Annotated in this window: 55 protein-coding genes and 1 tRNA gene (1 of these 56 only partly in view); 28 read left to right on the top strand and 28 right to left on the bottom strand. The window is 66.3% G+C overall.

All coding sequences use genetic code 11. The features are described from left to right. Positions 1-643, top strand: partial view of a bifunctional allantoicase/(S)-ureidoglycine aminohydrolase gene (locus tag IE266_RS13950; RefSeq protein WP_189680709.1) — the 3' portion only. 182 nt of this gene lie to the left of the window's left edge; only the last 643 of its 825 coding nucleotides appear in the window; its start codon lies beyond the left edge, outside the window; the stop codon is at positions 641-643. A gap of 134 nt (positions 644-777) precedes the next feature. On the opposite strand, the gene IE266_RS13945 is transcribed toward IE266_RS13950, so the two are convergent. Both IE266_RS13945 and IE266_RS13940 read right to left on the bottom strand, forming a co-directional pair. Beyond that, positions 778-1,497 carry a phosphatase PAP2 family protein gene (locus tag IE266_RS13945; RefSeq protein WP_189680708.1) on the bottom strand — a complete coding sequence of 240 codons (720 nt, stop codon included), beginning with the start codon at positions 1,495-1,497 and terminating at the stop codon, positions 778-780. Between the two features lie 71 nt (positions 1,498-1,568). After that, positions 1,569-2,468, bottom strand: a complete 900-nt coding sequence (locus IE266_RS13940; protein ID WP_189680707.1) for an MBL fold metallo-hydrolase — start codon at positions 2,466-2,468, stop codon at positions 1,569-1,571. A gap of 121 nt (positions 2,469-2,589) precedes the next feature. Here IE266_RS13940 and IE266_RS13935 point away from each other — a divergent pair, with 121 nt between their 5' ends. From IE266_RS13935 to IE266_RS13920, 4 genes are read left to right on the top strand one after another with little or no spacing between them, the layout of a single operon-like run. Then, positions 2,590-3,072 carry a GNAT family N-acetyltransferase gene (locus tag IE266_RS13935; protein ID WP_189680706.1) on the top strand — a complete coding sequence of 161 codons (483 nt, stop codon included), beginning with the start codon at positions 2,590-2,592 and terminating at the stop codon, positions 3,070-3,072. A gap of 41 nt (positions 3,073-3,113) precedes the next feature. Next, positions 3,114-3,947: a DMT family transporter gene (locus IE266_RS13930; protein WP_189680705.1), complete on the top strand. Its 834-nt coding sequence runs from the start codon at positions 3,114-3,116 to the stop codon at positions 3,945-3,947. Between the two features lie 39 nt (positions 3,948-3,986). Then, the gene (locus tag IE266_RS13925) at positions 3,987-4,727 is read left to right on the top strand and encodes an alpha/beta fold hydrolase (protein ID WP_189680704.1); all 741 of its coding nucleotides are present in this window, start codon (positions 3,987-3,989) and stop codon (positions 4,725-4,727) included. After that, on the top strand, positions 4,724-5,866 hold the full coding sequence (locus IE266_RS13920) for an alpha-D-ribose 1-methylphosphonate 5-triphosphate diphosphatase (protein ID WP_189680703.1): 1,143 nt from the start codon (positions 4,724-4,726) through the stop codon (positions 5,864-5,866). The genes IE266_RS13925 and IE266_RS13920 overlap by 4 nt, the downstream gene beginning before the upstream one ends. Before the next feature lie 117 nt (positions 5,867-5,983). Here the strand turns inward: IE266_RS13920 and IE266_RS13915 are convergent, their stop codons facing one another. From IE266_RS13915 to IE266_RS13905, 3 genes are all read right to left on the bottom strand, one after another. Then, positions 5,984-7,060, bottom strand: coding sequence for a 5-(carboxyamino)imidazole ribonucleotide synthase (locus IE266_RS13915; protein WP_189680702.1), 1,077 nt, complete (start codon positions 7,058-7,060; stop codon positions 5,984-5,986). Next, complete coding sequence (gene purE / locus IE266_RS13910) at positions 7,053-7,541, bottom strand: 5-(carboxyamino)imidazole ribonucleotide mutase (RefSeq protein WP_189680701.1); 489 nt, start codon at positions 7,539-7,541, stop codon at positions 7,053-7,055. Before purE ends, IE266_RS13915 begins: the two co-directional genes overlap by 8 nt. Before the next feature lie 73 nt (positions 7,542-7,614). Then, positions 7,615-7,839 (bottom strand): YdcH family protein, encoded by a 225-nt coding sequence (locus IE266_RS13905; RefSeq protein ID WP_189680700.1) that lies wholly within the window; start codon positions 7,837-7,839, stop codon positions 7,615-7,617. A gap of 160 nt (positions 7,840-7,999) precedes the next feature. On the opposite strand from IE266_RS13905, the gene IE266_RS13900 reads away from it, so the two are divergent. The 4 genes from IE266_RS13900 (at position 8,000) to IE266_RS13885 (ending at position 10,518) form a co-directional block, all read left to right on the top strand. Then, entirely contained in the window at positions 8,000-8,413 is a 414-nt protein-coding gene (locus IE266_RS13900) for an Hsp20 family protein (protein ID WP_189680699.1), read from the top strand. A 3-nt stretch (positions 8,414-8,416) separates the two neighbouring features. Then, entirely contained in the window at positions 8,417-8,641 is a 225-nt protein-coding gene (locus IE266_RS13895; RefSeq protein WP_189680698.1) for a DUF1150 family protein, read from the top strand. Between the two features lie 120 nt (positions 8,642-8,761). Further along, the gene (locus tag IE266_RS13890; protein ID WP_189680697.1) at positions 8,762-9,649 is read left to right on the top strand and encodes a PhzF family phenazine biosynthesis protein; all 888 of its coding nucleotides are present in this window, start codon (positions 8,762-8,764) and stop codon (positions 9,647-9,649) included. Positions 9,650-9,654: 5 nt separating this feature from the next. Continuing rightward, entirely contained in the window at positions 9,655-10,518 is an 864-nt protein-coding gene (locus tag IE266_RS13885; RefSeq protein ID WP_189680696.1) for a hypothetical protein, read from the top strand. Between the two features lie 115 nt (positions 10,519-10,633). On the opposite strand, the gene IE266_RS13880 is transcribed toward IE266_RS13885, so the two are convergent. The 3 genes from IE266_RS13880 to trxB form a co-directional block, all read right to left on the bottom strand. Next, positions 10,634-12,343, bottom strand: a complete 1,710-nt coding sequence (locus IE266_RS13880; protein ID WP_189680695.1) for a bifunctional sulfate adenylyltransferase/adenylylsulfate kinase — start codon at positions 12,341-12,343, stop codon at positions 10,634-10,636. Between the two features lie 139 nt (positions 12,344-12,482). After that, positions 12,483-14,165: an adenylate/guanylate cyclase domain-containing protein gene (locus IE266_RS13875; RefSeq protein ID WP_229864114.1), complete on the bottom strand. Its 1,683-nt coding sequence runs from the start codon at positions 14,163-14,165 to the stop codon at positions 12,483-12,485. A gap of 118 nt (positions 14,166-14,283) precedes the next feature. Beyond that, complete coding sequence (gene trxB / locus IE266_RS13870) at positions 14,284-15,255, bottom strand: thioredoxin-disulfide reductase (protein WP_189680694.1); 972 nt, start codon at positions 15,253-15,255, stop codon at positions 14,284-14,286. Positions 15,256-15,451: 196 nt separating this feature from the next. Here trxB and IE266_RS13865 point away from each other — a divergent pair, with 196 nt between their 5' ends. Next, positions 15,452-15,952 (top strand): Lrp/AsnC family transcriptional regulator, encoded by a 501-nt coding sequence (locus IE266_RS13865; protein WP_189680693.1) that lies wholly within the window; start codon positions 15,452-15,454, stop codon positions 15,950-15,952. A gap of 90 nt (positions 15,953-16,042) precedes the next feature. Here the strand turns inward: IE266_RS13865 and IE266_RS13860 are convergent, their stop codons facing one another. The 5 genes from IE266_RS13860 to lgt all read right to left on the bottom strand — a co-directional run bounded on the left by IE266_RS13860 (position 16,043) and on the right by lgt (position 20,250). Beyond that, positions 16,043-16,828 (bottom strand): Hint domain-containing protein, encoded by a 786-nt coding sequence (locus tag IE266_RS13860; RefSeq protein WP_189680692.1) that lies wholly within the window; start codon positions 16,826-16,828, stop codon positions 16,043-16,045. Positions 16,829-17,156: 328 nt separating this feature from the next. After that, on the bottom strand, positions 17,157-17,309 hold the full coding sequence (locus IE266_RS13855) for a hypothetical protein (RefSeq protein WP_189680691.1): 153 nt from the start codon (positions 17,307-17,309) through the stop codon (positions 17,157-17,159). Between the two features lie 261 nt (positions 17,310-17,570). Next, complete coding sequence (pgeF, locus tag IE266_RS13850) at positions 17,571-18,326, bottom strand: peptidoglycan editing factor PgeF (protein WP_189680690.1); 756 nt, start codon at positions 18,324-18,326, stop codon at positions 17,571-17,573. Continuing rightward, the gene (locus IE266_RS13845; protein ID WP_189680689.1) at positions 18,323-19,378 is read right to left on the bottom strand and encodes a class I SAM-dependent methyltransferase; all 1,056 of its coding nucleotides are present in this window, start codon (positions 19,376-19,378) and stop codon (positions 18,323-18,325) included. The genes pgeF and IE266_RS13845 overlap by 4 nt, the downstream gene beginning before the upstream one ends. After that, positions 19,375-20,250, bottom strand: a complete 876-nt coding sequence (lgt, locus tag IE266_RS13840; RefSeq protein WP_189680688.1) for a prolipoprotein diacylglyceryl transferase — start codon at positions 20,248-20,250, stop codon at positions 19,375-19,377. Before lgt ends, IE266_RS13845 begins: the two co-directional genes overlap by 4 nt. 93 nt (positions 20,251-20,343) lie before the next feature. Between lgt and IE266_RS13835 the strand changes: the two genes are divergently transcribed. The 4 genes from IE266_RS13835 to IE266_RS13820 all read left to right on the top strand — a co-directional run bounded on the left by IE266_RS13835 (position 20,344) and on the right by IE266_RS13820 (position 22,623). Beyond that, positions 20,344-20,604, top strand: a complete 261-nt coding sequence (locus tag IE266_RS13835) for an accessory factor UbiK family protein (protein ID WP_189680687.1) — start codon at positions 20,344-20,346, stop codon at positions 20,602-20,604. Positions 20,605-20,842: 238 nt separating this feature from the next. Continuing rightward, positions 20,843-21,343: a type III secretion system chaperone family protein gene (locus IE266_RS13830; protein ID WP_189680686.1), complete on the top strand. Its 501-nt coding sequence runs from the start codon at positions 20,843-20,845 to the stop codon at positions 21,341-21,343. A gap of 133 nt (positions 21,344-21,476) precedes the next feature. After that, positions 21,477-22,292: a pyrroline-5-carboxylate reductase gene (proC, locus tag IE266_RS13825; RefSeq protein ID WP_189680685.1), complete on the top strand. Its 816-nt coding sequence runs from the start codon at positions 21,477-21,479 to the stop codon at positions 22,290-22,292. After that, complete coding sequence (locus IE266_RS13820; protein WP_189680684.1) at positions 22,285-22,623, top strand: tRNA-binding protein; 339 nt, start codon at positions 22,285-22,287, stop codon at positions 22,621-22,623. Before proC ends, IE266_RS13820 begins: the two co-directional genes overlap by 8 nt. Before the next feature lies 1 nt (position 22,624). Here the strand turns inward: IE266_RS13820 and IE266_RS13815 are convergent, their stop codons facing one another. The 4 genes from IE266_RS13815 to IE266_RS13800 all read right to left on the bottom strand — a co-directional run bounded on the left by IE266_RS13815 (position 22,625) and on the right by IE266_RS13800 (position 26,753). Next, the gene (locus IE266_RS13815) at positions 22,625-24,163 is read right to left on the bottom strand and encodes a phospholipase D family protein (protein WP_229864113.1); all 1,539 of its coding nucleotides are present in this window, start codon (positions 24,161-24,163) and stop codon (positions 22,625-22,627) included. Between the two features lie 96 nt (positions 24,164-24,259). Next, complete coding sequence (locus IE266_RS13810; RefSeq protein ID WP_189680682.1) at positions 24,260-26,050, bottom strand: histidine kinase dimerization/phosphoacceptor domain -containing protein; 1,791 nt, start codon at positions 26,048-26,050, stop codon at positions 24,260-24,262. Beyond that, entirely contained in the window at positions 26,047-26,610 is a 564-nt protein-coding gene (locus IE266_RS13805) for an RNA polymerase sigma factor (protein ID WP_189680681.1), read from the bottom strand. The genes IE266_RS13810 and IE266_RS13805 overlap by 4 nt, the downstream gene beginning before the upstream one ends. Then, complete coding sequence (locus IE266_RS13800) at positions 26,607-26,753, bottom strand: NepR family anti-sigma factor (RefSeq protein ID WP_189680680.1); 147 nt, start codon at positions 26,751-26,753, stop codon at positions 26,607-26,609. Before IE266_RS13800 ends, IE266_RS13805 begins: the two co-directional genes overlap by 4 nt. Positions 26,754-26,849: 96 nt before the next feature. Between IE266_RS13800 and IE266_RS13795 the strand changes: the two genes are divergently transcribed. Beyond that, the gene (locus IE266_RS13795; RefSeq protein ID WP_189680679.1) at positions 26,850-27,659 is read left to right on the top strand and encodes a response regulator; all 810 of its coding nucleotides are present in this window, start codon (positions 26,850-26,852) and stop codon (positions 27,657-27,659) included. Between the two features lie 77 nt (positions 27,660-27,736). Here the strand turns inward: IE266_RS13795 and IE266_RS13790 are convergent, their stop codons facing one another. Then, the gene (locus IE266_RS13790; protein WP_189680678.1) at positions 27,737-28,231 is read right to left on the bottom strand and encodes a Dps family protein; all 495 of its coding nucleotides are present in this window, start codon (positions 28,229-28,231) and stop codon (positions 27,737-27,739) included. Between the two features lie 267 nt (positions 28,232-28,498). Here IE266_RS13790 and IE266_RS13785 point away from each other — a divergent pair, with 267 nt between their 5' ends. The 4 genes from IE266_RS13785 (at position 28,499) to IE266_RS13770 (ending at position 33,822) form a co-directional block, all read left to right on the top strand. Next, the gene (locus IE266_RS13785; RefSeq protein ID WP_189680677.1) at positions 28,499-29,662 is read left to right on the top strand and encodes an efflux RND transporter periplasmic adaptor subunit; all 1,164 of its coding nucleotides are present in this window, start codon (positions 28,499-28,501) and stop codon (positions 29,660-29,662) included. A 3-nt stretch (positions 29,663-29,665) separates the two neighbouring features. Continuing rightward, complete coding sequence (locus IE266_RS13780) at positions 29,666-32,815, top strand: efflux RND transporter permease subunit (RefSeq protein WP_189680676.1); 3,150 nt, start codon at positions 29,666-29,668, stop codon at positions 32,813-32,815. 73 nt (positions 32,816-32,888) lie between these two features. Next, entirely contained in the window at positions 32,889-33,362 is a 474-nt protein-coding gene (locus tag IE266_RS13775) for a GNAT family N-acetyltransferase (RefSeq protein WP_229864111.1), read from the top strand. A gap of 76 nt (positions 33,363-33,438) precedes the next feature. Beyond that, positions 33,439-33,822: a hypothetical protein gene (locus tag IE266_RS13770; RefSeq protein WP_189680674.1), complete on the top strand. Its 384-nt coding sequence runs from the start codon at positions 33,439-33,441 to the stop codon at positions 33,820-33,822. A 186-nt stretch (positions 33,823-34,008) separates the two neighbouring features. Here IE266_RS13770 and IE266_RS13765 read toward each other — a convergent pair whose 3' ends face one another. Then, a complete protein-coding gene (locus tag IE266_RS13765; RefSeq protein WP_189680673.1) occupies positions 34,009-34,215 on the bottom strand; it encodes a DUF1127 domain-containing protein in 207 nt (68 codons plus the stop codon). A 176-nt stretch (positions 34,216-34,391) separates the two neighbouring features. Between IE266_RS13765 and IE266_RS13760 the strand changes: the two genes are divergently transcribed. Beyond that, entirely contained in the window at positions 34,392-36,293 is a 1,902-nt protein-coding gene (locus IE266_RS13760; RefSeq protein ID WP_189680672.1) for an AfsR/SARP family transcriptional regulator, read from the top strand. Positions 36,294-36,363: 70 nt separating this feature from the next. Then, entirely contained in the window at positions 36,364-37,704 is a 1,341-nt protein-coding gene (gene proS / locus IE266_RS13755) for a proline--tRNA ligase (RefSeq protein ID WP_189680671.1), read from the top strand. A 168-nt stretch (positions 37,705-37,872) separates the two neighbouring features. On the opposite strand, the gene IE266_RS13750 is transcribed toward proS, so the two are convergent. Continuing rightward, entirely contained in the window at positions 37,873-38,340 is a 468-nt protein-coding gene (locus IE266_RS13750; RefSeq protein WP_189680670.1) for a GatB/YqeY domain-containing protein, read from the bottom strand. 165 nt (positions 38,341-38,505) lie between these two features. Here IE266_RS13750 and carA point away from each other — a divergent pair, with 165 nt between their 5' ends. Together carA and IE266_RS13740 are read left to right on the top strand one after the other, a co-directional pair. Further along, complete coding sequence (gene carA / locus IE266_RS13745; RefSeq protein WP_189680669.1) at positions 38,506-39,669, top strand: glutamine-hydrolyzing carbamoyl-phosphate synthase small subunit; 1,164 nt, start codon at positions 38,506-38,508, stop codon at positions 39,667-39,669. A 70-nt stretch (positions 39,670-39,739) separates the two neighbouring features. Then, the gene (locus IE266_RS13740) at positions 39,740-41,650 is read left to right on the top strand and encodes a glycosyltransferase (protein WP_189680668.1); all 1,911 of its coding nucleotides are present in this window, start codon (positions 39,740-39,742) and stop codon (positions 41,648-41,650) included. A 19-nt stretch (positions 41,651-41,669) separates the two neighbouring features. Here IE266_RS13740 and IE266_RS13735 read toward each other — a convergent pair whose 3' ends face one another. The 5 genes from IE266_RS13735 to IE266_RS13715 form a co-directional block, all read right to left on the bottom strand. After that, positions 41,670-42,548 carry a CobW family GTP-binding protein gene (locus tag IE266_RS13735; RefSeq protein ID WP_189680667.1) on the bottom strand — a complete coding sequence of 293 codons (879 nt, stop codon included), beginning with the start codon at positions 42,546-42,548 and terminating at the stop codon, positions 41,670-41,672. Continuing rightward, positions 42,545-43,429, bottom strand: coding sequence for an adenylate/guanylate cyclase domain-containing protein (locus tag IE266_RS13730; protein ID WP_189680666.1), 885 nt, complete (start codon positions 43,427-43,429; stop codon positions 42,545-42,547). The genes IE266_RS13735 and IE266_RS13730 overlap by 4 nt, the downstream gene beginning before the upstream one ends. 224 nt (positions 43,430-43,653) lie before the next feature. After that, positions 43,654-44,670, bottom strand: a complete 1,017-nt coding sequence (locus IE266_RS13725) for a Fe(3+) ABC transporter substrate-binding protein (RefSeq protein ID WP_189680665.1) — start codon at positions 44,668-44,670, stop codon at positions 43,654-43,656. A 185-nt stretch (positions 44,671-44,855) separates the two neighbouring features. Beyond that, positions 44,856-44,981 carry a type B 50S ribosomal protein L36 gene (ykgO, locus tag IE266_RS13720; protein ID WP_028093377.1) on the bottom strand — a complete coding sequence of 42 codons (126 nt, stop codon included), beginning with the start codon at positions 44,979-44,981 and terminating at the stop codon, positions 44,856-44,858. Between the two features lie 78 nt (positions 44,982-45,059). After that, positions 45,060-45,134: transfer RNA gene (locus IE266_RS13715), tRNA-Val, on the bottom strand. Positions 45,135-45,285: 151 nt separating this feature from the next. On the opposite strand from IE266_RS13715, the gene IE266_RS13710 reads away from it, so the two are divergent. Further along, the gene (locus tag IE266_RS13710; protein WP_189680664.1) at positions 45,286-46,146 is read left to right on the top strand and encodes an N-formylglutamate amidohydrolase; all 861 of its coding nucleotides are present in this window, start codon (positions 45,286-45,288) and stop codon (positions 46,144-46,146) included. A gap of 1 nt (position 46,147) precedes the next feature. On the opposite strand, the gene IE266_RS13705 is transcribed toward IE266_RS13710, so the two are convergent. From IE266_RS13705 to IE266_RS13695, 3 genes are all read right to left on the bottom strand, one after another. Then, complete coding sequence (locus IE266_RS13705) at positions 46,148-46,546, bottom strand: GFA family protein (RefSeq protein WP_189680663.1); 399 nt, start codon at positions 46,544-46,546, stop codon at positions 46,148-46,150. Between the two features lie 22 nt (positions 46,547-46,568). Then, positions 46,569-47,822 carry a DNA polymerase IV gene (locus tag IE266_RS13700; protein WP_189680662.1) on the bottom strand — a complete coding sequence of 418 codons (1,254 nt, stop codon included), beginning with the start codon at positions 47,820-47,822 and terminating at the stop codon, positions 46,569-46,571. Between the two features lie 214 nt (positions 47,823-48,036). Next, a complete protein-coding gene (locus IE266_RS13695; RefSeq protein ID WP_189680661.1) occupies positions 48,037-49,023 on the bottom strand; it encodes a S1 family peptidase in 987 nt (328 codons plus the stop codon). A 708-nt stretch (positions 49,024-49,731) separates the two neighbouring features. On the opposite strand from IE266_RS13695, the gene IE266_RS13690 reads away from it, so the two are divergent. The 4 genes from IE266_RS13690 to IE266_RS13675 all read left to right on the top strand — a co-directional run. Next, positions 49,732-51,051 (top strand): tyrosine-type recombinase/integrase, encoded by a 1,320-nt coding sequence (locus tag IE266_RS13690; protein WP_189680660.1) that lies wholly within the window; start codon positions 49,732-49,734, stop codon positions 51,049-51,051. 135 nt (positions 51,052-51,186) lie between these two features. Beyond that, a complete protein-coding gene (locus IE266_RS27295; RefSeq protein ID WP_373310579.1) occupies positions 51,187-51,435 on the top strand; it encodes a helix-turn-helix transcriptional regulator in 249 nt (82 codons plus the stop codon). A 68-nt stretch (positions 51,436-51,503) separates the two neighbouring features. Further along, entirely contained in the window at positions 51,504-53,819 is a 2,316-nt protein-coding gene (locus IE266_RS13680) for a DUF5906 domain-containing protein (protein ID WP_189680658.1), read from the top strand. Between the two features lie 632 nt (positions 53,820-54,451). Continuing rightward, the coding region (locus IE266_RS13675; protein ID WP_189680657.1) for a hypothetical protein at positions 54,452-54,696 on the top strand (245 nt) is incomplete at its 3' end.

The raw sequence follows: 54,696 nt of genomic DNA, 5'->3' as shown, positions 1-54,696 counted from the left end.
GGGCTTTGCCGAGACCTTCTCGCATTACCTGATGGAGGTCGCCGCCGGCGGCGGCAGCAGCCGGCCCGAGGCCGACCCCGAGGCCGAGGGCGTGCTCTTCGTCACCGAGGGCGCGCTGACGCTGACCATCGCGGGCACCGATCACGTGATGGAACCGGGCGGCTACGCCTACCTGCCGCCGGGCTGCGACTGGCGGCTGGCCAACCATGCCGGACCCGAGGCGCGCTTCCACTGGATCCGCAAGCGCTACCAGCGGGCCGAGGGGGTGGACCTGCCGGAGCCGATCGTCACCAACGAGCGCAGCATCACCCCCGCGGCCATGCCGGGCACCGAGGGGCGCTGGGCGACCACCCGATTTGTCGGCCTCGACGACATGCGCCATGACATGCATGTCACCATCGTGACCTTCCTGCCCGGCGGCACCATCCCCTTTGCCGAGACCCATGTGATGGAACACGGGCTCTACGTGCTCGAGGGCAAGGCGGTCTACCGGTTGAACCAGGACTGGGTCGAGGTCGAGGCAGGTGATTACATGTGGCTGCGCGCCTTCTGCCCGCAGGCCTGCTACGCCGGCGGGCCGGGGCCCTTCCGCTACCTGCTCTACAAGGACGTGAACCGGCACATGCCGCTGTCGCTGGGCTGAAGGGGCGGCGGGGTAAACCCCGCCCTACCCGCGCCCCCTGCTTCTCTTCTTCAGAAAATACTCGGGGGAGTCGCCCGGAACGGGCGGCGGGGGCAAAGCCCCCCGCGCCGCTGCCGCCCGCGCGCCTCCGGGGCTCAGTCGCCGTTCCCGGCGCTGCTGTCGAGCTGGCCGCGGCGGTCCAGGAAGCGCGCGACCAGCCAGACCATCAGCGCCCAGGCCGCGCCCAGTGACCAGCCGGCCAGCACGTCCGAGGGCCAATGCACCCCGAGGTAGACCCGGCTGATCCCCACCAGCACCGAGAGCACCGCCGCCACGCCGATCAGGAAGACCCGCAGCCGCCAGCGCGGCTCGATGCGGGCCAGCATCACCGCCAGCGTCAGGTAGGTCACCGCCGCCATCAGCGAATGGCCCGAGGGGAAGGAGGCGGTCGAGACCTCGACTCCATGCGGCACCAGATCGGGGCGGGGCCGCGAGAAGCCGAGCTTGGCGAGGTTGGAGAGCAGCTGTCCGCCCACCACCGCCACCGCCAGGAACAGGGCCGAGGCGCGCCGGCCGCGCAGCAGCAGGAAGCACAGCACCGAGAGCGTGATCAGCGTCAGCACCGTGACGCCGCCAAGCGCCGTCAGGTCGCGCATCGCTTGCTCGACCGCTCGCCCGCCGATCGGATCCGCAGGATCGCCCGGCGTTCGCAGGGCCATCAGCAGCCGCTCGTCGAAGGCGTGGAGATCGCCCTCCATCATCTCGGCCGCCAGCCCGCCAAAGGCCCAGAGCCCGCCGGCGGCCGCGAGAAAGGCCACCAGCGTCACCGCTTCGACGCGGCGGGTCAGGTCGCGGAGGGTGTGGTTCAGTTTCATGCGGGACCTTCTTCTTGGCAGTCTATGCGAGGGCTTGGAACGGCTGGGCGTAGCGCGACAATCGCCGCTTTTCAGAAGCGGTTCAACGGCACCTTCAGGTAGGAGCGCCCATCCGCTTCCGGGGCAGGCGCGCGGCCCGCGCGCAGGTTCATCTGCAGTACCTGAAGCATCCGGTCGGGCAGGTCCAGCGTCGCATCGCGCTTTTCCCTCAGGGCGATGTAGGCAGCACGGTCGACACCCCCGCCGATGTGCGTGTTGTGGCGGCGCTGTTCTGCGACCGTCGATTCCCAGGCCGGGCTCTTGCGGCGCTCGGTGCCGTAGTCGTGGCCGACGAAGAGCCGCGTGCGGTCGGGCAGCGACAGGATCGCCTGCAGCGAGTCGTAGAGCGCGCCTGCATCGCCTCCGGGGAAATCGGCGCGGCTGGTGCCGGCGTCGGGCTGCATGAAGGTGTCGTTCACAAAGGCGGCGTCGCAGCCGACGACATAGGTGACCGAACCCAGCGTGTGTCCGGGCGTCAGCATCACCCGCACCGGCAAGTTGCCGATCTGGAAGCTGTCGCCATCGTCGAAGAGCTGCGCGAAATCCTGCGCCGGGTCGAAGGCGTCGGGAAGATGGTAGAGGTTGCGCCAGAGCTCGGCGATCTCGCAGACCTTCTCGCCGATCCCGTTTGGCACGCCAAGACGCTCGGCGAGCGAGGCCGAGGCCATCAGGTGGTCGGCATGGGGGTGGGTGTCGAGTATTCGGTCGATCTCGACACCCTCGGTTGCGGCAAAGCGCAGGATCGCCTCGACGCCCTCTGTCGAGGTGCGCGCGGCGGCCGGGTCGAAAGACATCACCGCGTCGACAAGCGCGGCCTTGGAGGTGTCGGGGTCGATGACGAGATACTGGATGCTGCCGGTGGGCGCGTCATGGAAGCCCACCACTTCGGGCGAGGCGGGCCCGGTGGAGGGGCTGGTGCGGGACAGGGACATGGCGGGCTCCGTTCGTGTATTCCGCATGTGGAATGCGTGAGCGGGCCGGAATGTTCCGCGCAGGCGGACTCGCACCGGGGCGGCAGATGGGCTAAGCCCGCCCTCAGCCAAGGAGAACGCGATGCCCCTGTCCCCCGATTTCCTGCGCGAGATGCGTCCCGGCGAGGAGGCGCAGGTCGAGGCGCTGCTGACGGCCGCCTTCGGCGGGCCGGAGGAGGCGGCGCTGGTGCGGGCTCTGCGCAAGGCCGGCGACATGGTGGGCGAGCAGGTGATGACCGCCGAGGGCGCGGTGATCGCCTATGCGGGGCTGAGCCGGATGGTGGCGCCGAAGGGCTGGCTCTGCCTTGCCCCGGTGGCGGTGCATCCCGACTGGCAGGGCCGCCGGGTCGGCAAGCGGATGGTCGGGCTGATCGCGGAATGGGCGCGGCTCTCGGGGCGCACGGTGGTGGTGCTGGGGCAGGTCGATTTCTACAGCAAGGCCGGGTTCAGCGCCGCGCGCGCAGCGCGGCTGACCTCGCCCTATCCGGTAGAGCACACGCTGCTCGCCGGGCCGGGTGACACGGTGCCCGCCGAAACGCTGGTCTATCCCAGGGCCTTCGGCTGATCCCCCTTGCCTGTGCCGCGCGGATGACGGCAACTGGCGCCATGCGCCTTGTCCTGCTCATCCTGGTCACGCTGATCGCCTTCGCGGCAAATTCGATCCTGAACCGCATGGCGGTGGGTGGCGGATTTGCCGACCCCGGCAGTTTCGCCCTGATCCGGGTCGCGGCGGGCGCGGCGATGCTGATGGCGCTGGCGCGCTGGCATTGCCGCGCGCCGCCGCTGGTCTCGCGCCGCCGGATCGCCGGGGCGGGGTCGCTGGCGCTTTACATGATCGGCTTCTCGGTGGGTTACCTGACGCTGGATGCGGGCATCGGCGCGCTGCTGCTCTTCGGCGTGGTGCAGGTGGTGATCTTCGCCGTCTCGGCCCTGCGCGGGGCCGCGCCGACGCCGCGCCAGGTGCTTGGCGCGACGGTGGCGCTGGTCGGGCTGGCGGTGGTGCTATGGCCGGCCGGGGCGTGGCGGGTGAACCTGTTCGGCGCACTTTGCATGATCGCGGCGGGGGTGGGCTGGGCGCTTTATACGCTGGAGGGGCGCAGCGAGCCCGATGCGCTGGCCGGCACGGCGGCGAATTTCGTCTGGGCGCTGCCGCCGACGGCGCTGGCGCTGATGTTCGACGGGATGCCGGCGACCGTCGAACCGCAGGGCATCCTGCTGGCGGTGATCTCGGGCGCGGTGACGTCCGGCCTGGGCTATGCGCTGTGGTACACGGTGCTGCCCCGGATCAGCGCGGTGACGGCGGCGATCGCCATGGTGGCGGTGCCGCCGATCGCGGTAGCCGGTGGCATCCTGCTGCTGGGCGAGAGCCTGACCCCGCGTTTCGCCATGGGCACGGTGCTGGTGCTGGGTGGCATCCTGCTGGCGATCCGGCGGGCCTGATCCTTTCCCTTGCGCCGCTTCCGGGCTATGTCGGCGGCCATGCGCGCCCTTCTTCCCTTGCTGCTCTTGCTGGCCGGCCCGGTCCGGGCCGAATGCGTTGTGCTGCTGCACGGTCTGGCGCGCACCGATGCCTCGCTGACGGTGATGGAGCAGGTGCTGGCAGCCAATGGCTATCACGTGGTCAACGTGCGTTATCCCTCGACCGAGCTGCCGATCCCGGAACTGGCCGAGGGCGCATTGCCCGAGGCAGTGGAGGAATGCGGCGATGAGCGGGTGAACTTCGTCACCCATTCGATGGGCGGCATCCTGCTGCGCTACTGGATGCGGATGGCGCGGCCCGAGAAGCTGGGCCGCACGGTGATGCTCGGCCCGCCGAACCGGGGCAGCGAACTGGTCGACAAGCTGGGCGACCTCGAGGTCTTCGGAATGCTGAACGGCCCGGCGGGCCTGCAGCTGGGCACCGATCCGCAGAGCTGGCCGCTGCGGCTGGGGCCGGTGGACTACCCGGTTGGGGTGATTGCCGGCACGCAATCGCTGAACCCGGTGTTCTCGGCGATGATCGACGGGCCGGACGATGGCAAGGTCTCGGTCGCCTCGACGGCTCTCGAGGGGATGGCTGACCGGCTGGTGCTGCCGGTCACCCATACCTTCATGATGAACAACCCGCGCGTGATCGCCGAGACGATGCACTTCCTGTCACATGGTCGTTTCGATGCCGATATCTCGTGGTTGGACGCGATCCTCGGGGAAGAGGACGCCGAGAAGGAGACGAAACCGTGACCAGCCTGGCATTCGATCTGACGGGAGCGGAAGTGCTGCTGCCCGAGGGGCTGGCGCGCGCGCCGCTGAGTTTCGCTGAAGGGCTTGTCGTCGACGGGCCGGTGGGGCGGGCGGTGGATCTCGACGGCTATCTCGTGCTGCCGGGCATCATCGACCTGCACGGCGACGGGTTCGAGCGCCACCTTGCGCCGCGCCGGGGCGCGATGACCGACATGGCCGAGGGGATCGTGGCGACCGAGGCCGAGCTGGCGGCGAACGGCATCACCACCGGTGTGCTGGCGCAGTTCCTGAGCTGGGAGGGCGGGCTGCGCGGCGGCGCCCATGCGGCGGGCGTCTTCGCGGCGATCCGGGACACGCGGGGATCGCTGGCCACCACGCTGATCCCGCAGCTGCGCTTCGAGACCCACATGCTCGAGGAATATGCGACCCTGCCCGAGCGGCTGGCCGAATGGGGCGTCAACTTCGTCGTCTTCAATGACCACCTGCCTCACGACCGGCTTGCCGAAGGCCGCCGCCCGCCGAGCCTGACCGGGCAGGCGCTGAAGGCGGGGCGCAGCCCCGAGGCGCATCTGGCACTGCTGCAGGAGCTGCACGCGCGCGGGCCCGAGGTGCCGGCGGCGCTGGACGCGCTATGCGCGCGCCTGCTGGCGCAGGGCGTGCGCATCGGCAGCCATGACGACCATACCGCCGAAGACCGGGCACAATGGGCGGCGCGCGGCGCGGCGATTGCCGAGTTCCCCGAGACCGAGACCGCCGCGCGGGCGGCGAAGGCCGACGGCGGCGGCGTGGTGCTGGGTTCGCCCAACGTGGTGCGGGGCGGGTCGCACAAGGGCAATGCCAGCGCGGGGGCGCTGGTGGCGATGGGGCTCTGCGATGCGCTGGCCTCGGATTATCACTACCCCTCGCCGCGCCGCGCGGCGCTGGCGCTGGCGCGTGAGATGGGGCTGGAGGCCGCCTGGGCGCTGGTCTCTTCCGGGCCGGCGCGGCTGCTGGGGTTGGCGGACCGGGGCGAACTCGCGCCTGGCAAGCGCGTCGATATCGTGATCCTCGAGGCCGCGACGGGCCGGGTCGCGGGCACGCTGGCAGGCGGACGGTTCAGCTATCTCGGCGGCGCATTGGCCGGGCGATTCCTGGCGTAGTGCGACGAAATCCTGGCGAGGATTTCGTCCTGTTTTCCTGCGAGGAAAACATGCCCGTTGCGCGGTGTCCGAATTCCTCGCAGGAATTCGGACGTTTTCCGCGACGGAAAACGGCGCTTAGCGGGCCGGCCCGGTCACCACGTTGAAGTGACCCATCTTGCGGCCGGGCTTGGCCTCAGTCTTGCCGTAGAGATGCAGCGAGACATCCGGCCGCGTCGCCAGGCCGACCACGCGCTCGATATCGGCGCCGATCAGGTTCTCCATGACCACGTTGGAGTGCCGGCTGCCGTCGCCCAGCGGCCAGCCGGCAATGGCGCGGATGTGCTGCTCGAACTGGTCGACGGCGCAGCCGTTCTGGGTCCAATGGCCCGAGTTGTGCACGCGCGGCGCGATCTCGTTGACGATCAGCCCCTGCGGCGTGACGAATAGCTCGACCCCGAGCACGCCGATATATTCCAGCGCGTTCAGGATATTGGCCGCCAGCAGCACGGCGTCGGTGCGCTGGCTGGGCGAGAGGCGGGCCGGCACGGTGGTGGTGTGCAGGATGCCGTCGCGGTGCACGTTCTCGCCGGGATCGAAGCAGGCCACGTCACCGTGGCTGCCGCGCGCGGCGATCACCGAGACCTCGTGGCTGAAGTCGACGAAGCCTTCGAGGATCGCGGGCGCACCGTTCATCGCGGCCAGGGCCTCGGCGGCCTCGGAGGGGTCCTTGATGCGCACCTGGCCCTTGCCGTCATAGCCGAAGCGGCGCGACTTGAGGATCGCCGGGGTGCCGATTGCCTTGAGCGCCGCTTCGAGGCTGGGCAGGTCGGGCACATCGGCGAAGGGCGCGGTCTTGAGGCCGAGCGCCTGCAGGAAGGTCTTCTCGGTGAGCCGGTCCTGGCTGATCCGCAGCGCCTCGCGTCCTGGTCGGATGCTGCGCGCGCCTTCGAGCAGGTCGAGCGCCTCGGTCGGCACGTTCTCGAACTCGTAGGTGATGACGTCGACGCTCTCGGCGAAGCGTTTCAGCGCCTCTGCGTCCTCGTAGGGCGCGGTGGTCACCTGCGCGGCGACCTGGCCGGCGGGAGGGTTGGCGCCGGGTTCGTAGATGTGGCAGGCAAAGCCCAGTCGCGCAGCGGCGACCGAGAGCATCCGGCCCAGCTGGCCGCCCCCGAGAATCCCGATGGTCGCGCCCTGCGGCAGCGGGTTAGGCATCCTGCGGCTCCTCCGGGATCGAGTCCGACAGTGCGGCGCGCCATGCGTCGAGCCGCTCGGCCAGCGCCGGATCGGAGAGCGCGAGGATGCCGGCGGCCATCAACCCGCCATTGGCCGCGCCGGCCGCGCCGATGGCCATGGTGGCGACCGGATAGCCCTTGGGCATCTGCACGATGGAATAGAGCGAATCGACGCCGCTCAGCGCGCGGGTCTGCACCGGCACGCCGATCACCGGCACGCGGGTCTTCGAGGCCATCATGCCCGGCAGATGCGCCGCGCCGCCGGCGCCTGCGATGATCACCTTGAGGCCGCGCTCCACGGCGCTCTTGCCATAAGCCCAGAGCCGGTCCGGCGTGCGATGCGCCGAGACGATGCGCTTTTCATAAGTTACGCCAAGCGCGTCGAGGATGTCGGCGGCTTCCTTCATGGTGGGCCAGTCCGACTGGCTGCCCATGATGATACCGACCTGTATCTGCTGCATGTTCCCGTGTCCCCGGCTGAAGGAGCGGGCACTATAGACGAAGCCTCGGGGGTGGCAATGCGCCTCGGCGCGATCAGGCGATGATGTCGGGGGTGAGCCGGTCCTCGATCAGCGAGATGATGTCCTTGAGCCGTAGCTTCTGTTTCTTCAGGCGCTGCACGGTCAGCTGGTCGGAGGTGCCGCGGTCCACCAGCGCGGTGATCGCCTCGTCGAGGTCGCGGTGCTGGCGGCGGAAGACCTCCAGCTCCACCCGCAGCACGTCGTCTGTCTTCATGGAGAGGTCGATGGGGGCATTCATGGCGACTCGGGGCGTATTGGGGCCGGGGCCCCGAATGTACTGTGGCGGGGCGATTTCTCCTAGCCCTTGTGAAAGCTGTCCCTTGCTCCCATATTTCCACTGCGTGGCTGCCGCTTCGGGGCCATGCGCACCGTCGCTTTCAAGGCAAAGGACGCAAGACGTGACGAAACTGACCCTGGGCACCTACCCGCATATGTTGGGGTTCGAGCAGCTGGAGCGCCTGTTGGAGCGCACCGCGAAATCGGGCAACGAAGGGTATCCCCCGTTCAATATCGAGCAGACCTCGGACTGTTCCTACCGCATCACCCTGGCTGTGGCCGGTTTCGCAGAGACCGACCTCGCGATCACCGTGGAGGACCGCCAGCTGGTGATCCGCGGACGCCAGAGGGAGGACGGCGAGGACCGGATCTACCTGCACCGCGGAATCGCCGCGCGCCAGTTCCAGCGCAGCTTCGTGCTGGCGGATGGCGTCGAGGTGGGCGAGGCGGTGATGGAAAACGGTCTGCTGCACATCGACCTGTCCCGCGCGGTTCCCGAAACCGTGGTGCAGACGATCAGGATCAGAAAGGGGTAAACCATGAATACGCCATATGAATTCAAGGACGCCGGCAAGGGCATCGTCTATGTCAAGCCGGTGCATGTCGCCGACCTGCCCGAGGCGCTCAAGGCCGAGGCGGGCGAGTTGGAGCTCATCTACGCGGTGCATGACGCCGAGGGCCACCAGCTGGCGCTGGTCGCAGACCGCAAGCTGGCCTTCGTGCTGGCGCGCCAGCACGATTACGCGCCGGTGAACGTGCACTGACGGTGGCGGCGGGGTGAATCCCCGCCCCGCGCCGCGCCGGCGAATGCGCCGGCACGGCTTGTGCGATTGCCGCGAACAGGCCATCTACGGGTGGCAGGATGCGCGCGGGAGTCCGAATCCATGACCATGTACCAGTTCGACTGGGTCGATGCCTTTGCCGACCGCGCCTTCGGCGGCAATGGCTGCGCGGTGGTGCATGGCGGCGCGGTGCTCTCCGAGGACATCGCCACCGCCTTCGTGCGCGAGACCTCGCTGGTCGAATGCACCTTCACCGGGCCCTCCGACGTGGCCGATATCCGGGTGCGCTATTTCCTCGCCAGCCGCGAGATCCCTTTCGCCGGGCATCCGACCATCGCCACCGTTGCCGCCATGCGGTCGCGCGGGATGATCGCGGGCGACCGGCTGACGCTCGAAACCCAGGCCGGCCTAATCCCGATCGCATTCGACGGCGACGAGATCGTGATGACCCAGGTGGCGCCGCAATTCGGCCCCGAGGTGGAGCGCTCGCTGGTGGCGCAGGCGATCCGCCTTTCGCCCGAGGATATCATCGCGCCGCCTCAGATGGTTTCCACCGGGCTGCCCTTCTGCATCACCGTTCTGCGCGATCACGCCGCGCTGCGTGCCGCACGGCTGGATGTCGAGGCGCTGCGGCGGATGACCGAGACGGTCGGCTACGGCGCCTCGGACATGGCCGAACCCTTCCTCGTGACGCTCAAGGGCGATACCTCCGAGGGCGACACCTTCTCGCGCCTGCTGCTGGCGCCGCCCAGCCCGGCCGAGGACCCGTTCACCGGCTCGGCCACCGGGGCGATGGCGGCCTATCTGTGGAAACACGGGCTGATGACGCTCGACAGCTTCGTCGCCGAACAGGGGCACTGGATGGGCCGCCCCGGCCGCGCCACCGTCTCCCGGCTCGGTTCGCCGCAGGCGATGACCGGGGTGCGGGTTGCCGGCAAGGGCTTCGTGCTGATGCGCGGCGAGGTCGACCTGCCGGGCGGGGAGGGCTGAGCGCGATGCCTTACGAACCGGCGGTCGCCGTCCTGCCCTATGGCCATCACCAGAAATCCGGCCTCCAGGCCACGCCGGTCGACGAGCTGATCTGGCCGCTCGGCCGCCCCGACTGGCTCTATGGCGGCACACTGGCGGACCTGCGCCCGCAGGACCACCTGCTGCTCTATCCGCGCACGCTGACCCATTTCCGCCGCCGCTCGGGCATCAGCGCCAGGATCTCGCTGATGCTGGTGGAACCCACGGTGGTCCATGCGCGCCACTACGCCCTGCTGCGCCTCACCTGGCGGCGCTTCTTCCGCGTGCTCACCTTCAACGAGGATCTGCTGCGGCAGATCCCGAACGGCGTCTTCTTCCCGCTGGGATCGACCTGGGTGCCCGAGTGGCGCGAGTTGGACGTCACCAAGGACCGCATGTGTTCGCTGATCGCCTCGGCCAAGCGCGACAGCGAAGGCCACCAGCTGCGCCACGCCGTCGCTGACTGGATCCGCGCGACCGGGCAGGACGTGACCCTGCTCGGCGGCGGCTACGCACCCTTCGACCGGAAGTCCGAAGGGCTGGCGCGTTACCGCTATTCGGTGGTGATCGAGAACGTGCGCGAGCGGAACTACTTCTCCGAGAAGCTGCTCGACTCGGTCTTCTGCTCGACGGTGCCGATCTACTGGGGCTGTCCCAACATCGAGGATTTCATCGACCCAGAGGGGATGATCCTCTGCGCCAGCGAAGACGACATCCGCCGCGCCGTCGCCGCCGCCTCCGAGGCCGATTACGCCGCCCGCCTGCCGGCGCTGCAGGCGCTGCAGCAGGTGCTGGCCCCCTATGCGCAGGTCGAGGAACGCGCCGCGCGGGCGCTGCTCGCCTCGATCTGAACCGGCGCCGCCGCAACGGAACGGGGCGCCCCGTTCCCGGCGCGCCCCCTGCTTCTCTTCTTCCAAAATACTCCCGCGCGAAGCGCATCGCGCCCGAGGGCGCGATTGCGACCTCTCAGCCGGCGATCAGGCCCATGTTCTCGAGCTTGAGCAGCACCTGGTGCGCGCAGTTGTCGACGTCGGCGCCTTCGGTCTCGACCCGCAGCTCGGGGTTCTCGGGCACGTCATAGGGGTCGGAGATCCCGGTGAATTCCTTGATCTTGCCTTCGCGCGCCAGCTTGTAGAGACCCTTGCGGTCGCGGCGTTCGCATTCCTCGATCGAGGTGGCGACGTGCACTTCCAGGAAGGCGCCATAGGATTCGACCATCTCGCGCACGGCGCGGCGGGTGGCCGCGTAGGGCGCGATCGGGGCGCAGATGGCGATGCCGCCGTTCTTGGTGATCTCGGATGCGACATAGCCGATCCGCTTGATGTTGATGTCGCGGTGCTCCTTGCTGAAGCCGAGCTCGCTCGACAGGTGCTTGCGCACCACGTCGCCGTCGAGCAGCGTCACCGGGCGGCCGCCCATCTCCATCAGCTTGACCATCAGCGCGTTGGCGATGGTCGACTTGCCCGAGCCCGAGAAGCCGGTGAAGAAGACGGTGAAGCCCTGCTTGGAGCGCGGCGGCTTGGTCTTGCGCAGTTCCTTCACCACCTCGGGGAAGGAGAACCACTCGGGGATTTCCAGGCCCTCGGCCAGGCGGCGGCGCAGTTCGGTGCCCGAGATGTCGAGCACGGTGTCGCCCTCGGGAACCTCGTTCGCCGGGTAGTATTGCGCCTTCTCCTGCACGTAGACCATGTGCTTGAAGTCGACCATTTCGACGCCGATCTCGGCCTCGTGCTGCTTGAACAGCTCCTGGGCGTCATAGGGGCCGTAGAAGTCCTTGCCCTGGCTGTTCTTGCCGGGGCCGGCGTGGTCGCGGCCGACGATGAAGTGGGTGCAGCCGTGGTTGCGGCGGATGATGCCGTGCCAGACTGCCTCGCGCGGGCCGGCCATGCGCATGGCGAGGTTCAGCAGCGACATGTTGGTGGTGGCGGCCGGATACTTGTCGAGCACCGCCTCGTAGCAGCGCACGCGGGTGAAGTGATCGACGTCGCCGGGCTTGGTCATGCCGACCACCGGGTGGATCAGCAGGTTGGCCTGGGCTTCCTTGGCAGCGCGGAAGGTCAGTTCCTGGTGCGCGCGGTGCAGCGGGTTGCGGGTCTGGAAGGCGACGATGCGGCGCCAGCCGACCTTGCGGAACCAGGCGCGCAGTTCGTTGGGCGTGTCGCGGCGGGCGCGGAAATCATAGTGGATCGGCTGCTGGATGCCCACGATCGGGCCGCCCAGGTAGACCTTGCCGGCGGTGTGGTGCAGGTAGTTTACGGCCGGGTGCGCCAGGTCGTCGGCGCCGAAGACCATCTCGGCCTCCTTCGACTTGTTCGGTACCCAGCGGTCGGTCACGGTCATGGTCGCCAGGATGACGCCTTCCTGGTCGCGCAGGGCGATGTCTTCGCCGACCTCCAGGCTCTCGGCGAATTTCTCGGAGACGTCGAGCGTGATCGGCATCGGCCAGAGCGTGCCGTCCTCGGTGCGCATGTTCTCGACGACGCCGTTGTAATCGGCCTCGGACAGGAACCCTTTGAGCGGATAGAAGCCGCCGTTCATCAGCAGCTCGAGATCGCAGATCTGGCGCGGGGTCAGGTCGTGGCTCTTCAGGTTGGCCGCTTCGACCTTCAGCTTCTGTGCAGAGTCGTAGGACACGTAAAGCTCGGGGACCGGAGCCAGATTGCTAATCATGTTCATCTCAATCTTTCGGGTTGTCGGATGGCGTCGGGGCAGAAGGCCCTTGCGCCGGGCGGATACTCACAAGACCACGCCAAAGTCTAGGGTAAGACGTCGGATTTTTGGCCAAAACGGGGTTTTGGGGCGGCAATTGGCCGATTCAGGCCGTTTCCGAAGAGGCTTGCAGCAATTCGTCGATTTCAACCGCGTGACGCAGCGGAAGGGCGGGCACCGGTTCGGCGACTCCGCGCAGTTCCAGGGTGACCAGAGTCAGCGCCGAAAGGTCGATCCCGGCACCGGCCAGCAGCTCGGCCGAGACCAGCGCTTCGACGGCCATTTCCTTGGTCATCGCCTCGAGCCGGCTGGCCGCGTTCACCGTCTCGCCGATGATGGTGCGCGGGGCATGGCCGGCGGCGCCGATCTCGCCCTGCACTAGGTCGCCGAGATGCAGGCCGATTCCAATGCGGATCGGCGGGGCGCCTTCCGAGGCGAGCCCGCGGTTGAAGGTGTCCAGCGCCCGGCCGATCCCGGCGGCGGCGCGCAGGGCGGCGCGGGCCGAGCTTGCCTCGTCCGGGGCCTCGAAGAGCGCCAGCAGCCCGTCGCCGAGATACTTGTCGACCCCGCCCCCCGCCGCGGTGATCGCCGGGACGATGGCGTCGAAGAAGCGGTTGAGCAGGAAGACCACGTCATAGGGCAATTGCCCGGTGGTCAGAGCGGTAAAGCCGCGGATGTCGAGGAACAGCACCGCCATCCGCCGCTCCTGGCCCTGGCTGGCATGGGCGCGGTGGCGGCGTCCGTCGGGGCGGAAGACACGGAACACGGTGAGCGGCTGCGCGGGCCGGATCTGGCAGGCCAGCCGGGTGCCCGGCGGCGCGCCGACGGCGGCGAGGCTGCGGGCCTCGGCCTCGGTGGGCGGGTGCAGCAGCTCGGCGCCTTCCTCGACCAGGACCCGGCAGGTGGTGCAGCGCCCGCGCCCGCCGCAGAGCGCGGTATGCGGCACGCCGTTGGCGCGGGACATTTCCAGCAGGGTCGGTCCCTTGGGCGAGGCGATCTCGGGCCCGTCGACATAGCGAACCCGCACCGCGCGCCCCCGCCGGAGCAGCTTGCGCCCGCCATAGGCTGCCGCCACCAGCAGCAGTAGGCCCCAGTAGACCCGGTTGCCGACATCGCGGATCGCGAAGAGATCTGCGAAGGTCTCGCGGTCGGGCCAGTTGAAGAAGGCCCGCATCGAGGCGCGCAGCTCGGGGTCGGCGAAGGCGGCGGCGACCCGGCGGCCCTCGGTCAGGAAACCGGCCAGAGCGAAGAAGGGCACCAGCGCCGCGAGCGCGATCAGCCAGGGCAGGGCGCGGCGCCAGCGTGCATCGCTGCGCAGCCAGAAGTGCAGTCCCATGCAGCCATGGGTCCAGACGATCAGCAGCAGCAGGCTTTGCAGCCAGGCGTCCCTGGTGTCGAAGATCAGCCCGATCAGGTAGCCCATACGGTCGTTCACGCCGAAGGCGGAATGCGCCACCCGGGTGAAGGTGACATGCACGATCAGCAGCAGCGGTATCACCAGCCCGAGGACGATCTGCGTCAGCTCCCAGGCCGGCATATGCAGGGTGCGCCGCCCGGCGAGCTTCCAGAGCGCCAGGCCGGCATGGGTGAGCAGCGCGCCGTAGAGCAGCACGGTGCCCGCCAGGCTGCGGGTGATCACCTGCCGCCAGCCCTGGGCGGTATCCATCAGCTCGGACGAGAACAGGCCGAGCCCGATGTTGAGGAAATGGAACAGCGCATAGGTGAACAGCACCAGCCCCGACGCGATCCGCGCCCGTGTCGCCCAGTTGCCGCGCCAGATCGAGGTCACGCTGCGTCTCCGTCCCTTTGGTGCGAGTCTGGCGGAGCGCCGTGGCAAAGGTCAAGCGGCGTGGCTACGCCGTTGGTTCCGCCATGCCAAACCCCAAGGTCCGGCATGGCGGGGGACATCATGCAGTGACGGTTTCGGCCGGCGCCTTGGCCTCTTCGGCGGCCAGCCAACGCTCGGCGTCGAGCGCGGCCATGCAGCCCATGCCGGCCGAAGTGACGGCCTGGCGGTAGACGTGGTCGGTCAGGTCGCCCGCGGCGAAGACGCCGGGGATCGAGGTCTCGGTCGAGCCGGGCTTGACCTTGACGTAACCGCCGTGATGGGTTTCGAGCTGGTCCTTGACCAGTTCGCTGGCGGGCGAGTGGCCGATGGCGACAAAGACGCCCTTGGCCGGGATCTCGGTGATGGCGCCGGTCTGGACGTTCTTCACCCGCACCGCCTCGACGCCCAGCGGGCTGTCGGTGCCGACCACCTCGTCCAGCTCGTGGAACCACAGGGTCTCGATCTTGGGGTTCTTGAACAGGCGGTCCTGCAGGATGCGCTCGGCGCGCAGTTCGTCGCGGCGGTGGATCAGCGTGACTTTCGAGGCGAAGTTGGTCAGGAACAGCGCCTCTTCCACGGCGGTGTTGCCGCCGCCGATCACCACGATCTCCTGCCCGCGATAGAAGAAGCCGTCGCAGGTGGCGCAGGCCGAGACGCCGAAGCCCTTGAACTTCTCTTCCGAGGGCAGCCCCAGCCAGCGCGCCCGCGCGCCGGTCGCCAGGATCACCGCATCGGCGGTATAGGTCGCGCCGCTGTCGCCCCTGGCGGTGAAGGGGCGCTGCGACAGGTCGAGCGAGGTGATGATGTCGCCGACGATTTCGCAGCCCATGGCGCGGGCATGGGCCTCCATCCGGACCATCAGGTCGGGGCCCTGCACCTCGGTGTCGCCGGGCCAGTTCTCGACCTCGGTGGTGGTGGTGAGCTGGCCGCCGGGTTCGATCCCCTGCACCAGCAGCGGTTTCAGCATGGCGCGCGATGCATAGACGCCCGCCGTATAGCCGGCCGGACCCGACCCGATGATGAGAACCTTGCTGTGCCGCGTGTCGCCCATGTCATCCCCCGATGCCGTGATGTCATTACTCCAGCGGGATATAGCCATGCGAAGGTTCGGTTTGAACCCCCGATTTGGATCGGCTATCTGCACAGATCCGAGGCAGGTGCTGCATGGATAATTGCGTGTTTTCGCAATAATATTGCGCACGCGGCCCGTCTGCTATAACAAACGCAAAAAATCCAAGGAACGCCGTATGGTTGCCGCACGTCTCGACCCGATCGATCGCATGATCCTGTCCGAATTGCAGGCTGACGGGCGAATGACCAACGTCGAGCTGGCCCGCCGTGTCGGGATTTCCGCGCCGCCCTGCCTGCGCCGTGTGCGTACGCTGGAGGAGGCCGGGCTGATCCGCGGCTATCACGCCGAAATCAACGCGCGCGAGCTGGGCTTCGAGGTGCAGGTCTTCGTGATGGTGGGGCTGGACAGCCAGGCCGAGACGGCGCTTTCGGCCTTCGAGAACCGCTGCCGCGCCTGGCCGCTGGTGCGCGAGTGCCATATGCTGAACGGCGAGGTCGACTTCATCCTGAAATGCGCGGCGCCGGACCTGTCGAGCTTTCAGTCCTTCCTGACCGGCGAGCTGCTGACCGCGCCCAATGTCGCCAGCGTCAAGACCTCGCTGGTGATCCGGGTGGCCAAGGACGAGCCCGGCGTGCCCTTCGACGTGCTCGAAGAGCGGCTGAACAAGTCTGCGTAAGGCGCCCACGCCGGGCAGGGGCGCAAAAATCTTCGAAGATTTTTGCCAAGAATTTTCGAAAATTCTTGGCACTGGCGGCGGGCTTGCGCTTCAGGCGGTCAGCGCGTTCGGGCGGATCTCGTCGGCGCGCGGGAAGGCCAGCGGGCCGAAATCGCCGAACATGCCGATATGCGGGAACAGCGCGAAGAACAGCGCCCGCATCGAGTGGCTGATCAGCCGCGGCGCATGCGGGCCGGGGTGATAGGTCTCGAACTCCAGCCCGCCGATCCGGATGGTGGTGTGCCGCTTCAGGCAGATGTGGAACAGCTCCACCGCGGTGGGCGGCGCGGTCTCGACCACGTTGTTGCCGTCGACGAATTCCTGCACCGGGGTCAGCATCGGGCCACCGCCGGCTTCGGCGCGCAGGTGCGCCGGGGTGCCGAGCAGCCGGGCGGAGGGGCCGGCGAGCACGAAGGAATAGGGACGCTGCATCCCAAAGCTGTCGGCCATGATGCGGGTCAGGCGCATGTTGCGCCCGTTCGGGCCCGGACGGCCGGGAACGATGATGGTGCTGCCCTTCCAGAGCAGCGGCTGGACCTGGCCGTCGGCGGTGATGACGCGTTCGCCGGGTTGGATGTCCTCGATGGCGACCGGGCCGTTCTCGGTCTCGATCAGGGCGCCACGCGAAAAGGCGCAGAAGGCGTCTTCGAAGAGCGGCAGGGCGGGGGCGATATGGCGCACCTCCGAGACCGAGCCGTCGGGCATCAGGGCGCTCACCTCGTAGCGGCGCAGTTGCTGGCGCTGCTGGGTCCGCAGCGCGGCGGGATCATTCAGAACAGGGGAAGCCGTGCGCACAGCGCGCTGCGCGGCACGCGCAAGCGAGGTGGGGATCGTCATCTATTTCGGCCCTTTCGAACAGGGTCGCATCTCTCGCCGGCCCCCACCGACAACGACAAATCGACACTCGTTAATGTGATCTGAAGTGCAGACATTTCGCGGGTTTTGGCTCAATTTGTCAAGAAATGCGGGGAATTGTTGGCTTTCTGCCAGGTAATGCGGTTTCCGAATGTGCAACTGTTTCATGTCCGGAACCTGTCTTGCCACAATCATTGGGAATCACCCTTCCAGAAAAACCCGCCCTGCGGTTGTGCGGGGCGGGTTCTTTCCCTCACCGGTCAGGGGCAGCGTCCGGCGAGAGGGTCCTGGAGGGAAACGCCGCGATAGGTCAGCTTGCCTTCGAGGTGCGCCGTTCGGTTGCAGCAGCAACGCGGCGCGCGATCATTTCTGCCCGGCGGGTGCCACGGGCCCACGGCATGACCACTTCCGACTTGGCGGCCGTTTCGACGACGGACTTGATGAAGCGGGTCTTCGGTTTCATGTCGTGATCCTCGTGTCTGCCTGTTGTACTTGAGGCGACTCTGGCCGGGCTTTCGGGCGGGTTTTGGGCCGATTGAGGGAAATTCGCGGCCGCTCTGTTCGCGGATGGCAAACAATGCCCGAATACGGAGAAATCCCCGCCAACATTGACTAAACCAATGCGGAAGCGCGTTTTTGCAGGGTTCGGGGGCGGGCTGGACTGGCGCCCGGGCCGTTCAAATGTGTCGAAAATGCAGCGTGACGGCCGCGAATCGAGTGCCGGTCACAGCCGGATGACCGAGATCAGGCGGCCATAGTCCGCTTCCTTGGCGTGGGTGGTGCGGCGGTAGGAATAGAACCGCGCCGGGTCGGAATAGGTGCAGTGCCGGGTCCAGAGCGCATTGCCGACGCCGGCTTCGCGCAGCCGGTGCAGGCCGAAGGCCGGCAGGTCGAACATCATGCGGTCGCCATTGCCGCCGGCGAAGAAGCGGGCGTAATGGGGATCCTCTGCGAGGAAGGTCTCGAAGAACTCGGGCCCAACCTCGTAGGCGCGCTGGCTGATGGTGGGGCCGATCACCGCGACGATATTCTCGCGATGGGCGCCGAGGTCCTCCATGCCGTCGACCACGGCCTCGAGCACGCCGTCGAGCGCGCCGCGCCAGCCGGCATGGGCCGCGCCGATCACGCCGGCCTTGCTGTCGGCGAAAAGCACCGGCTGGCAGTCGGCGGTGAGCACCGCCAGCGCCAGGCCGGGGGTTGCGGTCACCATGCCATCGGCGCGGGGCTTCTCGGCCAGGGGCGCGGTCACGGTGATGACATCTGCGCTGTGCACCTGGTTGACCCCCACCAGCGCGGCGGGTTCGACCTCCATCGCCTCGGCCACGCGGGCGCGATTTATCGCCACCGCCTCGGTCTGGTCCGACGAGCCGGTGCCGCAGTTCAATCCGGCGAAAATGCCCGAGGAGGCGCCGCCCTTGCGGGTGAAGAATCCGTGGCGCAGCGGACCCAATTCGTCGGCGGTGAGAATTTCCAGCGTCATGGCTCCAGTCCGGCAGGAGGCGGTGCGCCCGGCGGGTAGAGGCCCAGCACCTTGAACAGGTTTCCCATTTCCTCGGTATGCGTCAACCGTCGATATGCAGTGGCGACGGCGGGGCCGCCCCTGACCGCCAGCGCCTCGGCGCGCTGGGCAATTCCCAGCCGGTCGAGGAAGAGGCCCTGGGGGGCCAGTCGGGTGTGCTTGGCCCCGGTGGCGGTCGCGGCCTGGGCCAGAACCTCGAAATCGACATGGGCGGTGAGGTCGGCCTCGCCGGGTGTGTCCAGGATCGGCACCGGCTGATGCGCCTTCAGCGCCTGCACCGTGTCGCCGAGCGAGCGCCAGTCGCCATAGTCGACGATCAGCGCCGCGCCGCCGTGGCGGGCGATGCGCCCGGCAATGGCTGCCATCACAGGGGCGGCGGCGGGGCAAAGTTCGACGATGTCGCCCTCGCGGGTGTCCTCCAGCCGATGCGCGAGCGCGGGCTGCGGCGCTGCGCCGGCGAGGCCAAGGGCAAGGCGACCGTCCTCCAGTCCGACGCGGAGCTCGCACCAGCCGTCCGCCGCGCGGCGGAACTGGCGTACGGGCAGGGCGTCGAAGAACTCGTTGGCGACCAGGAAGAGCGGCGCTTCGGGGAGCGCCTCGGCGGTATCGGCCCATTGGGGCGCATGACCGGCCAGCGTCTGGGCCTGCCGGGCGCGCAGGGTGGGCGAGGCTTCGACCAGCCAGAGCTCGGCCGCAGCCAGCAGGCCCGGCACCCGCGCCATGGCGCGCAGGGCGTCGGCCATCAGTGTCCCGCGCCCCGGTCCGAGCTCGGCCAGAACGATCCGCGCCGGGCGGCCCTGGTCGAGCCAGGCCTGCGCCAGCGCCAGGCCGATCAGCTCGCCGAACATCTGGCTGATCTCGGGGGCGGTGGTGAAATCGCCCGCTGCGCCCAGCGGGTCGCGCGTGGTGTAATAGCCAAGCGTCGGGTGCAGCAGGCATTCGGCCATGTAGTCGGCCATGCTCAGTGGCCCCGAGGCGCGGATCCGCGCGACCAGGTGGTCGGTGAGACTCACCGGCGTGCCCGCAGCACGAACCAGAGGCCGAGCGCGATCATCGGCAGCGAGAGGATCTGGCCCATGGTCAGGCCCCAGCCGCCGAGATGGAAGGCCAGCCCCAGCGGGTTGACCTCGGTGACGAATTGCGCATCGGGCTGGCGGACGAATTCGACGAGGAAGCGGGCGAGGCCATAGCCGGCGAGGAAGGTGCCAAGCACCAGCCCCGGCCGCTTGAAGGCGCCGCGCCGGTAGACCAGCCAGAGCAGCAGCGCGCCGAGGATCAGCCCTTCGAGCGCCGCCTCGTAGAGCTGCGAGGGGTGGCGCGCGCAGAGCGTCAGCACGCCGGGGCAGTCCTGCGCCGCCGCGCCGGGGAAGATCACCCCCCAGGGCAGGTCGGTGGGGCGGCCCCAGAGCTCGGCGTTGACGAAGTTCGCCAGCCGCCCCAGCAGCAGACCCGGCGCAACGGCATGGGCGATCAGGTCGGCGGCCTGCAGCCTGGGGATGCGGTTGCGCGCGGTGAACCAGAGCGCTGCCAGCACCACCCCGGCCAGCCCGCCGTGGAAGGACATGCCGCCCTGCCAGACCTTGGGAATCTCCATCGGGTGGGAGAGGTAATAGCCCGGCTGGTAGACCAGCACGAAGCCGAGCCGCCCACCGATGATGATGCCGAGCACCGCGAAGGTGACAAGGTCCTCGATCTGCTTTGCCGTCATCGGCGCCTCGCCCGCCCAGAGCGCCGGGCGGCGCACCGCGCGCACCGCGAGCCACCAGGCCAGAACGATGCCGGCGATATAGGCCAGGGCGTACCAACGCAGCGAGAATTGCATGTCCCCGAAGGAGACCGTGAAGAGGTCGGGGGAGAGATCGGGGAAGGGAATGGCTGCCAGCATGGCCGCTTCAATGCCCGTGCTCCGAGGGCGAAGTCAACCTTGCCGCGGGGCGCTGAAATGACCATATAGACGCAGCAGAAACGGAGAACGCCCATGCAGACGCGCAACAAGATCCTCGACGACCTGTCGCAGCTGATGACAAACGCAATGGGCGTTGCTCAGGGCGCGCGGACCGAGGCCGAAACCGCCTTCAAGGGCATGATCGACCGCTGGCTCGCCGATCGCGATTTCGTGACCCGGGAAGAGTTCGACGCGGTGCGGGCAATGGCCCAGAAGGCGCGCGAGGAGAATGCCGCGCTGGCGGCCCGTATCGCGGCGCTGGAAGCGGTGGCAAAACCCGACAGCAAGGGCTGAACGGGTTTATCCACACGCCCGACAAGGATAAATCGCGCCTATCCTGGCGACATCTTGCATCTTCGTGCCTCCTATCCACAACTAATCGTAGCTATCCACAAATATTTGCTTGCTACTGGTGCGGCAACGCAGCACCATATGTAGTATGGGCAGGGGGACATGCCCCGTCCATTGGAGCAGTCTTCTAGCACTAGAGGGATTAAACAGCCCCGACCGCTAGAAAAAATGAGGTGGCACAATGGCACTTTCCGAGCCGTATCTCGAAGACGACATCCATCCCATCGACATCGTCGAACACCTGGCCGAATACCACGAGTGGGATTTCGACCGGATCGGCGACGACCAGATCGCCATGGCGGTCGAGGGGCAGTGGCGCACTTATTCGGTGTCGCTCTCCTGGTCGGGCTACGACGAGTCGCTGCGGCTTGTCTGCACCTTCGAGATGGAGCCGCCCGAGGAGCGCCTGCCGGAACTCTATGCGCTGCTCAACGAGCTGAACGACAACTGCTGGGCGGGCGCCTTCACCTGGTGGGCCGAGCACAAGCTCATGGTCTATCGTTACGGCCTCGTGCTGTCGGGCGGGCAGACCGCCTCGGCCGAGCAGGTCGACACGATGATCGCCGCGGCGGTGATGGCGTCGGAGCGGTTCTACCCGGCGATCCAGCTGGCCGTCTGGGGCGGCAAGACGCCGAAGGAGGCGATGCAGGTCGCCATTGCAGAGGCATACGGGCGCGCGTAAACCCGTGCCCTGAACCCGCGGTTTCGCGAACCACTCCGGTGTCGCGTATCGCATTTCGCGTTCGAGCGCAGCGAGAGGCAGCGCAAGGCGATGCAAGGTTTTCGCGGGACCGCATAGGGGAGGGGCACGACCCATGAACATGAACGATATCGCCGCGGGCGGGCTGGTGCTGCTGGGATGCGGCAAGATGGGGTCGGCCATGCTGGCCGGGTGGCTTGCGCAGGGCCTGCCGGCCGCCTCAGTCTGGGTCATGGACCCGCATCCCTCGGACTGGCTGAAGGCGCAGGGCGTGCATCTGAACGAAGGCGCGCCGCTGGCCCCCGCCGTGGTCCTGATCGCCGTAAAACCGCAGATGATGGGTGAAGCGCTGCTGGTGCTGACGCCGATGGGCAATGGCAAAACGCTGTTTGTCTCGGTCGCCGCCGGAACGCCGATTGCCGCCTACGAGGCCGTTCTGGGGGCTGAGACGCCAATCGTGCGCGCCATGCCGAACACGCCCGCCGCGATCAGCCGGGGGATAACTGCGCTGATTGGCAACGCCCGCGCCAGCGCCGCCGACATGGAGCTGGCCGAGGAGCTGCTCTCTGCCGTTGGCCAGACCGTGCGGCTGCAGAGCGAGGCGCAGATGGATGCGGTGACCGGTCTCAGCGGCTCGGGGCCGGCCTATGTCTTCCACCTGATCGAGACCATGGCCGCCGCCGGCGTCGAACAGGGGCTGCCCGCCGATCTGGCGATGGAGCTTGCCAAGGCGACGGTGGCGGGCGCAGGCGCGCTGGCCGAGGCGGCGTCCGAGGATCCGGCGCAGCTGCGCGTCAACGTCACCAGCCCGAACGGCACCACCCAGGCGGCGCTGGAGGTTCTGATGGACAAGGAAAAGGGCTTCCCGCCGCTACTGGCTCGCGCCATCAAGGCGGCCACCGACCGCAGCAAGGAGCTGTCCCGTGGCTGAGATCACCTACGACGACTTCCAGAAGGTCGATGTCCGTGTCGGAACCATCACCCGCGCCGAACCCTTCCCCGAGGCGCGCAAGCCGGCGATCAAGCTCTGGGTCGATTTCGGTGGCGCGTTGGGCGAGAAGAAGTCCTCGGCGCAGATCACCAGGCATTACAAGCCCGAGGAACTGGTCGGGCGGCAGGTGCTGGCGGTGGTCAACTTCCCGCCGCGCCAGATCGGGCCGATGCGGTCCGAGGTGCTTGTGCTGGGCGTGCCGGACGAGGACGGCGAGGTCGTTCTGATCGGCCCCGGCCAGGGCGTTCCCGACGGCGGGCGGCTGTTCTGACTCAGACCATCTCGTCGGGCATGATCGGGACGCTGGCGGCGTCCTTCTCGGCCGCCGCGATGTCGTAGGGCAGGATGAAGCCCTTGCGCTGATCCGGCGGCTTGCGGGCGTTCTCGAGCGCCAGCCGACGCCATTCCTGCACCGCCCGCGCGCTGTCGTAAAAGCTCTCGCCGGCATCGTCGGGCAGCCAATGCGCGAAGACAGCCTGGCGCAGTGCGCGCACTTGTCGGCGGTCGTTCATCAACAGCCCCGCCTCGGTATCCCAGCGCAGGCTGCGCCCGTTCATGTTGGCCGAGGAAACGATGGCGGCGGTATCGTCGAAAATCGACACCTTGGCGTGGATATAGACTAGCGGCGCACCGTGCAGGCAGTCGCGCCCGTTGCTCTCGCGGCCATGCGCGCGGGGCTGGGCGGCGCCGCCGACAAAGAGCCGCCGTCCGAAGGCCTGCATCAGGATCTTGAGCGCACGGGCCTGCAGGAACTCGCCAAAGCGCGCATCCAGCCCCTTGCGCCGGCTGAAGGCGATCTCTTCGGGCGCGCCGGGCAGGATCAGGATCATCACCAGGGCGGGGTTGTCGCGCGCCAGGTTGGCGAGATAGCGCGCCAGCTTGAGGTCGCGGAAATACTGCGTCTCCATGTAGATCAGCCGCCGTGACCGGCGGGCGCAATGCTCATGCGCGGTGGCGATCTCCTGCACCAGCGTCTCGGGGCCCATGTGCCAGAAGTTGCGCTTGCGCCGTCCCGACAGGGTGCGCAGCAGCCGCCGGTTGCGCGGCGGGGCGGTGTCGCCCGCGGTCACGCAGAGGAAGCCTTCCAGATGCGCCTGCGCCTCGTCCACTGCCGGCCCTTCGAGCAGCAGCTGTACGTCGTGCCAGGTCTCCTCGGCCTCCTGGTCGTGGGCCGGGGTGTCATAGCGGCGCTCGTCCAGGTCCAGCCCGCCGATGTAGAGCCGGGTGCGGTCGAAGACGGCGAGTTTCTGATGATGCGTTGCGGGGTAGAGCGCGGGCACTGGCCAGAGCTTGGGCCGGTAGGTGCCGTCGCGCCGCCGCACCAGCCGGTCGGCCAGTCCCGGCATGTCGCGGATGGCGGCCTCGCGTTCGGCCGGATCGCGCCGGTTCAGCCAACCCGAGCTGCGCAGCTGCCGGGTAAGGATCAGCGGCCAGAAAAGCAGCCGGGGCAGCAGGCCGCTGCGCGCCGGGTGCATCGCCGGAACGGCGGTCAGCTGCGCCTCGGGGCCCGCCAGCTCCGCCGCCGTGATGAGCTGCCGCACCGAGCGCCAGGTCGTCCGGTGCAGCGCCGGGCGCGCCAGCGGGTCGAAGTCGGTGATGACCAGGTGGATCGCCACGCCCCGCTTCAGCGTGTGCACGATGAGGTCGAGCCATGTCTCGCCGATGGCGCGCGCCTCGGGTGACCTCAGCCGGGTGTCGAGGTCGAAGATCCGGAAGCTGGCCCAGATCTCGGTGCGTGCACGCAGGAATTCCCGCTCGAAGGCGGGATAGGCCTGTTCGGCCGTAATCAATGTCCTGAACGTGGAACGCACGGATGTATACTCGAATTGCGCCATATGCTGGCGCAAACCAATTTCTCTGACCAACATGCGCGTTCAACGCTGCAAGCCGCTTGTCGGTTCCGGCGTTCAGGCTTTCTCTGCCGCGACGTTGCGTTCTTCCCCGTCCGAAAGCGGGCGCAACTCGAACGCGACGCTGAGTTCGAAGATCCCGTCACCCTCGCGCCGTTCGACATTGCTGCCCAGCTGCATGGCAAAGGCCGAGACCAGTTGCGTGCCGAGCCCGCCCTCGCGGGTATCGCGGACACCGACGGCGATATCGCCTTCGGGGAGGGGTTGCTGATCGCTGGAAATCGTGTTGCCGACAGTCAGTTCGGCATGGGTGTCGTCGATCCGGACCAGCCGCAGCCAGAGCTCGGCCGGGGCATCCCCCTTCGGACCATGCGCGTATTTGATCGCGTTGGTCACCGCCTCGGCCACCAGCAGCGCCAGCGGAACCGCCTGGTCGGGCGTCATGCGGATGTCGTCGAACTGGGTCTTCACCGCAAGCCGCCGGTCGGGCCGGTCGGCCAGCGTGCTGATCTGGCGCACGATGGTGGCCAGCAGCTCGTCCGAGTGGATGTCCGACAGGCCGGCGGTCTGGTAGAGTTCGCGGTGGATCGTCGCCAGGCTCATCACCCGGTCCTGCAGGCCCTTCATGATGCTCTTGGCCTCGGCCGAATGGGTCCGCCGCATCTGCATGTTCATGATCGAGGCGATGAGCTGGAGGTTGTTCTTCACCCGGTGGTGGACCTCGCGCAGCAGCACCTCCTTCTGGTGGACAATATCCTCCATCTCGGCTTCGTCGTGCAGGATCGTCTCGGTCATCCGCTCGTAGGCCTCGGCCATTTCGCGGATCTCCAGCGGGGCCTTGCGCACGTCGATATCGCCGACGATGCGATTGCCGCTGGCAAACAGCGTGATCGAGCGGCTGAGCTTGCGGATATGGCGGATCACCAGCCGTTCGACGGCAAGCCAGGCGACGATCAGGCTGACGACCCACATCAGCACCGGGACCATGATCGGGGCCGCGCCCAGCAATCCGCCGGTGGCCTGTCCGCCCTCGGGCGGCCAGGAGCCGAGCGCGTAGAGTTCGTCGGGCACCAGCGGCACCGCCGAGAAGACGCGCTCCTGCCCGGTGACCGACAGCGCCGAGAAGGACACCGCCTTGGTGCCGGTCAGCGCCGCCAGCGCCCGGTCGCGCGGGATCGCCAGGCCGATGTCGTCGAGCCGGCGCGACGAAGTCAGGATCGTCCCCGAGGCGTCATAGGTGATCATCGTGAGCGGCTGGAGATTGTCCTTGGTACCGCTGTCCTCGGCGATGCGCAGCCCGTAGTGGGGCAGGGACAGGCTGACCAGCCCGCGATAGACGTTGTTCTCGTCGAAGACAGGGTGCGAGATTTCGAGCACCGACGAGCCCGAGACCAGCCCGATCGGCTTCACCGCAAAGGCGGTCTGCGAATCCTTCAGCGCCCGCATGAACAGCGGGTCGTCCTTGAAGTCGAACCGCTTCCCGGCCGAATTGCAGGTGCTGATGCCGGTGACAGGCACGAAGGCGATCAGCGAATACTGCGGATCCTCTTTCAACAGATCCTGCATGAGCAGGGTGCATCCGTTTTCGGTCTCGACCAGCGGCCAGATCGCGTTGGCCAGGATCGAGGCGGCCCCGCGTGCCTGCTGGATGAGGCGCAGCTCGCCGCTCGCGGCGCGCATTGTCTCGCCCATCAGCGCGGCCTCGGACCGCGCCAGCGCCTGTTCGCGCACGGCCAATGATTTGAATACGGAAATCAGCGTGAGCGGCAGGAGAACCACCGCAAGGAGGAAGGCTACGCGGTAGCCCAGCCTTTCCTGCAATCCGCGCCGAACCGGCGCATCTGTCATGCCGCCTGCACCCCCGATGTGCCCAGCACCGCGATGGTCGCCTGGTCGGCGCCCGAGATCGGGTCTTCGCCCTCGGCCAGCCCCAGAAGTTCGCACAATCGGCTGCGGGCGCGGCTGACGCGGCTTTTCACCGTGCCGACGGCGACGCCGGTCATCTCGGCCACTTCCTCGTAGGAGAAGCCCGAGGCACCGGCGAGGATCAGCACCTCGCGGTGTTCCGGCGACAGCTCCTGGAAGGCGCGGCGGAAGTCGGTCATCGCAAGGCGCCCGTCATGGGCGGGCTTCTCGTAGAGCTTGCCGGCGTGGATGCCGTCGCTGTCCGAGACCTCGCGTTTCCGCTTGCGCTTGAGCGAATAGAAAGTGTTGCGCAAGATGGTAAACAGCCAGGCCCGCATGTTCGTCCCGGCCTGGAACTTGTCGATATTCGTCCAGGCCTTGACGATCGTTTCCTGCACGAGATCGTCGGCGGCCGAGGCGCTGCCGCAGAGGCTGATGGCAAAGGCCCTGAGCGCCGGAAGATGTTCCGGCAAGTCGTCGCGCGGGTCCCCCGGACTGCTCATTGCTTGGCTTCCTTCTGGCGCAGCTGTTCCAGCAAGTCCCGGAAGCGGTCCGGAACCTGTTCCTCGAGCGTTTCCTGGAAGACCTTCTTTAGGTTCTCGTCGATCTGCGCTTGCAGCTTCGCTGTGTCGTTGCTCTGTTTCATCGCACGAATTTGCCCGGCATTTTTTTCACGATCGTATGGAACCTAACGCAGCACGGTTGCGTTGGTTCCCAAGAAAATGACGATGGGAGACAAAAAATGACGTCGAAGGAACCTCGGGATTTCGCGGCCTCCGTTGCAGCGAACGTTCCTTTCCTGCGCCGCTACGCGCGCGCGCTCACCGGCAGCCAGGACAGTGGCGACCGGTATGCCGCGGCGACCCTCGAAGCCATTCTGCTCGACGATACCCCGGCCAAGTCGGGAACCGATGCCAAGGTCGGCCTGTTCCGGGCCTTCCACATGGTCTGGTCCAGCGCCGGCGCGCCGGTGGGCGAGGCCGACACACATCTGGCCGCCCGTGCCCAGCGTCACATGGCCTCCCTGACCCCCAACACCCGCGAGGCGCTGCTGCTGCATGTAATCGAGGGCTTCACCACCGAGGAAATCGCCACCATCATGGATATTTCCGCTTCGGAAGCCTCGGAGTTCATCAACATCGCCCGCCGCGAGATGGAGAACTCGGTGACCGGCAAGGTCATGGTGATCGAGGACGAGGCGATCATCGCCATGGATATCGTCTCCATCGTGCAGGACGTCGGTCATGCAGTCACCGGCATCGCGCGCACCCGGACTGAGGCCGTCAAGCTTGCCAACATGCAGCGTCCCGACCTGATCCTGGCCGACATCCAGCTGGCCGACAATTCGTCGGGGATCGACGCGGTCAACGATATCCTTGCCAAGTTCTCGGACGTTCCCGTCATCTTCATCACCGCCTTCCCCGAGCGCCTGCTGACCGGCGCGCGGCCGGAGCCGGCCTTCCTCATCACCAAGCCGTTCTCCGAAGAGCAGGTCCGCTCGGCGGTGAGCCAGGCGATGTTCTTCTCTTCGACCGAAACGCTCGCGGCCTGACCTTTTCCCCTCGGTTTTTCGCAAGTTTTCATGGTTTGAAGGAATGCCGGGCGTCACCGCCCGGCATTCTCTTTGGCTCACTTCGCAGTGGCACGCAGCATCCAGGCCGCCTTTTCGTGGAAGGCCGATCGCGCGGTGATGAGGTCGGCGGTCACCGGGTCGTCGTGTTCATCGGCGAGCGAGATCAGCTTGTGCATCCGCTTGGCAACCTTCTCGTGATCGTTCGCCAGGTCCTCGACCATCGCCTGCGCCGAGGGCAGTTTGGCGGCGTCCTTGACGACCGAGGCATCGATCACCTCGTCCAGCCGCGCCGGCGCCAGCTGGCCCAGGGCGCGGATGCGCTCGGCTATCTCGTCGGCGGCCTGGAACATGTCGGCATACTGGCCTTCGGTCAGGATGTGGATCGGGTGGAACAGCGGGCCTTCGACGTTCCAGTGATAGGCATGGGTCTTGAAGACCATCCGGTAGGTATCTGCCAGCGCCTCTGCCAGGCCCTTGGCCACCGGTTTGACCTCCTGCACTCCGGTCTTCACCTCTTCCGATTTCGGGACAACTTTCATCGCGTCTTTCATGACTGATCCTTTCCTGAAAAGGCCCCGCTGGGCGGGGCGAAACCTGGTTCGGGCCGGCGCAAAGGGCCGCCGGGCCTCTGGGGAAAGAACGCGGCGGGTCTGGGGCGGTTCCATCCCTGGCGGGCGGGACGCCCGGGACATGCCCGTTTCGCGGGCATTCCAAACAATTGTCTGTGAACATGCCTTATCTCTTTCCTCAGGCTTCTGTTGCCCTGAGGCAAAGGCAGCCCTAAGACTCCTGCAACGAGGTGGGGACAATCCGGGATGATGGCTGCTCTCAGACAGTTGGTCTTGTCATGCGTGGTTTTGGCGGGCGCGGTCTGGCTGCTTGCCAAATACGTGCCGGCCGCCGGGCCCTGGCTCGAAAAGGCCGGAGTATACGAACTCCTCTCCATCGACCCGCCCCCCGCGGCGGCTGTGGCCTCCGGCTTCGGCGGCGGCGGCCCGCGTTCGGCGACCCCGGTGGTGGCCGTGACGGTGGTGATGGAGCAACTTACAGACGAGGTCGCCGCCATTGGTGACGGCCGGGCCTTCCGATCGGTCTCGGTGCGCTCGGACGTGGCGGGGCGCGTGATCGAGGTGCCGATCGCCTCGGGCGAGCGGGTGGGCGAGGGCGACACGCTGGTCCGGCTGGACGATGCCGCCGAGCGGATCGCGCTAGAGAAGGCCCGCCTGACCCTGGCCGATGCGCAGGACGAGCTGGCCCGGGTGCGCACCCTGTCGGAATCGGGCGCCGCCACCGAGGTGCGCCGCCGCAGCGCCGAGCTGGCCCAGAAGGCCGCGCAGCTTGGCGTCGAACAGGCCGAGTTCGACTTGAGCCAGAAAAGCATCCGCGCGCCGATCCCTGGCTGGGTCGGCCTGCTCGAAGTCGAGGTCGGTGACCGCATCACCAACCAGGACGTGCTTGCGGTGCTGACCGACCGCTCGCGCATCCTCGTCGATTTTCGCGTGCCCGAGCGGCTGACGCCGCAGATCCGCGCCGGCGTGCCCTTCGAGGCCGAGCCGCTGGCCCTGCGCGGGCGGCACCTGACCGGCGAAGTGGTGGCAGTCGACAACCTGATCGACCGCGCCTCGCGCACGCTCCGGGTGCAGGGCGAGATCGCCAATACCGACGACTCGCTGCGCTCGGGCATGGCGTTCTCGGTCAAGATGCAGTTCCAGGGCCCGGAACACCCCGCGGTGCCTTCGCTGGCGGTGCAATGGACCTCGGACGGGGCCTTCGTCTGGGCGGTGCGGGATGACAAGGCCCGCCGCGTGCCCGTCACCATCCTGCGCCGCACCGCCGACAAGGTGCTGGTCGACGGCGACCTCGCCCGCGATGACCTGATCGTCGTCGAGGGCGTGCAGAACCTGCGCCCCGACGCCGAGGTGGTGGTGCAGCAGGCGCAGTCGGCGGCAGCCGACGGGCTGCGCGCTTCGGCAAAGCTCTGAGCCATGAGCACGCCCGAAACCCAGGCCGCCGGCGACGCCCAGCTCGACAAGGGTGGGTCGACCGCGCTTTTCGTGCGCCGCCCGATCCTCGCTTTCGTCATCAACGCGCTGATCCTGGTGGCCGGTCTTGCGGCGCTGCTGGGCGTCGAAGTGCGCGAACTGCCCGACGTCGACCAGCCGGTGATCAGCGTAACCACCACCTTTCCCGGCGCTTCGCCCGAGACCGTCGACCAGGAGCTGACCGGCCGCATCGAGGGCGCGGTGGCGCGGGTCTCGGGGGTGCAGTCGATCTCGTCGAACTCGCGCTATGGCCGCAGCCGGGTGACGATGGATTTCTCGGACGACGTCGATATCGACACCACCGCCACCGACACCCGCGACGCCATCGCGCGGATCGCCAACGACCTGCCCGACGACGCTGACGCGCCGGTGATCGTCAAGGCCGACGCCAATGCCGACCCGGTGATGCGCCTTGCGCTGACCTCGCCGGGACGCCGGGCCGACGAGCTGACCAGGATCCTGCGCGACAATGTCGAGGATTCGCTGATCTCGATCCCCGGCGTGGCCGACCTGCAGATCTACGGCGATGCCGACGGTATCTTCCGCATCGACATCGACATGCTGGAACTGGCGAGCCGGGGCCTGTCGCTGGCCGATATTCGCCGCGCGCTGGAGACGGTGGCCTTCGACGTGCCCGCCGGCGACATGCGCAGCACGCGGCAGTCGATCAACGTGCGCACCACCGCGACGGTGAACACGCCCGAGGCCTTCGAGGCGATCCAGATCGGCCCCGACGTCTGGCTGCGCGACGTCGCCCGCGTCAGCCTCGGGCCGGCGCCGAACCAGACCGCGCTGCGCGCCAACGGCCAGTCGGGCATCGGCATCGGCATCGTGCGGCAGGCCACGTCGAACACGCTGGATATCTCGCGGCAGGTCCGCGAGGTCGTGGCCGACCTGAACGAGACGCTGCCGCCCGACATCAGGCTGTTCGTGACCTCGGATGACGCGCTGTTCATCAACGGCGCGATCCAGGAGGTGCTCTATACGCTGGTGCTTTCGGTCATCATCGTGGTGGCGATCATCTTCCTGTTCCTGCGCGACCTGCGCGCCACGCTGATCCCGGCGCTGACCCTGCCGGTGGCGCTGATCGGGACGGTGGCGGCGGTCTATATCGTCGGCTTCTCGATCAACATCCTGACCCTGCTGGCACTGGTGCTGGCCACCGGCATGGTGGTGGACGACGCCATCGTCGTGCTCGAGAACATCGTGCGCCGCCGGGGCGAGGGCATGGGCCCGCGCGCCGCCGCCGTGCTCGGGACCCAGCAGGTGCTGTTCGCGGTCATCACCACCACCGCCACGCTGGCGGCGGTCTTCATCCCGCTGAGCTTCCTGCCCGGCCAGGCCGGCGGGCTGTTCCGCGAGTTCGGCTTCACGCTGGCGATGTCGGTGCTGCTCTCCTCGGTGGTCGCGCTCTCGCTGGCGCCGGTGCTGGCGAGCCGCCTGCTGGAACACAGCAGGATCGGCGAGGAGTCGCGCGGGCCGATGGTCTGGCTCGGCAACCGGCTGAACGCGCTCTACGCCTGGACCCTGCGCGGCGCGCTGGCCAATCCGCTGGTCATCATCGTCGCCGCCGTGCTCTTCGCCGTTGCAGCGGCGCTGGTCGCCGGCGGCATCCGGCAGGAGCTGACCCCGCGCGAGGACCGTGCGCTGGTCCTGGCGCGAGTGACCGCGCCGACCGGCGTCTCACTGGAATATACCATCGACAAGCTGCACCTGCTGGAAGAGCGGGTCCACTCGCTGCAGGAGACCCGCGAGGTGCGCAACGTCTTCTCCGTGATCGGCTTCGGCGCCGACAACGTCGGCTTCATGGTGATGACCCTCGCGCCCTGGGAAGAACGCGAGCGCTCGCAGCAGGAGATCGTGGCGGACATGAACCGGCTGATCGCCGATGTGGTGGGCGTGCGGGTCTTCGTCATCCAGCCGAACTCGCTGCGCATCCGGGGCGCGGGCCGGGGCCTGGCCTTCGCCATCACCGGCGAGGACTATGACCAACTGGCCGAGGTGGGCGACAAGCTGGTCGAGCAGATGCAGCAGGACAAGCGCTTTGGCCAGGTCCGGCTGGAATACGAAACCACGCTGCCGCAGCTCTTCGTCGAGGTCGACCGCGTGCGCGCCTCGGACCTCGGGGTCGATATCACCGGCCTGGGCGACGCGCTGCGCGCGGTGCTGGACGGGCGCTCCATCGGGTCGGTCTTCATCGGGGACACCAGTTTCGATGTCCAGATGCTCTCGACCTCGGACCCGGTGGACGACCCTGGCGACCTGCAGCGCATCTTCATCCGCGCCAGCGACGGGCAGATGGTGCCGATGTCCTCCTTCGTCTCGCTTGAGGAGCGGCCGATCGCGCCGGAACTCGACCGCGAGGGCAAGAAGCGCTCGGTCGAGATCACCGCGACGCTGACGCCCGAGATGTCGCTCGGCCAGGCGATGGACGAGGTCAACCGACTGGGCGCCGAGGTGCTGGAGCCGCAGAACGCGATCCTGCCGCTGGCCGAGGCCGCGGCGCTGGAGCAGACCGCCTCGGGGCTGGTCTATACCTTCGGCTTTGCCGTGCTGGTGGTGCTGCTGGTGCTGGCGGCACAGTTCGAGAGCTTCATCTCGGCCTTCGTGGTGATGGCGACGGTGCCGCTGGGGCTGGCCTGCGCCATTTTCGCCATGTCCTTTACCGGGATGAGCCTCAACGTCTATTCGCAGATCGGGCTGGTGATGCTGGTGGGGATCATGGCCAAGAACGGCATCCTGATCGTCGAATTCGCCAACCAGCTGCGCGAAGAGGGGGCGAGCACCTGGCAGGCGATCTACGATGCCTCGACGATCCGGCTGCGTCCGGTGATGATGACGATGACTTCGACGGTGCTGGGCGGCGTGCCGCTGATCCTGTCGTCGGGCGCAGGGGCCGAGGCGCGTGAGGCGCTGGGCTGGGTGATCGTCGGCGGGCTGGGGCTGGCGACGCTGGCGACGCTCTACCTGACGCCGGTGGCCTACCTGCTGCTCGCCGGCTTCTCGCCGCCGCGCTCGAAGGAAGAGGAACGCCTGCGCCGCGAGCTGGGCGAGGCGGTGCAGCCCAAGGGAACCGCGCCCACGCAGGCGTGATCGGTTGCGAGGCGGCACCGGCTTGCGGTGCGCCGCGTGCCGCGGCCAGATGGCGGCAATGCCCGGAGACGCCATGCCCGAGATCACCTTCACCCGCCTGAGCGGCATTCCGGCCGAGACGCTGGTCGCACACATGTCGGACCCGCGCCTTGCCGAGCACATGCCGCTGCTGACCATGACCTGGGACACCGAGACCGCCCGCGCCTTCGTCGCCGCCAAGGAGGCCTGCTGGGACCGGGACGGCCTCGGCCACTGGGCGATCATGTCAGACGGGCGCTATGTCGGCTGGGGCGGTTTCCAGAAGGAGGGCGAGGACTGGGATTTCGGCCTGGTGCTGCAACCAGCCGATTTCGGCCTCGGCGCCCGGATCACCCGCGCCGCGTTGGCCTTTGCCGCCGCCGATCCACGCCTCTCGTCGGTTACCTTCCTGCTGCCGCCTTCGCGGCGCAACCTCGGCGCGCTCGCCCGGCTCGGCGCGCGGTTCGAGGGCGAGGTCGACCACGCTGGCGCCACCTTCCGCAAATACCGGCTGGAGACCGGCGCCTGAGCGCGCTCCGGCCGTTTTGTATTGCCTCGGGGACTTGGCCCTTAACGGCGGCCGCGCACGTGCCTATATTGGCGGCATGAAACACCATCTCGCCCTTGCCTGCGCCGCCGCGCTTGCCGCCGCCCCGGCCCTTGCCGAAGAGGCCGGAGAGCCCGAGGGGCGTTCCCTGATGGAGCGTGGAATGCAGCTCTTCTTCGAGGGGCTGAAGGACGAGATGTCGCCGGCGCTGCGCGACCTCGGTGCGCTTGCCGACGAGATCGGGCCGCCGATGCAGCGCTTCCTGTCCGAGATGGGACCGGCGCTGGCCGGGATCCTCGCAAGGGTCGAGGACTGGACCCAATACGAGGCGCCCGAGATCCTGCCCAACGGTGACATCATCATCCGCCGCAAGCCCGAGGCGCCGCCAGCTCCGGTTGCGCCGGAAGAGAAGGTCAAGCCGGGCGAGCCAACGGACATTTGATCCGGGAAGCCGTCCTGGCGTTGCGCGGGGTCGGTACCGGAGCAGGGGGCGCTGCCCCCTCTTGGCCTTAGGCCAATTCACCCCCGGAGATATTTGGAAAGAAGAGAAATCAGGCTCTTCTTTTATCGGCACAGCAAAAAAGCGGGACCCCGCGGGGCCCCGAGGGGAAGAGTTCAGGGGGGCCGCTCAGCGGCGGAAGGCGTTTTCGGCGTCGCTGCGGGTCATGCCCATGTCGGCCAAGCGCTCGTCGGTCATGTTGCGCAGCTTGTGGGCGTCGCGGTGGCGGGCGTCCCAGGCGACCAGCGCGTCGAGGAGGCGCAGCAGGAAAGGTCTGGAGGAGTCGATCTGCAGGGTCGGGTTGATGCGGGCGGTGGTCTGGGCCTTGGTGGTCATGGCATTGTCTCCGGGGCTGCGTTTGATCTGATGCCTCCAATCTGCCGGGCCTGCGCAAATCCAATGCAAAAGCGGGCGCAAAAACCCTCGCTGCAAACGCAAAAAATGCGTAAAAAGTGCAGGAGGGCTCGTAAAAATCATGCGGATCAAGGGTTTCAACGGCTGACCGGGGGGAAATGGGCACGCTAGTTCTGGCCATGCGCGGGCCGTTCGAGGTGCGCGGCAGCGATGGGCGCGCGGTTGGCGGGCTGTCGCGGCGCGGGCTGGCGATCCTGGCGGTGCTGGCGGCGGAGCCAGGGATGCGCCAGAGCCGCGCGGCGCTGGCGACGCTGATCTGGGGCGACCGGGGCGAAGAACAGGCACGCGCCTCGCTGCGGCAGGAACTTTCGGTGCTGCGCCGCGCCTTGCCCGAGGGGGTGTTGCAGGCCGACCGGCTGGCGGTCCGGCTAGATCCCGCGCTGTGCCGGGTAGAGCGGGGCGGGGTGGGAGGCTTTCTCGAAGAGCTCGACATCGCCTCGGCGGAGTTCGAGGACTGGCTGCGCGACACCCGTGCCAATCTGGGGCGCTCCTGGGTGGCCGAGCGTCTGGAGGCCGGGGCGGCGGCGCTGGCCGGTGGCGGGGCAGAGGCGGCGGAAACCGCGGCCCAGGACGTGCTGCAGGTCGATCCGCTGAACGAGGAGGCGGTGCAGATGCTGCTGCGGGCGGCCGCCTCCGGCGGAGGCAAGGCCGCCGCGCTGCGCGTGCTGCAGGACTTCACCGCCCGCCTCGCGCGCGAATTGGAGGTAGAGCCGGCGCCCGAGACGTTGGCGTTGGCCGCCGCGCTGCGGCAGCCGGGACAGGCGCCCGAGACAGTGCCCGCCGCGCCGGTGCCGGCGCGGGGGGACAATCCCGGACTTGCGGTGCTGCCCTTCGACGAGATCGGCGGTGGGCAGGGTGACATGTTCGCCGATGGTATCGTCGAGGAAATCACCAACGCGCTCTCGCGGGTGCATGAGTTCCACGTGATCGCCCGCCAGTCGGTCTTTGCCCTGCGCGGGGCGGGTCTGCCGGTGCCAGAACTCGCGGCTCGGCTCGGTTGCGACTATCTCGTCGAGGGCACGGTGCAGCGGTCGGGCAATCGGCTGCGGCTTTCGGTGCAGCTGGTGGGCGGGCAGGACGGGCGTCACCTATGGTCGGCGCGGTTCGACGATCACCTCGACGATTTGTTCGACTTGCAGGACCGTATTGCGGCGCAGGTGGCCGGGCAGCTCTCGCCCAGCCTGCGCCGGGCCGAGATCGCGCGGGCCGAGGCGTTGCCGGCGGCGCATCGGTCGGCCTACAGCCTGACGCTGAGCGCGCTGCCGCATTTCTGGGCGCATCACAGGGACGAGAACAAGCGCGCCATCGCAATCCTCGACGAGGCGCTGCGCCAGGCCCCGGACTATGGGCCGGCCTGGGCCTACAAGTCCTGGGCGCTGGCGCAGATGCCCTCATATATCTGGGCGGAGGATCCCAAGGGCGCCCGCAGCGCGGCGATCGAGGCGGCCCGGCGGGCGGCAGCGCTGACCAGCGATCACAGCCCGTCGCTGGTGGCGCTGGGCGCGGGGCTGTCGATGACGATGACCGACCAGTCCGACGCCCGCGCCTATATCGACCGGGCGCTGGCGATCGATCCGAACAGCGCCTGGGGCTGGATGCGGCGCGGCTGGCTGGAGGTCTATGACCGCCATTACGAGGCGGCGCTCGCCAGTTTCCTGCATGCCGAGGCGCTGAGTCCGTTGGACCCGTTCCGCTTCAACATGCTGCTTGGCCGGGCCGCGGTCGAGAGCCGGCCCGACGGGGATGCCGATGAAGCTGTCCGCCTGACCCGCGAGGCGATGACGCTGGCGCCGACGATGACCTGGGCCTATCGCTTCCTGGCGCTGTCCTTGGTGCGCGCGGGGCGTCTCGGCGAGGCCAGGGAGGCCCTGCGCGGGTTGCTCGACGCCTATCCCGGCCTCACCTACCGCAAGCTTGCCGCCTCGCTGCCGCCGGGGCGCAACCGGGACATCGCGGATCAGTACCAGCTGCTCAAGGACATCGGCATGAGCGAGGGCTGACGAAGCCGCCTCTTGTCTCGCCGCCTGCGAAGCCATAGACCGACGAAGATATCGACATTTCGGAGCCGCCATGCGCCTCAGCCGCTACTTCCTGCCCGTCCTCAAAGAAAACCCGGCCGAGGCGCAGATCGTCAGCCATCGGCTGATGCTGCGCGCCGGCATGATCAAGCAGCAGGCCGCCGGGATCTATTCCTGGCTGCCGATGGGCTTCAAGGTGCTGAAGAACATCGAGCGGATCGTCCACGAGGAACAGATCCGCGCCGGTCACATCCCGCTGCTGATGCCGACGCTGCAGCCCGCCGACCTCTGGCGCGAGAGCGGCCGCTACGACGACTACGGCCAGGAGATGCTGCGCATCAAGGACCGGCACGAGCGCGACATGCTGTACGGTCCGACCAACGAGGAGATGATCACCGACATCTTCCGCAGCCATGTGTCGTCCTACAAGGACCTGCCGCTGACGCTCTACCACATCCAATGGAAGTTCCGCGACGAGGTGCGGCCACGTTTCGGCGTGATGCGCGGGCGCGAGTTCCTGATGAAGGACGGCTACAACTTCGACGTCGACAAGCCGAGCGCGCTGCACGCCTACAACCGCCACATGGTGAGCTACCTGCGCACCTACGAGCGGATGGGCCTGACCGCGATCCCGATGCGCGCCGACAGCGGCCCGATCGGCGGTGACGATACGCATGAATTCCTGGTGCTGGCCTCGACCGGCGAGAGCGAGGTCTTCTACGACGACCGTGTCACCGCGTTGAAGCTGGGCGACCGGGCGATCGACTATGACGACCGCGACCAGGTCGCGGCGGTCTGCAAGGAGTTCACCACGCTCTACGCCCGCACCGACGAGACCCATGACGAGTCGGTCTTCGCCGGGGTGCCCGAGGAGAACCGCAAGGTCGGCCGCGGCATCGAGGTGGGGCAGATCTTCTACTTCGGTACCAAGTATTCCGAGCCGATGGGCGCCACCGTACAGACCGCCGAGGGCACACAGGTGCCGGTCGAGATGGGCAGCCACGGCATCGGTGTCAGCCGCCTGCTGGGGGCGATCATCGAGGCGAGCCACGACGACAAGGGCATCATCTGGCCGGAAGGGGTCACGCCCTTCCACTGCGGGATCGTCAACCTCAAGCAGGGCGACGCCGAGGCGGATGCGGCCTGCGACAAGATCTATGCCGCGCTGACGGCGGTGGGGCTGGAACCGCTCTACGACGACACCAACGAGCGCGCCGGCGGCAAGTTCGCAACGATGGACCTGATCGGCCTGCCCTGGCGGATCACCGTCGGCCCGCGCGGGCTGAAGAACGGCGTGGTCGAGCTGACCTCGCGCCGGACCGGCGAGAGCGAGGAACTGAGCCCGGAAGCGGCGGTGGCGAAGGTCGTGGAGATCTACGCGGCGCACCGCTGAGGGCGGGGGCGGTTTCCTTCGAGGAAACCGTCCGAAATCCTGCGAGGATTTCGCTCCGCCCGGAGGGCAGCGTTTCCCTCGCAGGAAAACGGCCGAAATCCGCGAGGGATTTCGGTTCGGGGTTCTCGATTTTCGGTGGTGGAAGGTGGGTTGGCACCCACCTATGGTTCAGCCGGTGCAGAGCCGGTTCTTGACCAGCGGCCCTACCTTGGCAAAGTCCATCTGCCCGGTGTGGCGGGCCTTGAGCTCGGCCATGACCCTGCCCATGTCGCGGATCGAGCTGGCGCCGGTCGAGGTCACGGCGGCGTCCACGGCCGCCTCCATCTCGTCCTCGTCCAGCTGGCGCGGCAGGAACTCCGAAATCACCTCGATCTCTTCGCGTTCGCGTTCGGCGAGGTCGAGCCGGCCGCCTTCCTCGTAGGCCCGCGCGCTTTCGTGGCGCTGCTTGGTCATCTTGCCGAGGATCGCCAGCACCTGGGCGTCATCCACGCCGCGGTCGTCGCCGGTTTCGCCGCGCGCGGCGATGTCCTGATCCTTGATTGCCGCGTTGATCAGGCGCAGCGTCGACAGGCGGGTGGTCGCCTTGTCGCGCATTGCCTGTTTCAGGGCCGTATTGACCCGAGTGCGCAAGTCCATATTTCCGTTCCATCCCCATGGATCGTCAAACACCGGACATTAGCCATTCCGGGTGGCGGACACAACTGGCCTTGCGCGACGTCACATCGGCATTCCTGTGGGTTGACCCCGCCGGAGGACACTCCTAGATATCCGCCAATTTGCCCGAAACAGGAGACTCGTGACATGCCCGTCCATGCACCCGCCCGGCCGACCGCTTGTCTGGCTCTTGCCGATGGAACCATCTTCTACGGACAGGGCTTCGGCGCCACCGGACAGACCGTGGCCGAGCTCTGCTTCAACACCGCGATGACCGGCTACCAGGAGATCATGACCGATCCCTCCTATGCCGGCCAGATCGTCACCTTTACCTTCCCGCATGTCGGCAACGTCGGGGTGAACCCCGAGGACGACGAGACCGCCGAGCCGGTGGCCGCCGGCATGGTGGTCAAATGGGACCCGACTGCGCCCAGCAACTGGCGCAGCGCCGAGGCACTGCAGGGTTGGCTCGAACGGCGCGGCCGCATCGCCATCGGCGGCATCGACACCCGCCGGCTGACCCGCGCGATCCGCCAGCAGGGCGCGCCGAACGTGGCCCTGGTGCACAACCCCGAGGGCAAGTTCGACATCGAGGCGCTCGTCGCCGCCGCCCGCGCCTGGCCGGGGCTGGAGGGCATGGACCTCGCCAAGGACGTCACCTGCGCGCAGAGCTACCGCTGGAACGAGACCCGCTGGGCCTGGCCGCAGGGCTTCGGCACGCAGGATGAGCCGAAGTTCAAGGTCGTGGCGGTCGATTACGGCGCCAAGCGCAACATCCTGCGCTGCCTGGCGACAGTCGGCTGCGACGTGACCGTGCTGCCCGCCACCGCCACCGCCGAGGAGGTGCTGGCGCATGAACCCGACGGCGTCTTCCTGTCGAACGGACCGGGCGACCCGGCGGCGACCGGCACCTATGCCGTGCCGATGATCCGGCAAGTGCTCGACACAACCGAACTTCCGGTCTTCGGCATCTGCCTTGGCCACCAGATGCTGGCGCTGGCGCTGGGCGCGAAGACCGTGAAGATGAACCACGGCCACCACGGCGCCAACCACCCGGTGAAGGACCTGGAAACCGGCAAGGTCGAGATCACCTCGATGAACCACGGGTTCGCGGTCGATGCGCAGACCCTGCCCGAGGGCGTGACCGAAACCCACCGCTCGCTCTTCGACGGCTCGAACTGCGGTATCCGCATGACCGACCGCCCGGTCTGGTCGGTGCAGTATCACCCCGAGGCGAGCCCCGGCCCGCAGGACAGCTACTACCTGTTCGAGCGCTTCGCCGCCGCCATGGCCGAGCGCAAGGCCGGCTGATCCCGCGGGCCTTAACCGCAAATTAACTTCGGTGCGCTGAGGTGGGCCATCCCGAGAGGAGATGGCCCCGATGAGCACGTCCTTCCTGCGGTTGGTCGACAACCGCGAGACCGAAAGCGATGTGCCGCAACCCAGGCTGCCGTTGGGCCAGGTGATGGTGGCGCAGGGCGCGATCAGCCAGGAACAACTGGTCATCGCGCTGGGCAAGCAACTCAAGCTCGATGCCTCGCTGGGCGAGATCGTGGTCGCCGAGGGCTGGGCCAGCCGCGCACAACTGCAGGCGGCGCTGGCGGCGCAGTTCGGCATCCGTTGGGTCGATCTCGCCGAATCGCCGCCCGACCCCGCGCTTGGCGCTCTGCGCACCGCCGGGTTCTGGATACGCCACAAGGCACTGCCCTGGCAGAAGCTCGGCGACATGCTGTTCATTGCCACCGCGCGGCCGGAAGGCTTCGCCGAATTGCGCGCCCTGCTGAGCGGTTTGCCGTTCCGGCTCGTGCCGGTGCTGGTCCGCCGCGACGAGGTGGAGGCGGTCATCGCCGAACAATTCGCACCGAACCTGGCACGGGCGGCGGAAACCCGGCTGTCGATCGACATGAGCTGCCGCCGGTGGAGCTTCCTCCATCGCCTCGGTGTGGCGCTGGCGGGCTTGGCCGTGCTGACCGGCCTGGCGCTGGCGCCGGCCCTGGCGCTGACCGCGCTGGGCGCTGTGGCGGCGCTGGCCACGCTTCTCTTCGCGGCGCTGCGTCTGGTGGCGCTCGGGGTCTGTCTGACCGGCCGCCAGGATGCCCCCGAACCCGCCGCACCGGTGGGGCGGCGGCCCAAGGTCTCGGTCCTGGTGCCGCTGTTCCGCGAGACCGAGATCGCCCATGCCCTGGTGCAGCGGCTGTCGCGGCTGACCTACCCCAAGGCGCTGCTCGAGGTGGTGCTGGTGCTCGAGGAACATGACGACGTGACGCGCCAGACGCTGGAACGCACCCTGCTGCCGTCCTGGATGCGGGTGGTGGTCGTGCCCGGCTACAGCGGGCTGACCACCAAGCCGCGGGCGATGAACTATGCGCTGGATTTCTGCCAGGGCGAGATCATCGGCGTCTGGGATGCCGAGGACGCGCCGGCGGCGGATCAGATCGAACGGGTGGCCGACCGTTTCGCCACCGCGCCCGAGGATGTCGTCTGCCTGCAGGGCGTGCTCGACTTCTACAACCCGCGCAGCAGCTGGATCGCCCGCTGCTTCGCGCTGGAGTATTCGGCCTGGTTCCGGGTGGTGATGCCCGCGCTCGACCGGCTGCGGCTGGTGGTGCCGCTGGGGGGCACCACGCTGTTCTTCCGCCGCGCGGCGCTCGAACGGCTGGAGCGCTGGGATGCCCACAGCGTGACCGAGGACGCCGACCTCGGGATGCGCCTCTGCCGCGCCGGCTGGCGTACCGAGATGGTCGATACCACCACCTACGAGGAGGCGACCTGCCGGCCTTGGCCCTGGATCAAGCAGCGGTCGCGCTGGTTGAAGGGGTTCATGGTGACCTACCTCGTTCACATGGCCTCGCCCTGGGCCCTGTGGCGCGATCTGGGCACGCGGCGGTTCCTGAGCTTCCAGGCCTTCTTCATCGGCACCGTCTGCCAGTTCCTGCTGGCCCCGGTGCTCTGGTCCTACTGGCTGATCCTGTTCGGCATGGGCCATCCGGCGCTGGCGCTGGTGCCGGCACGGTTCTTCGTGCTGGCGGGCAGCGTGATCTTTGCGGTCGAGCTGATCTCGGTGCTGGTGGCGGGGATCGGCGCACGACGGGCGGGGCGCGGGTTCCTGATCCCCTGGATCGTGACGATGCCCTTCTATTTCGTCTTCGGTGCGCTGGCGGCGGTGAAGGCGATGGCCGAGCTGGTCGTCGCGCCGCACTACTGGGACAAGACCCAGCATGGCCAATCGGTGGCCGAGCCGATGGTTGGTGCCGAGCCGTTTTCCTGCAAGGAAAACGTCCGAAATCCGTAACGGATTTCGGCCCCCTGAGTCAGCCTTCTCCGCGCCACCAGGCGTCGATCTCGGCGGTGCTGATCCGGTCACGGGGGCCGAGGCCGACCAGCTCGGTGCGCTCGGCACGGGTGCGGCGGGCCTCGACGTGCTGGCCGACCACGTCCAGCGCATAGGCACCGGCATCGGTGAGCACGGTGCCCTTCATCCGGTAGAGCCCCGCCGGCCGCTCCGCCAGCCGCGCGCCCATCGCCTCGCGCCCGATGGGACGGTCCGAGACATGGCTCCAGGACACATAGGCCGGGTGGGGTGCCGGGGCCTGGCGGCCGGGCAGGGGCACCATGCCGAAGAGCAGCGGCGCCAGCGGTGCCTCGGTCAGCGGCGCCGGGGCGCGGGCGCCGAGGTCGCGCAGGCGCGCGAGGAAGGCGGGGTCGGGCGCCTCGGTCTTGGTCACCAGAACCAGGTCGCCGGCGCGGATCTGCTGCACCACCTGCGGCGCCAGCAGCGGATCGTCTAGCAGGGTGGGGGCATTCAGCGCGTCGACCAGCGTCAGGATGCCGCCATAGGAGATCTCGGGCTCGGCTATGGCGGTCTGGGCGATGGCCGCGGGATCTGCGATGCCGCTGGTCTCGACCAGCAGGTGATCGGGGCGCGGCACATGGTCCAGCGCCGCATTCAGCGCCGCGAAGAGGTCGCCCTCGGTCGAGCAGCAGATGCAGCCGTTCTGCAGCTCGATGGTCTGCGCGCCACGGTCGCGGATCAGCCCGGCGTCGATGTTGATCGCGCCGAAGTCGTTGACGATGACCATCAGCCGCAGCCCGTGGTCCTCGGCCAGCAGCCGGTTCACCAGCGTCGTCTTGCCGGCACCGAGAAAGCCGCTGACGATGGTCAGCGGCAGGCGTTGGGTAATGGAGATCATGAGGCCTGAACGTTGATGCCGTAGGCGACGAAGGAGAGGGTGCAGTTGTCCTCTGCCGTCTCGCGGGGGCCGAAGAGCACGCTGCCTGAGCCCGAGAGCATGGTGGTGCGACGGTGCACCGAAAGCTCCTTGCCGTCCGGGCTGAGCACCAGCGACCCCGAGGAGCTGTGGTCGGTATATTCCAGCTGCGACTGCCGGATGGTGAATTCGCCATGGCGGCGCGAGACCCAGGCCTGATCGAGCACGATGTCACAGTCGGCCGAACGCCCGATCGAAAGCGTCTCGCCCTCGTTGAGATGCCAGGTGCGGCCCGCGAGCGTCAGCTCGACCGTCTCGGTGTGGCTGGCGCGGCCCTTCGGGCCGCCGCGGCCGAAGACTACAGTGGTCGCGGCGAGGCTCGGCACCGAGGCGGCATAGACCTTGGTGGGCGCCTCCTTGCCCTTCAGCAGCAGCTCGCCGATCGGCACCAGGCGCTTCTTGTGCGGCGCGGCGAGGTCGTCGTAGCAGTTGTCGCCCAGCAGGATCTCGCCGGGCTTGGCCAGCGAAGCCAGCCGCGCGGCAGTGTTCACCGCACCGCCGAAGATGCTGGCCTCCTGATGCACCACCTCGCCGAAATAGATCCCGGCGTGGACCGACATGTCATTGTCCCAGTTCTCGTTCACCATCGCCCAGGCCGCCTCGAAGGCATAATCGGGGTGGTTGAAGAAGCTGATGGTGTCGTCGCCCTTGGACTTGACGCAATGCCCGCCCGCCTCGGCGATGATCTCGCGCATCCGTGCCACGACCGTCTCGATGTAATGCGCGGCGACCTCGCCACCCTCGCGTTCGTAGAGCTGGGTGCTGCCGGTAATGTCCGAGATCAATACGCAGGCGAGCGGCATCGTGTCGAAGCTTCCAGAACAAAATGCGTGGCGCGGGATGATCCCGGGCCACCCGGCGGCGCCGGGGGGAATATCCGGCAGCGCTACCGCAATCATAGAATAATGGCAAACCTGCCGAGGCGGAAAAGGAAAATTCGTTTTGACGGGGCTGGTTTTCCGGACTTGCCGGCCTGTTCGTCGCAAGCAGGGTGGCGCCGCGGGTCATCCCGCGGCGCCTCGAGGGCTTACTTCCAGCCGACTTCGTTGAAGATCTTCTGCGCGACGGGCAGATTCGCCGCCACGTCGGAGAGCGAGACGCTGTCCGGCTTGAAGGTACCGAGCGAGGCCACAGCGGGCGAGATCTCGACGCCTTCCACGGCCGGATACTCGTCGTTACCGGCCGAGAAATAGTGCTGGGCCGAGTCGCTGGTCAGGTATTCGAGAAACTTCACCGCGTTCTCGCGGTTCGGCGCATGGGCCGCGACGCCACCGCCCGAGAGGTTCATGTGGGCGCCGTTGCCGTCCTGGTCGGGGAAGACCCAGCCGATGTTCTCGCGGTATTCGCTGAGGCCCTTGACCTCGGTGCGGATCGAACGGGCGAAGTAATAGGTGTTCGACACCGCGATGTCGCACTCGCCCGAAGCGAGGCCGCGCAGCTGGTCGGTGTCGCCGCCCTGCGGGTCGCGCGCCATGTTGGCGACCACGCCTGCCGCCCAGTCCTTGGCCGCCGCTTCACCGACGTGGGTGACGATCGCGGCCAGCAGGGTCTGGTTGTAGGTATTGGTCGAGGAGCGGATGCAGATCATGCCCTTGTAGGCCGGATCGGCCAGCGCGGCATAGGTCTGCGGCGGGTTGGCCACATCGGCCTTGTTGTAGAAGATGATCCGCGCGCGCTGCGAGAAGCCGAACCACTGGTTGTCGGCGTCCTGCAGATAGGCCGGGATCTTTGCTTCGAGGGTGTCGCTGTCGACCGACTGCAGCACGCCGGCGAGCTTCGCCCGCTCGAGTCGCGAGGTGTCGACGGTGATCAGGATGTCGGCGGGCGAATTCGCGCCCTCGGCTTGCATCCGGGCGATCAGCTCGTCGGCATCGCCCTCGATACGGTTGATGGTGATTCCGGTGGCCTTCTCGAAATCCTCGTAGAGGTTTTCGTCGGTGTCGTAGTGGCGCGAGGAATAGATGTTCAGCTCGTCGGCAACGGCGGCACCGGCGCACAGGGCCAGCAGCGCGGCGGCGGCGAGTGTCGAGGTGGGGCGTGTCATGTTGTCGTCCTGTCGCTTGCGGGGTAATTCCCGACTGAAACGCTCTGTAAAGCAGGGCGGGCCACCTGCCAATGAATATCTCGACGTTTTCTGTCAGAATTTCCCGCGCCGGCAAGGATCCGCAACCGGCCAAACGCAAAGGGCCGCCTCGAAGGGCGGCCCTGCAAACCATCTTGCGCTTGGCTTCAGCCCTGACGGGCCTTGTAGCGGCGCTGGGTCTTGTTGATCACGTAGACGCGGCCTTTGCGGCGCACGATCCGGCAATCGCGATGCCGGTTCTTGAGCGACCGGAGCGAGTTCTTGACCTTCATGGTCCTATCCTCTGTCTGCGGCGCGGGCCAGCGCCTCGGGTTGCGGGCATCCCGGCCGGGGCCGGAACGATGAATTCATGGTGGGCGATACAAGGTTCGAACTTGTGACCCCTTCGATGTCAACGAAGTGCTCTACCACTGAGCTAATCACCCATGAATACCGACGCGCGAGGCCGTCCCCAAGAAGAAAGGGGCGCGGAAACCCGCGCCGGTGACGGGGTCTATAAAAGGAGTCGTCGAACTGTTCAAGGGCTATTGGTGCAACCATCTTTCTCTGTATTGTAGTTCCAATCAAGGAGACCGGATGCCAGAAAACGCCTTTCATCTAGCCCTTCCGAGCGAACGGCGCTCCTGCGTCGTTTTTTCCTCGCCGCACGGCTGCGGAATTTATCCCGAGAGTTTCGTCGCCCTGAGCCAGCTCGACACGCTGGCGATTCGCTCCTCCGAGGATGCCTTCGTCGATGACCTCTTCGCCTGCGTGCCCGAGTTCGGGGCGCCGCTGCTGCGGGCCGGGGCGCCGCGGGCCTATATCGACCTCAACCGGTCGACCGACGAGCTCGACCCGGCGCTGATCGAGGGGGCCCGGCGGCACGGCCACAATCCGCGCGTGGCAAGCGGGCTGGGGGTCATTCCGCGGGTGGTCGCGAATGGTCGGGCGATCTATCGCGGCCGCCTGCCGATGGCCGAGGCGCAGCAGCGGATCGCGCAATACTGGCATCCCTATCACACCGCGCTGCAATCGCTGCTGGACGAGGCCCATGCCCGTCATGGCGAGGCGATCCTGATCGACTGCCACTCGATGCCGCACGAGGCGATGGATGGGGTCGCCCGCACCGCGCGCCGACGCCCCGAGATCGTGCTGGGCGACCGTTTCGGCGCGGCCGCCGCCGCCGATGTGGTCGACCGGATCGAGGCGGCCTTTGCGGGCGCCGGGCTGGCGGTGACTAGGAACGCGCCCTTCGCCGGGGCCTATGTCACCCAGGCCTACGGCCGTCCCTCGCGCAACCAGCACGCCATCCAGGTCGAGATCGACCGGGCGCTCTACATGGACGAGGCGCGGATCCGGCCGAGCGCCAACTTCGACGCCGTCCGCGAGCTACTGCGCGGCGTGGTGGCCGAGATCGCCGCGATCCGGCGCGACGACATGCAGCTGGCGGCGGAATAGCTCAGCCCGGAAACTCAGGGAACTGCGGCAGGTCGTCGGTGATCTCGTGCCAAGGCGCCTTCGAGCCGGTGAAGATATGCGCCGTCGGGCGGATCGAGGGGGTATCCATCAGGGTGCCCATCGTGACATGCGCCCAGGCGCCGTCGCGGACCACCGACCAGAGCAGCGACCCGCAGGTGCCACAGCGCCGGTCCTGGCCCTGGTCGTCGCCCCAGCTGGTCAGCTTGTGCGCCCCGCGGGTGATGCGGAGATCGGCCAGCGGGATCCCGGCGAAGGGCTTGAAGGCCGCGCCCGTCGCGCGACGGCATTGCGAGCAGTGGCAGTTCAGCGCATAGGCAAAGCGGTCGGGCACCTGGTAGGCGACGGCCCCGCAGAGGCATTCCCCGTGAAGATCGGTCATGGCGGCTCCTTTCCCGCGGACCCTAGCGCAGGGCGCGGCCCTTTACGATGGCGTCGGGTCCGAAGCGGGCGCGGATGCGGTCGGCGGCGCGCTCGGCCTCGCCCCGCTGCCGCGCCCCGGGGTCGAGCAGGTCGCCCGCGGCGGAGACCTCGGTTTCCGGGACCAGCTGCGAGATGCCGCAGCCGAGCAGGCGGAAGGGGCCCTCGCCGGCGACCTGTTCGTAGAGGCCGCGCGCGGTGCGATAGATTGTGTCCGCCAGCTGCGCCGGCTCGCGCAGCGAGAGGCGGCGGGTGATGATGGCGTGGTCGGCCTTCTTCACCTTCAGCGTCACCACCCGCCCGGCGAGGCCGCGCGCCTTCGCCCGGTCGGCGGTCTTCTCGGCCATGCGCCAGATATGGCCGTCGAGGATGTCGGGGTCGGCGGTGTCGGCGTCGAAGGTGGTCTCGCTGGAGATCGACTTCACCGGCTCGTGCGCCGAGACCCGGCGGTGGTCCTCGCCGCGGGCCAGGTGCCAGAGCCGCTCGCCCATCGACCCGAAGCGGGCATGCAGCGCGGTGCGGTCCCAGCGGAGCAGGTCGGCGAAGGTGCGGATGCCGGCGCGGTCGAGCGCTTCCTGCGAGGCCGGGCCGATGCCCCAGATCAGCCGCACCGGCTGGTCGCGCAGGAAGTCGGGCGTCTCGGCCTTGCCGATCACCCGGAACCCGCGCGGCTTGTCGAGGTCGGAGGCGACCTTGGCGAGGAACTTGTTGTGCGACAGGCCGATCGAGCCGGTGAGGCCGAGCTCGTCCTTCATGCGGCGGACCAGGCGGGCCAGCATCACGGCGGGGGGCGCGCCGTGCAGGCGCTGGGTGCCGGAGAGATCGAGGAAGGCCTCGTCGAGCGAGAGCGGCTGCACCGCGGGGGTGAGTTCCTCCATCATGGTGCGGATCTGTTTCGAAACCTCGGCGTAGAGGGACATGCGGGGTTTCAGGACCACCGCGTCGGGGCAGAGCTTGAGCGCCTGGAACATCGGCATGGCCGATCGGACGCCGCGGATCCGGGCCACGTAGCAGGCGGTGGAGACGACCCCCCGGTGGCGGCCGCCGATGATGACGGGCTTGTCGGCCAGGGACGGGTCCTCGCGCTTTTCGACCGAGGCGTAGAAGGCGTCGCAATCCATGTGGGCGATGGAGAGCGAGAAGAGCTCGGGGTGGGAAAGGACGCGGGGCGAGCGGCAGGCCGGGCAGCGGGAACCGGTCTCGAAGGGGTGCAGGCAATCGCGGCAGAGGGCGGGCATTTCGGGTGTCCCAGCTAGGACGGGGGGCAAGGGGTTGATTTCGTTGAGATAACGCCGGGAGTGAATCCGGGACAGGGTTTGTCCTGGGGGTTATAGCCTGTTTTGGAGGGGTGGGGGGAGGGGATTTTGGGGGTGGCCCGGTGGGGGTGCGCAATGAATGCGCACCCTACGGGGTGGTAGACAGATCGCATTTGTTCGCTTGCACAGTAGTTGACTATGTTCGAACCCTCTGCATCGCAGAAGCCAAAATTAGACCTAAATCTTCGATGAGCTCTGCACGCAGGCAATAGCCCAAATGCATCATGAACCGTGTCTCGACAACATTTTTTGATACAGGCGCGGGCTCAGGGATGATCTCACCTTCTGCCGTGATAGTTGGTCCGGAGTGTAGAACCCCAATTAAAGTCAGTAGTGGCTCGCTCTCGCCAATAGAAATCGCACCATCGCTGGTGGGGACTCCAGATTCAAATAATGCGAAAACAGGAGATCCCGACGAACCGGCGAAAGCAGCGATGTCTACTACGAAGTTGGGTAAACCTTCGTAGTTGGCGACGTAAGGTGTCGCGAGTATGCCCCGGCGAGTTAGCGGTAGATTGTTTGCAATATCCATTAACCCGTTAGGAAATCCAACCATTAGGGCTGACGTTGATGCGACCAATCGCTTTCGAAGCCAGTCAGCGGGTAGGTGAGATTTGTCCAAAGTCAGTCGAAAAGGCTCTTTTCCGCGTTTTTCGATCTCCTTGTACATAGGCAGTATTGGAATGGCGACAAGGTCTACAGAAGGGTTGGGGTGTCTTATGATCTTGTAGCTCTTTGTTTCGATGGTTACCGGCTCGGAAGCTTGTAGCAACCTGCGGCCCTGACTGTCCGACAACGCGAAATGGAAGGTTAGGGCGTCTAGACCATCTACAACATGTTTGTTCGTGATAACTGTTGGAATCTGGCGCTCTCCATTTTCAAACATGTAGAAGAAACCAGTTCCGCTGGACTTCACGCCGCGCGACTCTCCATCAATTCTTATGACTAAGTAGGGTAGAGCTGGCAGTCCATTGTCATGAACATGGACTGATTCGGATTGCTTTTTTGTCATAATGTGCCCCGTGAAATTCGCATCATTCGGATCTTCTACGCAAATGAAGATTCGAAAAAGAGTTATTTCTATGCGCGGCCATTCGACATGCTGGGTTGGGGTGCAGCTCAATCAAAGTCCGCCCCCACCCCCTAAACATCCGTCCCACCTCAGCCGGCCCCTCCCCGAGCATCGCGGCCGACAAAATACAGGCAGAAGGTGCGCATGAATGCGCACCCTACGGTGGGGTTGGGAGGGTGTCAGGATGCGCAGCGCCCGCCCGAGGGGGCGGTTGGGGGCTGCGTGTGGCGGCTCGGCCGCCTTGGTTCCGCGCGAGGGGGGCGGGGATCACCCCCTGAACATCCGCTCCACCTCAGCCAGCACCTCCTCGACCAGGGCGTCGCTGGCGCCGCGGCCGGTGACGTGCAGCAGGAAGCCGTAGCGGGTGCGTTCGCGGCGCACCGTGAGGTCCTTGTAGGGGCGCGAGAGCCGGCGCGGCTTGTCGGGCCTGGCCGGGTCGCCCTGGGCGACGAGCTGTTCGGATTCCTCGAGCAGCGGGCGCAGGCGGGTCCATTGGGCGGCGGGGGTCTCGGGGCCCTCGGTCAGCGCGGTCTCGATCAGTTCGCCCCAGCCCAGACGCAGCGCGCCGGCGAGGCGGAGGAGGCGTCCCTAAACGGTGAATCGTCATAAGCCGGCATGGCGCGTTAGGAACAACCAACCTGTTGATAACGTTAAATTTCTGATTGCCCATGCAAGCTTGTGGCGGTTCAACGAAACGGTGAAGTCGGTGAAAATGGTTACAAGCGCAGCCGACGATAAACCAGCTAGAGGGTAGTCCGCATGGCTAAAATCGACACACTCAACCGCGATCTTAAGGCGCACGTCAGGGCCGGCAAGCCTGGGCGTTGGTCCCTGGGCGATGGTCTTTGCTTTCAGCTATCGACCACCGGGTCGGCCACTTGGGCGCTCCGCTACACCGCCAACGGGGCGCGCAAGGTGATGACGCTTGGTCCCGCAGTGCTTCCGGTCAGCGAACGCGAACTGATGCGGCTACAATTGCAGGCGGCTGAACATCGGGACGGGATCAAAGTAGGGCTAGACCCGCTGGCCCAACGGGAAGCCGAACAGCAAGCCGAACGAGACGCAGCGGCAAGCGAGACGTTTGAAGACGTGGCCCGCGCCTATGTCGAAATTCACCGGGCCGGCTGGCGGTCGCCGACCCATGCCCAACAATGGGAAAATACGCTCAACCAGCATGTTTACCCGATCATCGGCGATATCAAACCGCACGAAGTCACAACGCAGGACGTGCTGAATGTCCTGACACAACCACACAAGACGGGCCGACCATTAATTGATGCCATTCCCGAGACTGCCAGCAGGCTTCGTATGAGGGCCGAGGCAATTTTGGAACACGTCTTCGAACATCAGTTCGACCAACCGACGCACCGCGACAAATGGAAGGGCTGGACGAACCCGGCCCGGCTGACCAACGCGCTCAAGAAACGGCTAGCAGCGGCGCGAATGGCGCGAGGCGGGAATAATGGCGTCCATCACCACGCCGCCATGCCTTACACCGACGCGCCGGCGTTCATTGCCCGACTGCGGCAGGAAACTGACCTTAGCGCGCTTGCCTTGTTGCTCACCATCCTGTGCGCAACCCGAACCAGCGAAACGCTCAAGGCAACATGGTCCGAAGTTGATCTTGAGGCGGGTATATGGACGATACCCGGCGAGCGCATGAAGGCGCGCAAGGAACACCGCATACCGCTATCAACGGCGGCGGTCGAACTGTTGCAAAATTTGCCGCGCTTCCGAAACTCTGAATATCTCTTTCCGGGTAGAACGTCAGGGCGACAACTCAGTCAGATGAGTATGCTCGCCAGAATGCGGGGTCTAGCACCGGGGTTTACCACGCACGGTTTCCGGTCTACCTTCCGGGACTGGATAGCAGATACCACGCTTCATCCGGATACAATCGCGGAACAGGCGCTTGCTCATACCGTCAAAAACAAGGTTGAAGCCGCGTATAGACGGGGCGAAAGTCTGGCCCGGCGCAGGATACTATTGCAGCATTGGGCCGAATATTTGAACTGCGCTGGAAGGGAAGACGAATATGCGGAGAAATGGCGGGAATATCTAGTCAAGCCATTTACCTAACTGCCTAAAGCTTCATCGAAATTAATACCCGGCTAATACCGGGTATTATCGAAATTGTCTGAAAATAGCGTTTTTCTCGGTGGTATTGCGATTTTTTCTTGCGCGTCCGTGACCCGCAGCGGCATATGATGACCTATGACGGCATGTGCCGCCTACGTTAACCTAGCCGAAGGGACGTGTGCTATGTTTGGCAAAATCAACCTGCATCATTCAGATAAAGTCCTTCTGAGTATTGGTGAACTGAACGCGGTATTGGGAATTTCCGATACCACAAGGCTTCGTTTGGAACGGACGAATCCTGACTTTCCGAAAAAGGTAAGGGTGTCTCCCCGACGCGTTGCTTACCGCCGTTCGGACGTGATGCGCTATATTGATAGCAACTAAAAAATCACCCCCGGCGCGTTAGCAGCGCGCCGGGGGTGCAAACAGAATAGAGGTTAGGCAGGCATACTATGAACGAAACTGGCGAGATTGGCAAGCAGGATTACAAACAGGCGCAAGCGTTCGTCGCAACCCTGACCGGTGACGTTAACACCGTCATGGATTTTCGCGCGATCAATGAGACTGACAGGACCGTTCCCGGTATCCCAAGGCGCGGAACCCTGGCAGAACATTGGGAAGAACTTTGCCATTGGAACAACCAAGGTTACGGCATTTATTGCGTAATTGCCGAGACTGATGGTCTCGGTAAACGGCTGGAAAACGTTACCCGGCTTCGGGCGCATTACATTGATTTGGACGGGATAGACGCCGTTCAACAACTGGAAGCCGCCAAAGCTTTCAACCCCGCTCCGTCATTTGCCGTCCAATCGTCGCCCGGTAAATACCACGTATATTGGCTGATTGAACCACATAACGACCGTGACCGGTTTACCTTGGTGCAGCGGAAGCTTGTCACCCGGTTCAATAGTGATCCTTCCATCATTGATATAGCTAGAATTTTGCGTTTGCCGGGAACCCTTCACATGAAGAACCCCGCCAGCCCGACGCTTGTAAGTTGCTTCCAACTGGCGGGGTTCGGAACGCGCGCATCGACCGGCGTCTTAGAAGTGGCGCTGTGGGGCGTAGAACCGGCCCACGGGGGCGCTCTGGACGCCCCACGCACACCTATAGGGCTAGGCGAGCGAGCGCCGTCTACAGCCGACGCTGTGGGGATGCTGCAACGCATCGACGTTGCCACCGTGACCGACCGCAACCAATGGGTCGCGATCACCGGCGCGTTCATGCAGTCGGTCGCGCCCGAAGATTTGAACCACGCCTACCAAGTCTTTCAGCATTGGAACCTGCCATACCCCGGCAATGATCCGGCGGCGAACGTCAAGGTTTGGAATGATATTTTGCAGAACGGCACGACCGTGAAAGGTTGGTCAAGGCTGCACAAGGAAGCGACCGGGCTAACCCCGCAACAGGCGCGACTTATGCCGGGGGTTGAAAGTGTTATCAGCCTGCCGGCGAACGCGCCGGGCTTCGGGCCGATCCTGAACCCGCAAGAGTGCGCACAGTGGTTTGATGGTTGCGTTCTGATATCCAGTGAGGGGAAAATACGAACCCCCAAAGGTCTTTACTCTGGGCCTGAAAAGTTCAATTCGGAATACGGCGGCAAAATGTTCATCTGGGATGCGCAAGGCAAAATTACCGATGAACCTTGGAAGGCTGCAACCCGGTCGCAACTTTGGACGGTGCCGAAGGTTGAATTTACCTGTTTCCGTCCGTCACAAGCGGAAGGGCAAATTACACAAGACGAACTTGGGCGAAGATTTCTGAATGTCTACAAACCCGCAGTGATAAACTGCCGCGAAGGTGACGCTTCACCCTGGCTCAATCATCTTGCCAAAATGTTCCCCGACGCCAACGACCGGCGTATTCTGATTGAATACCTTGCGCACAATGTGAAGTATCCGGGTCACAAAGTTCCGTGGGCACCGCTCATTCAAGGCGCGGAAGGTATCGGTAAGAACGCCATAAAGAAGCTGATGCGCCACGCTATCGGTAAGATGTATTTCTATGAACCCAAGGCGAAGCAACTCAATAACAGCGGGTCGAAGTTCAACGGCTGGATGGAAAACAAGTTGTTCTTCATGGTGGACGAAATCAAGACCGACGAAAACCGGGACTTGGTTGAGGTGCTGAAACCGTTCATCACTGAGATAGAGATGGAAATTGAGGGGAAGGGGTCAAATCAGCGCATGGGCGACACGCCGGGCAACTGGTTGTTCTTTTCGAACCACAAGGACGCTATCCCGATCACCAAGAACGGACGGCGCTACTGCATCCTCTATTCACCGCTCCAAACGGTCGAGGATATCGCCGCCGCTGGCATGGGTCAGCGTTATTTCGATGACCTGTATTCCTGGCTTGGCGACGAAGCCAACGGGGGGCATTTTACCGGTATCGAGATTGTGACGCATTACCTGATGAACTATCCCGTTGAACGTGGTGGCTTGCCGAACCGCGCGCCCGTCACGTCTTCGACCGCCGAAGCCATTGAAGAAAGCCGGGGTTGGCTGGAACAGATCATCGCCGAAGCGGTCGAGACTGGCCGCACCGGCTTCCGTGGCGGTTGGGTAAGCACGAAGGGCGTTGCCGAAATTTGCCGGGAACAAGGGCGCGCGGTTCCGTCAACCAAGACGCTGAACAAGGCGTTGAGCGAACAAGGGTATCATAAAATCGGACGGGTCAAGATTGGCGCAGATCGCGACAGCTATGCTTACAGCGTTAACCGCAACAATCCGATATTTAATTATGAAGTGGCGCAACGCATCATCTAGCCCAACACTTGGCCCACCGTTTAGCCCATGCTAAGTTATTGATTTTACACGAAAAAGGCTAAATGGGCTAAATGGGCTAAATCTTGGGCCTAGTGTTTATAGAAGCCCGGACGGGGGCGCAGCTGGCAGTTGCTATAATTACTATAATTACTGACACAGTTATTTTTTCTCTCCCTCTGATATCTACTTATTTAGCCCATTTAGCCCAAAAGGCCATAAGATATTGAAAACATGGGAAAATTTCTGGGCCAGATGGTTTGCCATTACGCCCATATCTAGCCCTTCTAGCCCACGGCGCTAAACGCCCAGATTAAGCGGCTGCGGTCGGCTAACCTGGGTGTTCGGACGGTTGCCGTCCTGATGAAGCACTTTTCGCCGGTTTGGATGGTTGCGCGGAGAAACCCTCCGTCCTGATTTGGTTGTAAGCTGTTGATAAAACTTTTGAAGTTTCGGTGACGGGTCGCTTATAACCACTTTGATAAACCTTTCAAAATACCGTTTATTGGCATTTCGAAATACCGTTAATTCAGCAATTCAAAGTTTATTCGCCAAATGAGCGGAAATGACTTGACGGCCATCCGGAAACGGCCCTATTACTAACTCATATCTTATGTAAAAAAGGTCGAAACGAAATGAAGCACCTTAAAATCAATACCCCTGTCTTCGCGGTCTTTCCCAAGGCTTTCAATAACGGCGAATATCAAATACCCCGCCTAACCCCTGTGCCGAATCGCGGCACGATCCTGCAACACTCGGGGGTTGGCGCGCTCTTGCTCGCACCGCAGGACAGCGACCCGGACGGGGTGCAAAACTACCTGGCGCATCTTAGCAGTGCCGCCGAAATCGGGGTCAAAGACCTGACCGTGCAGGCCGGCAA

This window comes from Seohaeicola zhoushanensis (genome assembly GCF_014656415.1).
GTDB classification, from domain to species: Bacteria; Pseudomonadota; Alphaproteobacteria; order Rhodobacterales; family Rhodobacteraceae; genus Seohaeicola_A; species Seohaeicola_A zhoushanensis.
Note: the sequence above shows the minus strand (reverse complement) of the source record. Positions and strands in the feature narration are given on the sequence as shown.

Bases quoted from the DNA above. Each gene is read 5' to 3' on its own strand.
- IE266_RS13945 (WP_189680708.1), bottom strand. From the start codon at position 1,497: ATGAAACTGAACCACACCCTCCGCGACCTGACCCGCCGCGTCGAAGCG.
- IE266_RS13940 (WP_189680707.1), bottom strand. From the start codon at position 2,468: ATGTCCCTGTCCCGCACCAGCCCCTCCACCGGGCCCGCCTCGCCCGAA.
- IE266_RS13935 (WP_189680706.1), top strand. From the start codon at position 2,590: ATGCCCCTGTCCCCCGATTTCCTGCGCGAGATGCGTCCCGGCGAGGAG.
- IE266_RS13930 (WP_189680705.1), top strand. From the start codon at position 3,114: ATGCGCCTTGTCCTGCTCATCCTGGTCACGCTGATCGCCTTCGCGGCA.
- IE266_RS13925 (WP_189680704.1), top strand. From the start codon at position 3,987: ATGCGCGCCCTTCTTCCCTTGCTGCTCTTGCTGGCCGGCCCGGTCCGG.
- IE266_RS13915 (WP_189680702.1), bottom strand. From the start codon at position 7,060: ATGCCTAACCCGCTGCCGCAGGGCGCGACCATCGGGATTCTCGGGGGC.
- purE (WP_189680701.1), bottom strand. From the start codon at position 7,541: ATGCAGCAGATACAGGTCGGTATCATCATGGGCAGCCAGTCGGACTGG.
- IE266_RS13905 (WP_189680700.1), bottom strand. From the start codon at position 7,839: ATGAATGCCCCCATCGACCTCTCCATGAAGACAGACGACGTGCTGCGG.
- IE266_RS13895 (WP_189680698.1), top strand. From the start codon at position 8,417: ATGAATACGCCATATGAATTCAAGGACGCCGGCAAGGGCATCGTCTAT.
- IE266_RS13890 (WP_189680697.1), top strand. From the start codon at position 8,762: ATGACCATGTACCAGTTCGACTGGGTCGATGCCTTTGCCGACCGCGCC.
- IE266_RS13885 (WP_189680696.1), top strand. From the start codon at position 9,655: ATGCCTTACGAACCGGCGGTCGCCGTCCTGCCCTATGGCCATCACCAG.
- IE266_RS13880 (WP_189680695.1), bottom strand. From the start codon at position 12,343: ATGAACATGATTAGCAATCTGGCTCCGGTCCCCGAGCTTTACGTGTCC.
- trxB (WP_189680694.1), bottom strand. From the start codon at position 15,255: ATGGGCGACACGCGGCACAGCAAGGTTCTCATCATCGGGTCGGGTCCG.
- IE266_RS13865 (WP_189680693.1), top strand. From the start codon at position 15,452: ATGGTTGCCGCACGTCTCGACCCGATCGATCGCATGATCCTGTCCGAA.
- IE266_RS13860 (WP_189680692.1), bottom strand. From the start codon at position 16,828: ATGACGATCCCCACCTCGCTTGCGCGTGCCGCGCAGCGCGCTGTGCGC.
- IE266_RS13855 (WP_189680691.1), bottom strand. From the start codon at position 17,309: ATGAAACCGAAGACCCGCTTCATCAAGTCCGTCGTCGAAACGGCCGCC.
- pgeF (WP_189680690.1), bottom strand. From the start codon at position 18,326: ATGACGCTGGAAATTCTCACCGCCGACGAATTGGGTCCGCTGCGCCAC.
- lgt (WP_189680688.1), bottom strand. From the start codon at position 20,250: ATGCTGGCAGCCATTCCCTTCCCCGATCTCTCCCCCGACCTCTTCACG.
- IE266_RS13835 (WP_189680687.1), top strand. From the start codon at position 20,344: ATGCAGACGCGCAACAAGATCCTCGACGACCTGTCGCAGCTGATGACA.
- IE266_RS13830 (WP_189680686.1), top strand. From the start codon at position 20,843: ATGGCACTTTCCGAGCCGTATCTCGAAGACGACATCCATCCCATCGAC.
- proC (WP_189680685.1), top strand. From the start codon at position 21,477: ATGAACATGAACGATATCGCCGCGGGCGGGCTGGTGCTGCTGGGATGC.
- IE266_RS13810 (WP_189680682.1), bottom strand. From the start codon at position 26,050: ATGACAGATGCGCCGGTTCGGCGCGGATTGCAGGAAAGGCTGGGCTAC.
- IE266_RS13805 (WP_189680681.1), bottom strand. From the start codon at position 26,610: ATGAGCAGTCCGGGGGACCCGCGCGACGACTTGCCGGAACATCTTCCG.
- IE266_RS13800 (WP_189680680.1), bottom strand. From the start codon at position 26,753: ATGAAACAGAGCAACGACACAGCGAAGCTGCAAGCGCAGATCGACGAG.
- IE266_RS13795 (WP_189680679.1), top strand. From the start codon at position 26,850: ATGACGTCGAAGGAACCTCGGGATTTCGCGGCCTCCGTTGCAGCGAAC.
- IE266_RS13790 (WP_189680678.1), bottom strand. From the start codon at position 28,231: ATGAAAGACGCGATGAAAGTTGTCCCGAAATCGGAAGAGGTGAAGACC.
- IE266_RS13785 (WP_189680677.1), top strand. From the start codon at position 28,499: ATGGCTGCTCTCAGACAGTTGGTCTTGTCATGCGTGGTTTTGGCGGGC.
- IE266_RS13780 (WP_189680676.1), top strand. From the start codon at position 29,666: ATGAGCACGCCCGAAACCCAGGCCGCCGGCGACGCCCAGCTCGACAAG.
- IE266_RS13775 (WP_229864111.1), top strand. From the start codon at position 32,889: ATGCCCGAGATCACCTTCACCCGCCTGAGCGGCATTCCGGCCGAGACG.
- IE266_RS13770 (WP_189680674.1), top strand. From the start codon at position 33,439: ATGAAACACCATCTCGCCCTTGCCTGCGCCGCCGCGCTTGCCGCCGCC.
- IE266_RS13765 (WP_189680673.1), bottom strand. From the start codon at position 34,215: ATGACCACCAAGGCCCAGACCACCGCCCGCATCAACCCGACCCTGCAG.
- IE266_RS13760 (WP_189680672.1), top strand. From the start codon at position 34,392: ATGGGCACGCTAGTTCTGGCCATGCGCGGGCCGTTCGAGGTGCGCGGC.
- proS (WP_189680671.1), top strand. From the start codon at position 36,364: ATGCGCCTCAGCCGCTACTTCCTGCCCGTCCTCAAAGAAAACCCGGCC.
- IE266_RS13750 (WP_189680670.1), bottom strand. From the start codon at position 38,340: ATGGACTTGCGCACTCGGGTCAATACGGCCCTGAAACAGGCAATGCGC.
- carA (WP_189680669.1), top strand. From the start codon at position 38,506: ATGCCCGTCCATGCACCCGCCCGGCCGACCGCTTGTCTGGCTCTTGCC.
- IE266_RS13740 (WP_189680668.1), top strand. From the start codon at position 39,740: ATGAGCACGTCCTTCCTGCGGTTGGTCGACAACCGCGAGACCGAAAGC.
- IE266_RS13735 (WP_189680667.1), bottom strand. From the start codon at position 42,548: ATGATCTCCATTACCCAACGCCTGCCGCTGACCATCGTCAGCGGCTTT.
- IE266_RS13730 (WP_189680666.1), bottom strand. From the start codon at position 43,429: ATGCCGCTCGCCTGCGTATTGATCTCGGACATTACCGGCAGCACCCAG.
- IE266_RS13725 (WP_189680665.1), bottom strand. From the start codon at position 44,670: ATGACACGCCCCACCTCGACACTCGCCGCCGCCGCGCTGCTGGCCCTG.
- ykgO (WP_028093377.1), bottom strand. From the start codon at position 44,981: ATGAAGGTCAAGAACTCGCTCCGGTCGCTCAAGAACCGGCATCGCGAT.
- IE266_RS13710 (WP_189680664.1), top strand. From the start codon at position 45,286: ATGCCAGAAAACGCCTTTCATCTAGCCCTTCCGAGCGAACGGCGCTCC.
- IE266_RS13705 (WP_189680663.1), bottom strand. From the start codon at position 46,546: ATGACCGATCTTCACGGGGAATGCCTCTGCGGGGCCGTCGCCTACCAG.
- IE266_RS13700 (WP_189680662.1), bottom strand. From the start codon at position 47,822: ATGCCCGCCCTCTGCCGCGATTGCCTGCACCCCTTCGAGACCGGTTCC.
- IE266_RS13690 (WP_189680660.1), top strand. From the start codon at position 49,732: ATGGCTAAAATCGACACACTCAACCGCGATCTTAAGGCGCACGTCAGG.
- IE266_RS27295 (WP_373310579.1), top strand. From the start codon at position 51,187: ATGACGGCATGTGCCGCCTACGTTAACCTAGCCGAAGGGACGTGTGCT.
- IE266_RS13680 (WP_189680658.1), top strand. From the start codon at position 51,504: ATGAACGAAACTGGCGAGATTGGCAAGCAGGATTACAAACAGGCGCAA.